The sequence below is a fragment of the Microbacterium enclense genome (assembly GCF_004022425.1).
Lineage (GTDB): Bacteria > Actinomycetota > Actinomycetes > Actinomycetales > Microbacteriaceae > Microbacterium > Microbacterium enclense_A.
On record NZ_RBZY01000020.1, the window covers coordinates 1 to 56,223 of the forward strand.

At 70.8% G+C, this 56,223-nt stretch carries 49 protein-coding genes and 2 riboswitches; of the genes, 23 read left to right on the plus strand and 26 right to left on the minus strand.

Annotated elements, in window-relative coordinates:
• Together D8Y23_RS06965 and D8Y23_RS06970 are read right to left on the minus strand one after the other, a co-directional pair.
• Positions 1-2,618, minus strand: a 2,618-nt coding sequence (locus D8Y23_RS06965) for an ATP-dependent helicase (protein WP_428844472.1), incomplete at its 3' end; no start/stop codon positions are given.
• A complete protein-coding gene (locus D8Y23_RS06970) occupies positions 2,579-5,794 on the minus strand; it encodes an ATP-dependent helicase (protein WP_128217440.1) in 3,216 nt (1,071 codons plus the stop codon). The genes D8Y23_RS06965 and D8Y23_RS06970, both read right to left, overlap by 40 nt.
• 160 nt (positions 5,795-5,954) lie before the next feature.
• Here D8Y23_RS06970 and D8Y23_RS06975 point away from each other — a divergent pair, with 160 nt between their 5' ends.
• Both D8Y23_RS06975 and D8Y23_RS06980 read left to right on the plus strand, forming a co-directional pair.
• Positions 5,955-6,179, plus strand: a complete 225-nt coding sequence (locus D8Y23_RS06975; protein ID WP_128217441.1) for a DUF3107 domain-containing protein — start codon at positions 5,955-5,957, stop codon at positions 6,177-6,179.
• A gap of 10 nt (positions 6,180-6,189) precedes the next feature.
• Positions 6,190-6,477 (plus strand): hypothetical protein, encoded by a 288-nt coding sequence (locus D8Y23_RS06980; protein ID WP_128217442.1) that lies wholly within the window; start codon positions 6,190-6,192, stop codon positions 6,475-6,477.
• Positions 6,478-6,518: 41 nt separating this feature from the next.
• On the opposite strand, the gene D8Y23_RS06985 is transcribed toward D8Y23_RS06980, so the two are convergent.
• Positions 6,519-7,232 carry a ferritin-like fold-containing protein gene (locus D8Y23_RS06985; RefSeq protein ID WP_128217443.1) on the minus strand — a complete coding sequence of 238 codons (714 nt, stop codon included), beginning with the start codon at positions 7,230-7,232 and terminating at the stop codon, positions 6,519-6,521.
• Positions 7,233-7,382: 150 nt separating this feature from the next.
• Between D8Y23_RS06985 and D8Y23_RS06990 the strand changes: the two genes are divergently transcribed.
• A complete protein-coding gene (locus D8Y23_RS06990) occupies positions 7,383-8,840 on the plus strand; it encodes a DEAD/DEAH box helicase (protein ID WP_128217444.1) in 1,458 nt (485 codons plus the stop codon).
• A gap of 185 nt (positions 8,841-9,025) precedes the next feature.
• Here the strand turns inward: D8Y23_RS06990 and D8Y23_RS06995 are convergent, their stop codons facing one another.
• Complete coding sequence (locus tag D8Y23_RS06995) at positions 9,026-9,886, minus strand: PHP domain-containing protein (RefSeq protein ID WP_128217445.1); 861 nt, start codon at positions 9,884-9,886, stop codon at positions 9,026-9,028.
• Positions 9,887-9,989: 103 nt separating this feature from the next.
• On the opposite strand from D8Y23_RS06995, the gene D8Y23_RS07000 reads away from it, so the two are divergent.
• The 6 genes from D8Y23_RS07000 to D8Y23_RS07025 are packed head-to-tail and all read left to right on the plus strand — an operon-like array spanning position 9,990 to position 16,848.
• Positions 9,990-11,021, plus strand: a complete 1,032-nt coding sequence (locus D8Y23_RS07000) for an endonuclease/exonuclease/phosphatase family protein (RefSeq protein WP_128217446.1) — start codon at positions 9,990-9,992, stop codon at positions 11,019-11,021.
• Positions 11,022-11,058: 37 nt separating this feature from the next.
• The gene (locus D8Y23_RS07005) at positions 11,059-12,477 is read left to right on the plus strand and encodes an aminopeptidase P family protein (RefSeq protein ID WP_128217447.1); all 1,419 of its coding nucleotides are present in this window, start codon (positions 11,059-11,061) and stop codon (positions 12,475-12,477) included.
• Positions 12,474-14,255 (plus strand): gamma-glutamyltransferase family protein, encoded by a 1,782-nt coding sequence (locus D8Y23_RS07010; protein ID WP_128217448.1) that lies wholly within the window; start codon positions 12,474-12,476, stop codon positions 14,253-14,255. The genes D8Y23_RS07005 and D8Y23_RS07010 overlap by 4 nt, the downstream gene beginning before the upstream one ends.
• 57 nt (positions 14,256-14,312) lie before the next feature.
• Positions 14,313-14,663, plus strand: a complete 351-nt coding sequence (locus D8Y23_RS07015) for a DUF6507 family protein (RefSeq protein WP_128217449.1) — start codon at positions 14,313-14,315, stop codon at positions 14,661-14,663.
• Entirely contained in the window at positions 14,660-16,375 is a 1,716-nt protein-coding gene (locus D8Y23_RS07020) for a hypothetical protein (protein WP_128217450.1), read from the plus strand. The genes D8Y23_RS07015 and D8Y23_RS07020 overlap by 4 nt, the downstream gene beginning before the upstream one ends.
• Complete coding sequence (locus D8Y23_RS07025) at positions 16,372-16,848, plus strand: hypothetical protein (RefSeq protein WP_128217451.1); 477 nt, start codon at positions 16,372-16,374, stop codon at positions 16,846-16,848. The genes D8Y23_RS07020 and D8Y23_RS07025 overlap by 4 nt, the downstream gene beginning before the upstream one ends.
• Here the strand turns inward: D8Y23_RS07025 and D8Y23_RS07030 are convergent.
• On the minus strand, positions 16,845-17,522 hold the full coding sequence (locus tag D8Y23_RS07030) for an alpha/beta hydrolase family protein (protein ID WP_128217452.1): 678 nt from the start codon (positions 17,520-17,522) through the stop codon (positions 16,845-16,847). The two genes, D8Y23_RS07025 and D8Y23_RS07030, sit on opposite strands and share 4 nt — an antisense overlap.
• A complete protein-coding gene (locus D8Y23_RS07035; RefSeq protein WP_128217453.1) occupies positions 17,519-18,259 on the minus strand; it encodes a general stress protein in 741 nt (246 codons plus the stop codon). The genes D8Y23_RS07030 and D8Y23_RS07035 overlap by 4 nt, the downstream gene beginning before the upstream one ends.
• 71 nt (positions 18,260-18,330) lie before the next feature.
• Here D8Y23_RS07035 and D8Y23_RS07040 point away from each other — a divergent pair, with 71 nt between their 5' ends.
• The 3 genes from D8Y23_RS07040 to D8Y23_RS07050 are packed head-to-tail and all read left to right on the plus strand — an operon-like array spanning position 18,331 to position 21,343.
• Positions 18,331-19,662 carry a magnesium transporter MgtE N-terminal domain-containing protein gene (locus D8Y23_RS07040; protein WP_128217454.1) on the plus strand — a complete coding sequence of 444 codons (1,332 nt, stop codon included), beginning with the start codon at positions 18,331-18,333 and terminating at the stop codon, positions 19,660-19,662.
• Positions 19,662-20,195, plus strand: coding sequence for a DUF1003 domain-containing protein (locus D8Y23_RS07045; protein ID WP_128217455.1), 534 nt, complete (start codon positions 19,662-19,664; stop codon positions 20,193-20,195). The genes D8Y23_RS07040 and D8Y23_RS07045 overlap by 1 nt, the downstream gene beginning before the upstream one ends.
• Positions 20,196-20,221: 26 nt before the next feature.
• Positions 20,222-21,343, plus strand: a complete 1,122-nt coding sequence (locus D8Y23_RS07050) for an Mrp/NBP35 family ATP-binding protein (protein WP_128217481.1) — start codon at positions 20,222-20,224, stop codon at positions 21,341-21,343.
• 3 nt (positions 21,344-21,346) lie between these two features.
• Here the strand turns inward: D8Y23_RS07050 and D8Y23_RS07055 are convergent, their stop codons facing one another.
• Entirely contained in the window at positions 21,347-21,718 is a 372-nt protein-coding gene (locus D8Y23_RS07055; protein WP_128217456.1) for a twin-arginine translocase TatA/TatE family subunit, read from the minus strand.
• Between the two features lie 71 nt (positions 21,719-21,789).
• Here D8Y23_RS07055 and D8Y23_RS07060 point away from each other — a divergent pair, with 71 nt between their 5' ends.
• On the plus strand, positions 21,790-22,428 hold the full coding sequence (locus tag D8Y23_RS07060; protein ID WP_128217457.1) for an O-methyltransferase: 639 nt from the start codon (positions 21,790-21,792) through the stop codon (positions 22,426-22,428).
• Positions 22,429-22,503: 75 nt separating this feature from the next.
• Here D8Y23_RS07060 and D8Y23_RS07065 read toward each other — a convergent pair whose 3' ends face one another.
• The 3 genes from D8Y23_RS07065 to dapE form a co-directional block, all read right to left on the minus strand.
• A complete protein-coding gene (locus D8Y23_RS07065) occupies positions 22,504-22,677 on the minus strand; it encodes a DUF3117 domain-containing protein (RefSeq protein WP_076490128.1) in 174 nt (57 codons plus the stop codon).
• Between the two features lie 96 nt (positions 22,678-22,773).
• A complete protein-coding gene (locus tag D8Y23_RS07070; RefSeq protein WP_342672106.1) occupies positions 22,774-23,997 on the minus strand; it encodes a hypothetical protein in 1,224 nt (407 codons plus the stop codon).
• Positions 23,994-25,070 (minus strand): succinyl-diaminopimelate desuccinylase, encoded by a 1,077-nt coding sequence (dapE, locus tag D8Y23_RS07075; RefSeq protein WP_128217458.1) that lies wholly within the window; start codon positions 25,068-25,070, stop codon positions 23,994-23,996. The genes D8Y23_RS07070 and dapE overlap by 4 nt, the downstream gene beginning before the upstream one ends.
• A gap of 40 nt (positions 25,071-25,110) precedes the next feature.
• Between dapE and dapD the strand changes: the two genes are divergently transcribed.
• Positions 25,111-26,025 carry a 2,3,4,5-tetrahydropyridine-2,6-dicarboxylate N-succinyltransferase gene (gene dapD, locus D8Y23_RS07080; protein WP_128217459.1) on the plus strand — a complete coding sequence of 305 codons (915 nt, stop codon included), beginning with the start codon at positions 25,111-25,113 and terminating at the stop codon, positions 26,023-26,025.
• Between the two features lie 55 nt (positions 26,026-26,080).
• On the opposite strand, the gene D8Y23_RS07085 is transcribed toward dapD, so the two are convergent.
• From D8Y23_RS07085 to D8Y23_RS07110, 6 genes are all read right to left on the minus strand, one after another.
• Positions 26,081-27,379 (minus strand): citrate synthase, encoded by a 1,299-nt coding sequence (locus D8Y23_RS07085; protein WP_128217460.1) that lies wholly within the window; start codon positions 27,377-27,379, stop codon positions 26,081-26,083.
• Positions 27,380-27,581: 202 nt separating this feature from the next.
• Positions 27,582-28,685: a succinyldiaminopimelate transaminase gene (dapC, locus tag D8Y23_RS07090; RefSeq protein ID WP_128217461.1), complete on the minus strand. Its 1,104-nt coding sequence runs from the start codon at positions 28,683-28,685 to the stop codon at positions 27,582-27,584.
• Between the two features lie 3 nt (positions 28,686-28,688).
• Positions 28,689-29,009 carry a ferredoxin gene (gene fdxA, locus D8Y23_RS07095; protein WP_022878250.1) on the minus strand — a complete coding sequence of 107 codons (321 nt, stop codon included), beginning with the start codon at positions 29,007-29,009 and terminating at the stop codon, positions 28,689-28,691.
• A 51-nt stretch (positions 29,010-29,060) separates the two neighbouring features.
• Positions 29,061-29,456 (minus strand): histidinol dehydrogenase, encoded by a 396-nt coding sequence (locus tag D8Y23_RS07100; protein ID WP_128217462.1) that lies wholly within the window; start codon positions 29,454-29,456, stop codon positions 29,061-29,063.
• A gap of 21 nt (positions 29,457-29,477) precedes the next feature.
• Positions 29,478-29,792, minus strand: coding sequence for an AzlD domain-containing protein (locus D8Y23_RS07105; RefSeq protein WP_128217463.1), 315 nt, complete (start codon positions 29,790-29,792; stop codon positions 29,478-29,480).
• Entirely contained in the window at positions 29,789-30,508 is a 720-nt protein-coding gene (locus tag D8Y23_RS07110; RefSeq protein ID WP_240663823.1) for an AzlC family ABC transporter permease, read from the minus strand. The genes D8Y23_RS07105 and D8Y23_RS07110 overlap by 4 nt, the downstream gene beginning before the upstream one ends.
• Before the next feature lie 64 nt (positions 30,509-30,572).
• Here D8Y23_RS07110 and D8Y23_RS07115 point away from each other — a divergent pair, with 64 nt between their 5' ends.
• Positions 30,573-31,124 carry a helix-turn-helix domain-containing protein gene (locus D8Y23_RS07115; protein WP_128217464.1) on the plus strand — a complete coding sequence of 184 codons (552 nt, stop codon included), beginning with the start codon at positions 30,573-30,575 and terminating at the stop codon, positions 31,122-31,124.
• A gap of 162 nt (positions 31,125-31,286) precedes the next feature.
• Here the strand turns inward: D8Y23_RS07115 and typA are convergent, their stop codons facing one another.
• Positions 31,287-33,200, minus strand: coding sequence for a translational GTPase TypA (typA, locus tag D8Y23_RS07120; protein WP_128217465.1), 1,914 nt, complete (start codon positions 33,198-33,200; stop codon positions 31,287-31,289).
• 134 nt (positions 33,201-33,334) lie between these two features.
• Positions 33,335-35,089: an ABC transporter ATP-binding protein gene (locus tag D8Y23_RS07125; protein WP_128217466.1), complete on the minus strand. Its 1,755-nt coding sequence runs from the start codon at positions 35,087-35,089 to the stop codon at positions 33,335-33,337.
• 62 nt (positions 35,090-35,151) lie between these two features.
• Between D8Y23_RS07125 and D8Y23_RS07130 the strand changes: the two genes are divergently transcribed.
• Positions 35,152-35,754 (plus strand): PH domain-containing protein, encoded by a 603-nt coding sequence (locus tag D8Y23_RS07130; RefSeq protein WP_128217467.1) that lies wholly within the window; start codon positions 35,152-35,154, stop codon positions 35,752-35,754.
• 20 nt (positions 35,755-35,774) lie between these two features.
• Here D8Y23_RS07130 and D8Y23_RS07135 read toward each other — a convergent pair whose 3' ends face one another.
• From D8Y23_RS07135 to D8Y23_RS07145, 3 genes are all read right to left on the minus strand, one after another.
• Positions 35,775-36,824 carry an ABC transporter permease gene (locus tag D8Y23_RS07135; protein WP_128217468.1) on the minus strand — a complete coding sequence of 350 codons (1,050 nt, stop codon included), beginning with the start codon at positions 36,822-36,824 and terminating at the stop codon, positions 35,775-35,777.
• Positions 36,825-36,855: 31 nt separating this feature from the next.
• Positions 36,856-38,400: an ABC transporter permease gene (locus tag D8Y23_RS07140; RefSeq protein ID WP_128217469.1), complete on the minus strand. Its 1,545-nt coding sequence runs from the start codon at positions 38,398-38,400 to the stop codon at positions 36,856-36,858.
• A 152-nt stretch (positions 38,401-38,552) separates the two neighbouring features.
• Entirely contained in the window at positions 38,553-40,346 is a 1,794-nt protein-coding gene (locus tag D8Y23_RS07145; protein ID WP_128217470.1) for an ABC transporter family substrate-binding protein, read from the minus strand.
• Between the two features lie 171 nt (positions 40,347-40,517).
• Between D8Y23_RS07145 and D8Y23_RS07150 the strand changes: the two genes are divergently transcribed.
• Entirely contained in the window at positions 40,518-41,339 is an 822-nt protein-coding gene (locus D8Y23_RS07150; protein WP_128217471.1) for a CPBP family intramembrane glutamic endopeptidase, read from the plus strand.
• A 31-nt stretch (positions 41,340-41,370) separates the two neighbouring features.
• Here the strand turns inward: D8Y23_RS07150 and D8Y23_RS07155 are convergent, their stop codons facing one another.
• From D8Y23_RS07155 to D8Y23_RS07175, 5 genes are all read right to left on the minus strand, one after another.
• The gene (locus D8Y23_RS07155) at positions 41,371-43,110 is read right to left on the minus strand and encodes an ABC transporter substrate-binding protein (RefSeq protein ID WP_164878157.1); all 1,740 of its coding nucleotides are present in this window, start codon (positions 43,108-43,110) and stop codon (positions 41,371-41,373) included.
• A 239-nt stretch (positions 43,111-43,349) separates the two neighbouring features.
• The gene (gcvP, locus tag D8Y23_RS07160; RefSeq protein ID WP_128217473.1) at positions 43,350-46,229 is read right to left on the minus strand and encodes an aminomethyl-transferring glycine dehydrogenase; all 2,880 of its coding nucleotides are present in this window, start codon (positions 46,227-46,229) and stop codon (positions 43,350-43,352) included.
• Positions 46,226-46,600, minus strand: coding sequence for a glycine cleavage system protein GcvH (gene gcvH / locus D8Y23_RS07165; protein ID WP_077051803.1), 375 nt, complete (start codon positions 46,598-46,600; stop codon positions 46,226-46,228). The genes gcvP and gcvH overlap by 4 nt, the downstream gene beginning before the upstream one ends.
• Positions 46,597-47,784 (minus strand): glycine cleavage system aminomethyltransferase GcvT, encoded by a 1,188-nt coding sequence (locus D8Y23_RS07170; protein WP_128217474.1) that lies wholly within the window; start codon positions 47,782-47,784, stop codon positions 46,597-46,599. Before D8Y23_RS07170 ends, gcvH begins: the two co-directional genes overlap by 4 nt.
• A 47-nt stretch (positions 47,785-47,831) precedes the next feature.
• Positions 47,832-47,952, minus strand: a riboswitch (glycine riboswitch).
• A riboswitch (glycine riboswitch) is annotated at positions 47,953-48,047 on the minus strand. It lies immediately after the preceding riboswitch.
• A 66-nt stretch (positions 48,048-48,113) separates the two neighbouring features.
• Positions 48,114-49,289, minus strand: coding sequence for a MarP family serine protease (locus D8Y23_RS07175; protein ID WP_128217475.1), 1,176 nt, complete (start codon positions 49,287-49,289; stop codon positions 48,114-48,116).
• A gap of 107 nt (positions 49,290-49,396) precedes the next feature.
• On the opposite strand from D8Y23_RS07175, the gene D8Y23_RS07180 reads away from it, so the two are divergent.
• From D8Y23_RS07180 to D8Y23_RS07205, 6 genes are read left to right on the plus strand one after another with little or no spacing between them, the layout of a single operon-like run.
• On the plus strand, positions 49,397-50,122 hold the full coding sequence (locus D8Y23_RS07180) for an NUDIX hydrolase (RefSeq protein WP_164878158.1): 726 nt from the start codon (positions 49,397-49,399) through the stop codon (positions 50,120-50,122).
• A gap of 11 nt (positions 50,123-50,133) precedes the next feature.
• Complete coding sequence (gene nadA, locus D8Y23_RS07185) at positions 50,134-51,465, plus strand: quinolinate synthase NadA (protein ID WP_128217476.1); 1,332 nt, start codon at positions 50,134-50,136, stop codon at positions 51,463-51,465.
• Positions 51,462-52,970: an L-aspartate oxidase gene (nadB, locus tag D8Y23_RS07190; RefSeq protein ID WP_128217477.1), complete on the plus strand. Its 1,509-nt coding sequence runs from the start codon at positions 51,462-51,464 to the stop codon at positions 52,968-52,970. Before nadA ends, nadB begins: the two co-directional genes overlap by 4 nt.
• Entirely contained in the window at positions 52,964-53,821 is an 858-nt protein-coding gene (gene nadC, locus D8Y23_RS07195; protein ID WP_128217478.1) for a carboxylating nicotinate-nucleotide diphosphorylase, read from the plus strand. The genes nadB and nadC overlap by 7 nt, the downstream gene beginning before the upstream one ends.
• Positions 53,818-54,957 carry a cysteine desulfurase family protein gene (locus tag D8Y23_RS07200; RefSeq protein WP_128217479.1) on the plus strand — a complete coding sequence of 380 codons (1,140 nt, stop codon included), beginning with the start codon at positions 53,818-53,820 and terminating at the stop codon, positions 54,955-54,957. The genes nadC and D8Y23_RS07200 overlap by 4 nt, the downstream gene beginning before the upstream one ends.
• Positions 54,954-55,850, plus strand: coding sequence for a glycosyltransferase family 2 protein (locus D8Y23_RS07205; protein WP_128217480.1), 897 nt, complete (start codon positions 54,954-54,956; stop codon positions 55,848-55,850). The genes D8Y23_RS07200 and D8Y23_RS07205 overlap by 4 nt, the downstream gene beginning before the upstream one ends.
• Positions 55,851-56,223: the final 373 nt, after the last annotated feature.

Consider the following 56,223-nt stretch of genomic DNA (forward strand, 5'->3'; position numbering starts at 1 on the left):
CCGAGCGGGTCGAGCGGCCAGTGCAGCAGACGCCGCTCGCCGTCGTACGGGTCGTCGCCCGGATCATCGACCTCGAGCTCCGCTCCGAGCGCCGCGGTCGCTTCCTCGAGGAACACGCTCGGGGTGCGCGGACGTTTCGTCCCCGACCAGCTCGACCCGGACAGCAGCAGGTGATCTCGCGCACGAGTGAACGCCACGTAGGCCAGCCGCCGGTCTTCATCGAGTTGGCGCGCACGGTTCGCGGCGATGAAGTCATCGATCGCCGCCTTCAGGTCCTGCTGCGTCTCGGCCCCTCGCCACCCGAGCACCGGCAGCCAGGCGGCGTCGCCGCGGAAGTCCGACGGGAGGATGCCGAAACCCAACCAGCCCTTGGTGTCACGCGCGAGCGAGGGAAGTTCGTCGGTGACGAGGCGTACGACCGCCACGGCGTCCCACTCCAACCCCTTCGACCCGTGGATCGTGAGCAACTGCACGACGTCGTCCTCGGGGGGCTCGGTGCGCGGTGCGAACTCGTCGGCCTGCTCGGCGTGGTCGAGCCAGGCGAGCAGACTCGTCACCGAACCCGACTCGTCGGCGGCGAGGAACCCGCGGATCTCGTCGACGAACGCGCGCAGCTGCGCCGAGGCGATGCGCGCCGGCCCGCGCGACTCGTTCGCCGCCAGTTCGATGTCGAGGCGCAACTCCATCTCGATCAGGCGGATGAGCTCGGGAATCGGAGCACCGAGGTTCCGACGAAGCCCCGCGAAGACGGCACCCGCTTCGCGCAGGCGCGCCCGCCCCTCGGGGGTGATGTCGGTGAGCCACCCGTGACCGTCGGTCTGACGGGCGACGAAGTCGAGTGCGTCCACCAGCGAGGAGCGATCGGCGCCGGGGGTCGACCTCAGACGCTCGACTACGTCCGGAGCGAGCGGCTGCAGAGCAGCGTCATGCGTGGCGAGGCGCCGCGCGAGCTGCGCGAGGGCGCGGAGGTCGGCCAGACCGATCGACCAGCGCGGTCCCGAGAGCAGGCGGATGAGAGCGGACCCCGCCTCGGGGTCGCTGATCACGCGCAGCGCCGACACCACGTCCACGACCTCGGGCGTGGTGAGCAGTCCACCGAGTCCGAGGATGCGATGCGGGATGCCACGTCGTCCGAGCGCGTCGCCGAAGCGCACCATGTGCTTCTTGCTGCGGAAGAGCACGGCACCCGTCGTGAGCTGCCCGTCCGCCGCGCGGGCCGCTCGCACACCGGCGAACCACGCCGCGACACGGTCGGCCTCGGTGTCGATGTCGCGCTCGAAGAACGCCTCGACGACACCCTGCGGTGCGCCGGGACGCGAGCGCAGCTCCTCGACGGCGACGGCGGACCGGCTCGCCAGGGGCGCGAGCACCGCATTCGCGGCGGTGAGCACGCTCGCGCTGTTGCGCCAGCTCGTCAAGAGCGAGAAGGTCTGGCATCCCCCGTCGGGCGCGAACGCGGCCGGGAATCCGCCGAGGTTCCCCGCGCTCGCCCCACGCCACGCGTAGATGGCCTGATGGGGGTCGCCGACGGCCATCACGCCGGTGCCCGCGAAGAGGGTCGAGAGAAGATCGGTCTGGACGACGGAGGTGTCCTGGTACTCGTCGAGCAGAACGACGCGGTAGCGGGATCGGAGCTCCTCGACGACGGGCGGATGCTCGCGCACGATCCGCAGGGCACCGGCCACCTGGTCGGCGAAGTCCATGACCCCCAGCCGCGCCTTCTCACGGTCGTAGGCGGCGGCCAGAGCCGCCAGCAACCCGAGCGCGGAGACGCGGGATGCCGCGTCGGCGACGTCTTTATACACGGTCACCCGCGAGGAGAACGACGGGCGCTCGACGATACGGCCGAAGTCGTCCGGGAACGCGGCGAGTCGGTCGAGGTCGACCAGATTGTCGACGCTGTCGCGCGCGATGCGGAGGGCGGCGTCGATGAGCGTCCGGGGAGACTCCTGACGCTCCTCGAGTCGGGGGTCGTCGGACGTGAAGACGACACGCCGCATGAGCAGCCAGGCGGCGGACTTGGACAGCACCGCCGACTCGGAATCGCGTCCGATGCGAAGCCCATGCTCGCGGACGATCGCATCGGCGAAGCTGTTGTACGTCGACACCGTCGGACGGTGCAGCAGGTGGTCGTCGTCGCCCGCGTAGTCCGTCGAGACGCCGCATTCGACCGCGAGCGCATCGAGGATCCGTCGCCGCTCCGCATCACCGCGGGCCCCCTCGGACCGAGCGAGTTCGGCGAACACCGCGAGACGCCCCGAGGCGTGCAGGTCGGGGAGCATCGGCAGCAGGCCCCGCGCCTCGAACTCGGACAGCCGGTGCAATCGACGATGGATGCGTTCGGCGAGTTCACCCGCGGCTTTCCGGGTGAACGTGAGGCCGAGCACCTCATCGCGACGGACCAGGCCGTTGGCGACCAACCACACGACCCGGCCGGCCATGGTCTCGGTCTTGCCGCTGCCGGCCCCGGCGACGACGAGCGCCGGCGCGAGCGGAGCCTCGATCACCGCGGTCTGCTCGGTGGTGGGAGGGAACTGGCCGAGCGCGGCGGCGATGGTCGCGGCAGTCAGCGGCGACGTCACGATGCGCTCACCGCCGAGACGGTGTGGATGCGGCACAGTCCGAAGGAGAACTCGTCACGGCAGTGCACCTCATAGGGGGCAGCGAAACGGTGACCGCGCATCACATCGACCGCGTGCTGCACGCGCTCGACGAACTGCGCCCGTGCGGCGTCGTCGAACGGCGGCTGGAGAGGCTCGGCGTAGTCCTTCGTGGCGGCGGTGGGGCGCAGCACGAGGAGCTTCGCCCCGCCGGGCGGCAGGCCGGCGACCTGCTCGATCGCTCCCGACGAGAACGCCAGCTGGTACGCGGCGAGCTGCGGGTTGTCGGCGACCTTCGCGTCGGTCTGCGGCTCGCTCTTTCCGGTCTTGAGATCCACGATCACGACCTCGCCCGAGGGCGTGACCTCGACGCGGTCGATGTCTCCGCTGAGGATCGCGCCGTGCGCTCCGGCGTCGGCGACCGGGATGGCGACCTCGAAGTGACGTTCGGCTCCGACCAGGCGTCCGCCGGCGTCGTCGAAACGCCGCAGGTAGGTCGCGAGCCGACGGATCAGGTCGCGCGCCCGCACGCGCTCCGCCCGTTCGCGCCATGCCGCGTCGAACACGAGTTCACCCCACCGCTCTTCGACCACCCCCCAGAGCGCCTCTTCCGTCCCCTCGACCGCGGTCTCGAGCGCCGCGTGGATGATCGTGCCGATCCCCGCCGTCGTTCCGCTGCGATCACCGCCCAGGTCTCCGATGACCCAGTCGAGTTCGCACTGTTCGAGGGCGTGCAGGCGCGACGGCGACACGCGGACGTCTTCCCGCTCCAGGTCGCGCAGCGGTGCCGTCGAGCTCGGAGGGGCCACGCCGTACCACTGCTCCGGGGGCGCCCCCGCGACGTCGGCCGCGGCGAGCAGCGCGAGCTGCGCGGCCGCGTGCCGACGTTCGCGGGCCGGAGAGCGGGGCGCGGTGAGCGTTCGGCGGTGACGCGCGACGAGACCGCGCAGCGAGAGCGGGTGTTCGGGCACGGCGGATGCCGGTTCGGGAGTCGGCAGCATCTCGAAGAGCACGCTCGGCCCGGTGTCGTCGTCGTCCACCGCCGTGACGATGAGTCGGGAGTGCGCGCGCGACAGAGCGCGGACGAACAGCCGCAACTCGTCGTGCATCGCGGCCCGGCGACGGTCCAGCATGCCGGCCGCCGGAAGGTCGGGGAACCGCACGGCGTCGGCGAGCCGCCACGTTTCGAGCAGCCCGCCGCGCAGCCGGGTGTTCGGCCACACGCCCTCTTGCACGCCGGCGACGACGACCGTGTCGAAGGCCGTCCCCGCCGCGGCCGCGGGCGTCAGAACGCGGACCGTGTCGACCACCGCAGGCTGCTCGATCCGGTCTTCCGCAACGTCGCTGTCGATCACCGACCGCAGGAAGACGATGGCCTCGCCGTCGGGCTCACGCTCGGTGAAGCGTTTGGCGGCCTGGAAGAGCGCGACGATCGCGTCGAGGTCGCGGTCGGCCTGTTCGGCGAGAGGCCCGTGTCCGCGGGCTGCTTCGCGCCACGGCCGCGAGAGACCGCTGCGCTCCCACGCCGTCCACAGCAGTTCGTGCGCCGTCGCCCTCTGGTCGGCCTGCGCGCGGACCGCCGCCAGTGTTTCGGCGACCCGCGTCGCGCGGCGCGCCTCGCGCGTGTCGATCGTGGCGAATTCGAGGGGATGCCGCAGCCCCGACGCGAGGAGGTCGCCCGCGGCGCGCGTGCCCCCGGCCGCGAGTTCCTCCTGGCGCAGAGCCGCGCGCAGTCGTCGTAGCTCGATGGGGTCGAGACCGCCGTAGGTGCCCAGGAGCGCGTCGAGGACGGCATCCGGCGTCCAGGTGTCGGGGTCGCGCATGCCGAGTTCGACCAGCGCGACGAGATCGCGCACGGGACGCTGCACCCCGAGCGCGAGACCGGGTCCGCTCGCGCGCGCAGGCACCTCGCGGGCGGCGAGCTCGGCCTCCAGCGCCGCCACTTGGCGCGAGTCGTGGGCGATCACCGCGCACGAACTCCACGGCACGGCGTCGAGCACATGGCGTTCGCGCAGCAGCCGTGCGATCGCGTCGGCCTCTTCGGCCGGGGAGCGCAGCAGGAAGGTGCGGACGGAACCTTCGGGCGCCGCGCCGCCCGGCGCACGTCGGTGCGCGACGACACCCGCCGCGCCGATCCGGGCGGCGACGGCGCGCACGAGGTCGATCTGCTCGGCGGTCCCGCGGTGCGGGTCGCCCAGCGCGACGAGCCCGCCGAGTTCTGTCGCGAGTCGAGCGAAGTTCTCGGGCGTCGCTCCGCGGAAAGCTCCGGATCCGACGTCGGGGTCACCGAAGGCGACGACACCGATCCCCCGTTCCCGGCACGCCCGCAGCAGGTCGATGCCCCCCGCCGTGAGTTCTTGAGCGTCGTCGACGAGGATGCACCGGATTTCGGCGAATCGTCCGAGCAACGCGCGGTCGACCGCCGCCTCGTCGAGGACCGCGACCGCCTCCCGCGCCAGATCGGCCGCGTCCCGGTGCGCTCCGCGCATTTCGGCGCGGACCGCTCGGTACTCGGCCGCGAACGAGCCCACCGACGCCCACACCGGGACGCCGTGTCGTTCGGACAACGTCACGAGGTCGTGGGGCGCGATGGCGAGCTCCGTGCACTCGGCCAAGAACGCCCGCAGGTCTCCGCGGAACCCCCGCGTGGCGCGGATCGCCGGCCCGAGCCACTCGGGCCAGCGCGGGCGCCCCTCGGCCTCGTCGAGGGCGTCGCCCTCGAGCAGCTCGCGGATGATCTGGTCTTCGTCGCCGCCGGTCAGCAGTTGCGGCGGTTCGGCACCGCGACGGACCTCGGCGCCCCGCACGATCTGGAACGCGAAGGATGCCACGGACCGGGCGAGGGCCCCCGCGGTGGCGCGACCGACAGCGAGGGCGAGCGGGTCGCGCAGAGCCGTCGCCGCCGGACGCGTCGGCGTCAGCACGAGGATGTGGTCGGGATCGACGCCCCGCGCGACCAGCGAGCGCACGCGCGTGAGGAGCGTCGACGTCTTGCCCGAGCCGGGGGCACCCACGACGGCCCGGCTCGTCTCGGCCGGTCCATCGACCACCGCGCGTTGCTCCGCGTCGAGCTCGGTCGTGCCCAGGACGCGCGCCTGCGCCGCCGCGGCGGGCGGCCAGGTGCCCGCGCCGACATCGTCGGGCTGCGCCGGAACACCCGCGGGGGCGAGCGTGGTGGCATCCGGATCCTGCATGTGTCCCACGCTAGCCGCGGCGTCCGACACGCCACCGTCGACCCGCCCCGTTCGCCGTCCGCGAAGCGGGCCCGCGGGCGCGGAACCCCCCTCCGCACGTGTCGTAGAGTCGGATCATCGCGCCGGGTCGACCCAGATCCCCGGGCGGAAAGGGAGCATCGTGGAGATCCGCATCGGCATCACCAACACCGGCCGCGAGCTGAACTTCGAGACCAACGAATCATCGGATGCCGTCAAGTCGTCGGTCGCTTCCGCGCTCGACCAGTCCGCGAGCCACGTCACCTTCACCGACATCAAGGGCAACTCCTACATCGTTCCGACGGCGAACCTGGCGTTCATCGAGCTGGGCACCGAGGAAGCGCGCCGAGTGGGCTTCGTCGCCTGACGCCACGCTCGTGCAGATCCTCCTCGGACTCATCCTCGGCGCGGTCGTGGGGCTCGCCGTCCACTTCGTCCTGCCGCACCGCGACCTGCGCGGCACGGCGCTGGCCCCCGTCGTAGGCGCAGCCGCGGCCGCCGTGTCGTGGACGGCGCTCACGTGGGCCGGCGTCGGCGCCGATTCGCTCGTGCTCTGGCTCGCGACGGTCATCGCGGCCGCGGTCACCTCGCTGGTGCTCGTCACCGCCCTGTCGCGCGCCCGGATGCGCAGCGATGCCACGGACCGCGCGCGCCACGGCATCTGAACGACCGAGCCGCTCTCCCGAACTCCGCGGGTGGAGATGGCTCAGGCCGCGAGGCCCATGGCATCCATTCGTCGGGCGTGTGCTCCCATGAGCTCGGTGAAGACGGGTTCGACCTGCGCCTCTTCAGCGCTGTCGAGGCGCGGGTGAGCGAGCGCGGCCCGCGCGACGAGCAGGGTGTCGCCCACGAGACGCCGACCCCATAGGGCGAGCAGCCACCGCCACTCGTCGTCGCTCTCGATCGTGGCCCCGAGGATCTCGACGATCGCCTGACGATCGTCGTCGGCCTTCAGGATGCGGGCCACCCGTCGACCCGTGTCGCCGTAGCTGGAGGACAGTGCGAGATAGAAGTCGTCGAGCATCCCCGCGGTGATGTGCACCGACAGCATCGTCTCCTGCGGACGGACGCCGTGAGTGTTGCGGCGGAAGGCGTCGAGCGATTCGCGGAACGGCAGCATGAGCTGCGTCGGATCGGCACCGCGCTCGCGAATGAGCGCCACGATCTCCTGGTGCTTGATGAGCGCGGCCCCCGCGGCTCGCGAGAGCGACTCCTTCTCGGCCAGCTCCGGGGTCGACGCGATGAGTTCGCTCAACGTCTCGAAGAATCCGAGCTGCAGGTAGGCCGCCTGACCGAGGAACGTCTCCACATCGGGCGCCAGCTCGGCGAAGTCGACGCGCATCGCGTCACCGAGGTCTCCCCGCGACCGCAACTGCAACGTGCGACCGACCGGTCGGCGACGACGGAACCACTCGAACACGCTCTACAGCCTAGGCGTCGGACCCCCGAAACACGCGCCGGGTAGAGTGGACTCGCCCCGGCGACGGATCGGGGCCCCGCGCCTGTGGACGAGTGGAGGGCGTGGATCCGACTCCCCAGGCGGTCTCTCACCGCCGGAACAGGCACGCTCATGACGACTTTCGCCGACCTCGGCGTCGATCAGGACATCGTCGATGCCCTGGCATCCAAGGGCATCGTCGATGCCTTCCCGATCCAGGAACAGACCATCCCCCTCGGCCTCCCGGGCCAGGACATCATCGGCCAGGCCAAGACCGGAACGGGCAAGACCTTCGGCTTCGGCATCCCCGTGGTCCAGCGCCTCGGCCTGACCCCCGAGCCCGGCGTGAAGGCGCTCATCGTGGTCCCCACGCGCGAGCTCGCCGTCCAGGTCTACGAAGACATGGACATGCTGACGCAGAACCGCGCGACCAGCGTCGTGGCGATCTACGGAGGCAAGGCCTACGAGGGCCAGATCGACCAGCTCAAGGCCGGCGCGCAGATCGTCGTCGGAACCCCCGGTCGCCTCATCGACCTGAGCAACCAGAGACTGCTCGACCTGTCGGGTGCCGTCGAGGTCGTCCTCGACGAAGCCGACAAGATGCTCGACCTCGGCTTCCTCGCCGACATCGAGAAGATCTTCCAGAAGGTCCCCGCCGTCCGCCACACGCAGCTGTTCTCGGCGACCATGCCGGGGCCCATCGTCGCGCTCGCGCGTCGCTTCATGTCGAACCCGATCCACATGCGGGCCAACGACCCCGACGAGGGTTTGACGCAGGCGAACATCAAGCACCTCGTCTACCGCGCGCACTCGCTCGACAAGGACGAGGTCATCGCTCGCATCCTGCAGGCCGAGGGTCGCGGCAAGACCGTCATCTTCACGCGCACGAAGCGCGCGGCGCAGAAGCTCGTCGACGAGCTCGGCGACCGGGGCTTCAACGCCGCGGCCGTGCACGGCGACATGAGCCAGGAGTCGCGCGAGCGCTCGATGGCCGCGTTCAAGGCCGGCAAGCGCGACGTGCTGATCGCCACCGACGTCGCCGCCCGCGGCATCGACGTCAACGACGTCACGCATGTCATCAACCACACGATCCCCGACGACGAGAAGACGTACCTGCACCGCGCCGGCCGCACCGGTCGCGCCGGCAAGACGGGTATCGCGGTGACGTTCGTGGACTGGGACGACCTGCACAAGTGGGCGCTCATCAACCGCGCGCTCGAGTTCGGCCAGCCCGAGCCCGTCGAGACCTACTCGTCGAGCCCGCACCTCTACACCGACCTCGACATCCCCGAGGGCACGAAGGGGCGTCTCGTGACCGCCCCGAAGGCGCAGGCCCCCAAGGCACAGGCGCCCAAGTCCGCCGCGTCGGACGACTCGGATGCCACGTCCGAGGGCGCGGCACGCCGTCGACGCCGCCGCCGTGGCGGGTCGGGCAGCGGCGCCGAGGCACAGGACGCGGCCCCGCGGCCCGAGGGCTCCGGAACGCACGACGGCGGAGGCAGCGAGCACCACGACGGGAACGCGGCCCCGCGCCGCCGTCGCCGTCGTCGCAGCGGTGGCTCCGGCGCGAACGCCGCCCCCGTGGCCTGATCCGACACACATCCGCGGCGCCGCTCCCCCGGGGGCGGCGCCGTTGTCGTCTGCTCGGGGCGGCCGGCTCGGGCACATCTCCTGCCGGTCGGCCCTGCAGCCCCGTGCACGCTGCTCGCCGCCCCGTTCCGCAGGAGTTGTGCCGGGCGCCGCGGGACCCCGAGGGTCGGCGCCGCGACGACGGGTCAGGGAAAGACGGGGGCCGACCCGCGGCCGGCGGCGAGGATCCGCGCGACCATCTCGTCGTCGGTCGTGTTCTCGCCCGGCACGTTGGGTTTGCCGAGCCCGTGGTAGTCGCTCGAACCGGTGACGATGAGACCGCGCTCGTCGGCCAGCCGCGCGAGGGTGGCCGTGGCATCCGGGAGATTCTCCCGATGGCGCAGCTCGAAACCGGCGAGACCCGCGGCGAGCATGCCCGCGAGGACCGACCGGGGAAGCAGCGCGCGACCGGCCGGATGAGCGATGATCGGCACTCCCCCGGCGCCGACGACCACCTCGACCGCGGTGACGGGGTCGGGAGCGTACAGCGCCACGTAGTACTCGTTGCCCGGGTGCAGGATGTCGGCGAACGCCTCGGTGCGGTCGGCGACGATCCCCCGCGCGACCAGAGCGTCGGCGATGTGCGGACGCCCGACGGTGGCGCCGTCGGTGGTCTGCGCCAGGATGTCGTCCCAGTCGATGTCGAAGTCGCGGGAGATGCGCTCGGCCATGATCTGCGCGCGGTCCAGGCGCGACGATCGGATGCGATCGGTCATCGCGCGCAACCCGTCGTCGTCCGGGTCGACGAGGTAGGCCAAGAGGTGGACGCTGCGCCATTCCTGGCGCGCCGACAGCTCCATCCCGGGCACGAAGGTCATGCCGAGCGACGACGCGGCCTCGGCCGCCTCCGCCCAGCCCGACGTGGTGTCGTGGTCGGTGAGCGCGACGGTGCGCAGGCCATGCCGATGCGCCGCCGCCATCACGAGCGCGGGCGACTCGGTGCCGTCGGAGTGCGTCGAGTGGAGGTGAAGGTCACTCGGTCCTTCGAATCCCTGGTCTCGCTCCACCTGTCGAGCGTACCGCCCGCCCACGGCCGGTCGCGGCGGACGTGGAGCCGTCGGAGGGGCGGCATCGGTGGATCTCCCAGGCGCCTCGCCTAGGGTCGGGGGCGTGCGTCGGCTGTTCGGAATCGTGTTCGCGCTCGCGTGTGCCGCGGCGGCCGTGGCGCTGACGTGGCCCACCGTGTTCGGTATCGAACGCTCCTTCCCCCTCGCGCAGGTGATCGCGTTCCGGCTGCCGTTGGCCGCCGGATTCGTCGCCGCGGCGGCCCTGGCGTTGCTCATCGCCCTCATCCGACCGGTGCGCGCGCTCGCCCTCGTCACGGCGCTGATCCTCCTCGCGGCCGCCGGAGTCAACGGGGCCATGGTGCTGCAGCGCGGAACCGGAACCGACGCGCTCCCGGAGAAGACCGACACGAGCCTGCGCGTGATGACGTGGAACACCGCGGGCTCGGCCACCTCTGCCGAATCGATCGCGCAGTTCGCCGTGGGCATGAAGGCCGACGTCGTCACGCTTCCCGAAACGACCATCGACACGGGCACGCGCGTCGCCGAGCTGATGCGCGACCTCGGGCAGCCCATGTGGGCGCACCACGCCGAGTACGGCGAGTACGGCACCACCGGATGGGATGCCACGTCCACCACCGTCCTGATCCGACCCGAGCTCGGCGACTACAGCGTGATCGAGTCCTCGCTCGACGGCTCCAGCAACACGTCGACGGTTCCGAGCGCGGTCGCCATGCCGGTCTCGGGGAACGGTCCGATCATCGTGGCCGCCCACGCGGTGGCCCCGCGCCGTGACTACATGACCGAATGGCGGTCCGACCTGCAGTGGCTCGCCGATCAGTGCGCCACGGACAACGTCATCCTCGCCGGAGACTTCAACGCCACGCTCGATCACATGACCGGGCTGGGCGTCGACGGCGGCACCCTCGGACGGTGCCGGGATGCCACGTCCGCGAGCGGCAACGGCGGGATCGGGACCTGGCCCACCGATGTCCCCGCGCTCCTGGGCGCGCCGATCGACCATGTCATGGTCACTCCGGACTGGACGGTGACGGGCTCGGTCGTCATGCGCACGCTCGACGGGTCGGGCAGCGACCACCGCCCCATCGTCGTTCAGCTGGAGCGCACCGCCGGCTGACGGTGCGTCCGACGCCCGGCGGTGCGAGACTGGACGAATGGACTCCCCCGCCGACCGCGACACGATCGCCCCCGCCGAGCAGAAGCCCGCCGAGACCACCACGAACCGCAGGGCACCGTTCCCGCGCGGCTTCCTCGAGACGATCTCGAGCGGGTGGGCCGAGCGCCCCGAGACCATCCCGACCCCGCGCGAACAGTCCGCGTGGGCGGCCCGGCGCCGTGAGCGCGTATCGGCCGCATTCCCGGGCGACCGCGTCATCGTTCCGGCCGGATCCCTCAAGCAGCGCAGCAACGACACCGACTACCCCTTCCGCGCCCACTCGGCGTTCGCGCACCTCACCGGGTGGGCGGCCGACGCCGAGCCCGACTCGGTGCTCGTCCTCGAGCCGCGCGACGGCGGTCACGACGCGGTCTTGTACTTCCGCGAGCGCGCGGACCGGACCACGCCGGAGTTCTACGCGGATGCCACGGTCGGGGAGTTCTGGATCGGACCGCGGCCCGCCCTCGCGGGCGTCGCCGCCGACCTCGGACTCGCCACCGCCCACGTCGACGACTTCGTGCCCGGCGATGACGACCGCGTCGCGGGCGTCGACGACGATCTCACCCGGTTCGTGTCGGAACTCCGGCTGGTGAAGGACGAGTTCGAGCTCGCCCAGATGGCGTTGGCCGTCGAGGTCACGGCATCCGGATTCGACGACATCATCTCCGAACTCCCCCGCATCGTCGAGCACCCGCGCGGCGAGCGGGTCGTCGAGGGCGTCTTCCACCGCCGCGCACGCGCCGACGGCAACGCGGTCGGCTACGACACGATCGCCGCCTCCGGCCCCCACGCCTGCTATCTGCACTGGACGCGCAACGACGGCGCCGTCGTGCCGGGCGACCTCATCCTCATCGATGCCGGCGTCGAGGTCGACAGCCTCTACACCGCCGACATCACCCGGACGCTGCCCGTCTCGGGCCGCTTCACCGAGGTGCAGCGCCGCGTGTACGAGGCGGTGCGCGAGGCCGCCGACACCGCGTTCGAGGCGGCTCGTCCCGGCGTCCCGTTCCGCCGCGTGCACGAGGCCGCGATGGAGGTCATCGCCGCCCGCGTCGCCGAGTGGGGTCTGCTCCCCGTATCGGCGGAAGAGGCCCTGGATGCCGATCGCGGCGGCCAGCACCGTCGGTACATGGTGCACGGCACGAGTCACCACCTCGGCATCGACGTGCACGACTGCGCCCAGGCGCGGCGCGAGATGTACTACGACGGGCTGCTGGAGCCGGGCATGGTGTTCACGATCGAGCCGGGGCTGTACTTCCAGATCGACGACCTCACGGTCCCCGAGGAGTACCGCGGTATCGGCGTGCGCATCGAGGACGACATCGTGATGACCTCCGACGGACCGGTGAACCTGTCTGCCGGCATCCCGCGCACGGCCGACGAGGTCGAGGACTGGATCGCGCGGCTCTCGTCGTGAGCTTCACTCCTCCCGCGTCGTTCGCGACGCGGCCGACGCTGCGCGGAACGTTCGGCATGTCGGCATCCACTCACTGGACGGCGACGGCCACCGCGCAATCGGTGCTCGAGCGGGGCGGGAACGCGTTCGACGCCGCCGTCGCCGCGGCGTTCGTCCTGCACGTCGTGGAACCGCACCTCAATGGGCCCGGCGGCGACCTCGTCGCGCTCATCCGGCCCGCGGGCGCTCCCGAACCGCTCGTGCTCATGGGCCAGGGTCCGGCACCGGCCGGAGCCTCGATCCCGGCGTTCCGCGAGGAGGGCCTCGACCTCGTCCCCGGCGCGGGCGGTCTGGCGGCGTCGGTGCCCGGCGCCGTCGACGCGTGGCTGCTGCTGCTGCGCGATCACGGGACGTGGGAGCTGACCGACGTCCTCGCGTATGCGATCGGCTACGCGCGCGACGGGCACCCGCTCGTCGCCGGTGCCGCGCTCACCATCGACCGGGTCGCCGCCCTCTTCCGCGGCCACTGGACCACCTCTGCCGACCTCTGGATGCCGACCGGCTCACCGCCCACGCCGAACACCGTCGTGCGCAATCCGGCGTACGCCGCTGTGCTGGACAGTCTGATCGCCGTCGGCTCGCACACGAAGGACCGTCGGGAACGCATCGACGCCGCCCGACGGGAGTGGATGACGTCGGTGCTCCCGCGCGCCGCGGCGTTCCTTCGCACGCCGCATCGTCACTCGGACGGTCGTGACCACGCCGGTGTCCTCACGACCGCGGATCTCGCCGGGTGGAGTGCGTCCGTCGAACCCGCGGTGTCGACGTCGTTCCGCGGGTGGCGCGTCTTCAAGGCCGGTGTCTGGACGCAAGGACCCGCTTTGCTGCAGGTCTTGCGCTTCCTCGACCCCCTCGACGACGGCGCGCTCGACCCCTCGACCCCCGAAGGAGCGCACGCGCTGCTCGAAGCGCAGAAGCTCGCCTACGCCGATCGCGACGCCTGGTTCGGAGACACCGACGCCGCGGTCGACGTCGACGCGCTGCTCGCCGACGACTACATCGACGGGCGGCGCGCCCTCATCGACGACACGGCGAGCGCCGAGCTCCGCCCCGGTGCGCCGGAGGGACGCGCTCCGGCCCTTCCGCCGTTGCGGACGGATGCCGGGGTCATGAGCGCCGGCACGGGCGAACCCACCGTCGATCGGCGTGGCCAGACCCGCGGTGACACGTGCCACATCGACATCGTGGATCGGTGGGGGAACGTGGTCTCGGCCACCCCGTCCGGTGGCTGGTTGCAGTCCTCCCCCGCGGTTCCCGACCTGGGGTTCTGTCTCGGTACTCGGCTGCAGGCGACGTGGCTCCTCCCGGGGCACCCCGCCGCCCTCACGCCGGGCCGCCGCCCGCGCACGACCCTCACCCCCACCCTGCTCACTCGCGGGGAGGAGGTCATCGCGATCGGCTCTCCCGGCGGCGATCAGCAGGATCAGTGGCAGCTGCCCGTGTTGCTGCGGATGATCGTCGGCGGATACGAGCCGCAACAGGCGATCGACGCACCCACGCTGCACACGGCGGCGCTGCTGGACTCGTTCTGGCCCCGCACGTGGTCGCCCGCGGGAGCGGTGGTCGAGGATCGTCTCGGCGACGCGCTCGTCGACGAGCTCGAGCGCCGCGGGCACCGCGTGCGGCGCGCCGGCGACTGGGCCCTCGGCCGCGTGAGCGCCGTCGGGCGTGACGCGTCGGGGCTGTTGTGGGCGGCCGCCAACCCGCGCGGCATGCAGGGGTACGCCGCCGGTCGCTGACGCCGGTTGTCCACAGGGTGAAAACGCGCCCGGCGCGGGATGCCTACGATCCCGCGCATGTCGTACTCCGTGGATCCCCCGCACCTGCTCGGCATCTCCGAGCGCGTCTCCCGTTCCCTTGATGAGCTGCACGAGATCGCGTTGTCCCTGCGACGGTGCATGGATGCCACGGCTCGTGCCCTCACGCGGGCGATGCCGGCGCATGCCGCGTTCGTGGAGGTCGCCGGGCCGCGCGTGGATCTCGCCGAACGGATCGTCGCGCGCGGCCGCGCCGCCGTGTCCGCACTGCAGTCCGCGGTCGTCGCCTACCTGACGGCGGACGAGGAGATGGCCGCGACGGTTGCCGACGCGGGCGCCGTGATCGGCAACCCGTTCGACCCGATCCTGTTCGGAAAGCGCCGGGTATGAGCGCCGCGCTGCACGTACCCGACCCGCCCGCCACTCCGGAGAGCCTCCGAGAGGTCGGCCGAGCCCTGCGGCAGCACGCCGACCGCTTCGAGCTGCTCCTTCACGACGCGCTGTCCGGCTGGAACCTGATGCCCGATGCCTACCGCGCACCGGAAGCCGATGCCCTGCACGACTCGCTCGCACGCACACGGCCCGCCGGACGCGAGATCGCCGGGGGCCTGGAGGCGACGTGCCGTGCTCTCGAGCGGTACGCCGACGATCTCGACGATCTGGCCCGCAGCCGCGCCGCGCTCCTGGACGCGCAGGCGTCCGGGGCGCCGGCACCCGTCTGGGAGAACGGGCGGGGCGACGTGCTGAACGACCACGCTCGGCGGGAGTGGGAGCGCGCTTTCGGACGCGACGCCGCCGCGCTCGCGTTGAGCTACGACGAGGCGACCGATCGTTGCGCTCGTGCGCTCCGCACCCTCCCGGATGTCCCGTGGGCGACGCTCGCCGCCTGGACGGGTCCCGGAATGATGGAAGCGCCAGCCGGACCGACCGTCGTCGCGGGCCTCGCGATCCTCGACCGGCTCGCTGCCGCGCCGGAGGCCGCGCGTCTGTTGTCTCGGCATCCCGAGTGGTCCGTGGTCCTCGGTCGTATGGCACCCGCCGAGATCGCGCGATGGTGGGCGGGTCTCGACGCGAAGGTCGCGGGCGCACTCGTCGCGGCCGTCCCGGCGCTCATCGGCAATCTCGACGGGGTGCCGATCGCGGAGCGCGTGGCCGCGAATCGGCGTCGCGCGAGCGAGTACCTGCGCGAGCTACGCGCTCGACGGCAGGGGCTCGAGGCGTTGCGCATCCCCCGCTCGCGAGCGAACGCGCTCGAGGTGCTCGACCGACGCGCCGAGCGTGTCCGATGCGACCGCGAGATCGCCTACTTCGAGAACGTGGCGAACGGGACGACCCAGGTCTACGCGTGGGATCCGAGCCGTGGCTCGCTGATCGAGATGGCGGGCGACCCCTCCTCCGCGACGGCGGCCCTGTTCGTCGTCCCCGGCACGAACACGGACGTCGGTGCGTTCATGTCCGAGAAACCCGTCACGAACTTCGCGCAATGGCAGGTGAGGTCGAGCGGTGGCTCGGTAGTGGCCTTCACCGTCATGACCGGGCCGATGCCGCAGCTCGACGACCTCGTCACGGCCGGGCCGGAGTGGAATCGGTTCGCCGAGCAGCGCGGCGGAGAATACGCCCGCTTCCTCCGGGGAGTGGATGCCGTCCGCCCCGACCTCTGGACGATGAGCTACGAGCATTCCTACGGCGGTGGAGTCGGCAGCGAGGCCGAAAAGCACGGCGGCACGGTCGATGCCCGCTTCCTCGCGGCCAGCGTCGGAGCCATCGGGCCCTACGAACCGCACGCCGGAACGACCTATTTCGCGACGCAGGCCGTCGACGACATCAACCGCTACTACGCGGGAATCGGTCTCGGCCCACTCGGCTTCACCGTTGCGCCGGAGAGCATCCCGGGTGTGCACATCGTCGACTCGGGCCTGCCCGGACCCGACATGGCGCTGCTCGGCCAGTACGCCTATACGCAGAACCCGGGCGCGCTCGTCGGTGTGGTGCGCGACAGCGTCGCGCACCACACCGCGCTCATGAGCGACGACGAGTCCGTCAATGGGAAGGTTCTCAATCAGGTGGCACAAACACTGCGTCTCCGGGGAGCCGAGGAGTGATCCGGGAGGTCGCGGCATCCGCTGTGATCGGGGTCCTCGTTCTGCTCGCCGGGTGCTCCCTCTCCGAGGGACCGACCTATGCCGAGGTGAGGCAGGAAACGCTTGACGCGATGGACGAGGTCGTATCGCTCATTCCCTCCCACGGTCGGATAGAACGGACACCCGAGTACACGCCCTTCAGTTGCAGTGACAGCCTTCTCCCGAGTTCCGGTAGAGGCGCCTTCTTCACCGGTCATTGGAATGTCGCTGTTGCCGACGACTTCGACATCGACGGATTCATCGATCGCATGCCGCAAGTGCTTCCCGAATGGAGCGAAGAAGATCTTGGCGTCCCGGTCAAGGAGCCCTACATCTACCTGGTGCGGAAGACGCCTCGAATGACGCTCTCGCTGCAGGAGTCCGAGCTCGACGGCGAAAAGGCAATCGAGCTACTCGCAATGTCGCGCTGCGGCGTAGAAGAGCCGGCGAGCTAGTCGTGCACCAGCCCCCGCACGAACTCCCCCACGACGCCCGCGAGCCCGGCTCCGACCTCGTCGGCCGGCGCCCGCTTCCCCTTCACGGCGAACGAATGATCGCCCCCTTCGACCCAGTGGACGCGCGCATCGCGGCACGTCGCGACGACGGCGTCGAACTGCTCACGTGGGGCGATGAACGGGTCGTTCTCCCCCTCGACGAACACCTGCGGGACGGTGATCGCGGGCAGGTGCTCGGCCCGAGGCTTGTCCGGGCGTCCTGGCGGGTGCAGCGGATAGCCGAGGTAGACGAGCGCGCGCGGTGAGAGGACGCCCTCCGCGGTCGCGACCGACGCCATACGTCCGCCGTACGACTTCCCCGCGGCGACGAAGGACGCGATGCCCTCCGTTGCGAGCCACGTCTGCACACCCACCCAAGTGGCGACGGCGTGGGCGGCGGGGCCCGGCATCCGTCGTCCGGCCTCCACGTACGGGAAGACGAAGCGCAGCACCGAGAAGCCGTCGTCCGAGAGCGCCCCCGCCATTCCCTCGAGGAACGGATGCGTCATGCCCGCGCCGGCACCGTGGGCGAGCACGATCGTCGCCGGTGAGCCGGCGACCCCGGTCCACAGGCCCGACACGTCCGTCGCGCCCGCCGGCAGGGCGACGGGGATGCGAACGGCGTGTGCGGTCACCGGTCGTCGCGCGCCGTGTCCGACTGCGGTGGTGAGCTCGGCTCCGTCGAATCGTCCGGTTGCGTCGGCTCCGGGCTCGGCCCGGCGGTCGGCGGAGCGATGCGCTCGCCGTAGCGCGGTGGTTCATCGTCGACGGGCCGCGGCGGCACCGGGGGACGCGGGGGCACCGCGGGCGACGGCGCGCCCGGGTTCTGCACCCGCTCACCGTACTGCGGCGGCGCCGCGTCGACCGGGGCGGCCGGGCGTTCCGCGGGGGTCCGGGCCGCTCCCGCGGGCCCGAGCAGACCGCGCGCCTTCGCCAGGCTCGGGGCTGCGACGCACACGTCGTAGTGATCGGCGGTGACCTGCATGACCGATGCGAAGTCGCGGCGGCGGCGCACGATGGAATACGTCCCGAGACTCAGCAGCATGCCCAGCGCCATGCCGACGAGCAGCACGCCGATGAACGCCGAGATCTGAACGGTGGGCGTGCCGAGGACGAAGATGAACGCGAACAGCAGGCCCAGCATGAGGCCGTTCAAGGCCCCGGATCGCGCCGCCGTCGCGTAGCCGAGGCGCCCGGTGATCCGTTCGATCGAACGAAGTCCGCTCCCCACGATCGCGATGTCGCGCGCGGGGACCTCGCCCGCGATGAGCGACGACACGGCCTTCTGCGCCTTTTCGTACGTCGGGAACGACGCGACCTTCTCGCCGACCTCGTCCCGTCCCGCGCCCACCGGCCCCGCGAACATGCTCATTGGCCCATCTTGTCACGCAGCCCTGTGGGCACGATGGATGCCGCCGACGGATCGCGGACTACGCTGGGACGGTGAGCACGCAAAGGGTTTTCGTCGCCCGCTTGGCGGGCTGCACGGTGTTCGATCCCGCGGGCGACCGCCTCGGGAAGGTGCGCGACGTCGTGGTCATCTACCGCGCGTCGGCCGCGCCACGCGTCGTGGGCCTCGTCGTCGAAATCCCCGGCCGACGACATGTGTTCGTCTCGATCGGCCGCGTCACCTCCATTCAGTCCGGCCAGGTCATCACGACCGGTCTCATCAACGTGCGCCGCTTCCAGCAGCGCGGCGGTGAGGTCCGCGTCATGGCCGAGATGCTCGGCCGCCGCGTCCACCTCGTCGACGGGTCGGGCGACGCCGTCATCGAAGACGTCGCGATCGAACGCAACCGCCTCGGCGAGTGGGATATCGGACAGCTGTTCCTGCGCCGCCCGCGCACCAGCGCTTCCCCCTTCGCCAAGGGCGCGACGACGTTCGCCGCCTGGAGAGAGGTCCGCGAGCAGCAGACACCCGGGCAAGCGCAGTCGGCCGAGCAGCTCGTGGCGACGTACTCCGACCTCAAGCCCGCCGACCTCGCTAACACCCTCCTCGACCTGCCCGAGGAGCGTCTCATCGAAGTGGCGGAGGAACTCAGCGACGACCGCCTCGCCGACGCCCTCGAGGAGATGCCCGAGGACGAGCAGGTCCACATCCTCGAGCAGCTGGGCGACGAGCGCGCCGCCGACATCCTGGATGCCATGGAGCCCGACGACGCGGCCGACCTGCTCGGTCAGCTCCCCGAGACGCGCCTCGAGCAGCTCCTCGACCTGATGGAGCCCGAAGAAGCCGACGACGTCCGCGCGCTCCTCAAATACGGCCCGGACACCGCGGGTGGTCTCATGACGCCCGAGCCGATCGTCCTCTCCGCCGACGCCACCGTCGCCGAGGCCCTCGCGCTGATCCGGCGTCACGAGCTGCACCCCGCGCTCGCGGCATCCGTCTTCATCACCCTGCCTCCGTACGAGACTCCCACGGGGCGTCTGCTCGGCACGGTGCACTTCCAGCGCATGCTGCGCTACCCGCCGCACGAACGCCTCGGCGCGATCATCGACGACACGCTGGAGCCGGTTCCGGCCGACGCGACGGCCGCCGAGGTCGCGCGCATGCTCGCCAGCTACAACCTCGTGTCGCTTCCCGTCGTCGACCAGGCCCACCGCCTCGTCGGTTGCGTCAGCGTCGACGACGTCCTCGACTACCTGCTGCCCGACGACTGGCGCACGCACGACAGCGACGATCCGAGACCCAAGACGACGATCAGACCGCTCGCGACCGCGAGCATCCCTCAGATCCCGAACCAGATGCGGACGCAGACCCCGAGGAGGCGCTGATGGCACGTGCACAACGACAGGCCGCTCTCGACGCCCCGCGCGGACGCAGCGGCATGCTGGCACCCCGCACGCCGCAGCCCTCGCGCGACCGATTCGGGCGCTTCACCGAGTGGGTCGCGCGGGCGATGGGAACCCCGACGTTCCTGCTCTCGCTCACGCTCTTCTGCCTGCTGTGGATGGGGTGGAACTCCGTCGCACCCGAGGAGTGGCGCTTCGACTCCGCCGCGATCGGCTTCACCGCTCTGACTCTCGTGCTCTCGCTGCAGGCCTCGTACGCCGCCCCGCTCATCCTGCTCGCGCAGAACCGGCAGGACGACCGCGACCGCGTGCAGATCGAGCAGGACCGTCAGCGCGCGGAGCGCAACCTCGCCGACACCGAGTACCTGGCCCGCGAGATCGTGGCACTGCGCATGGCGGTGCGCGATCTCACCGACGAGGTCATCACGAAAGAGAGCCTGCGCGCCGAGTTAAAGGCGGCGCTGGAACGCCTCGACGACCACGACGCCGCCGAGCCGAAGCCGGCCGCGCCGTGACCGCGGCGGTCGCCGACCGCGTGCGCATGGCCGTCGCCGCCGTCACCGATCCGGAACTCCGTCGCCCCCTCGGCGAGCTCGACATGCTGCGCGAGATCGCCGTCGTCGACGGGGTTGCCGATGTCGGAATCGCCCTGACGATCGTCGGCTGCCCCGCCGCCGACCGCATCGAGAGGGATGTCCGTGCCGCCGCGGCATCCGTCGAGGGGGTCTCCCGCGTCGAGGTGTCCCTCGGCGTCATGTCGCCGGACGAACGCCGGGCCCTCACCGACCGCCTGCGGGGTGGCCGCGCGAAGCGCGAGATGCCTTTCGGTCCCGACTCGCTGACCCGCGTCATCGCTGTCACCAGCGGAAAGGGCGGCGTCGGCAAGTCGACCCTGACCGCGAACCTCGCCGTCGCGCTCGCGGCTCGCGGCCTTCGCGTCGGACTCGTGGATGCCGACGTCCACGGCTTCTCGATCCCGGGACTGCTCGGGTTGGTCGACGCCGACGGGCTGCCTCCCGCCCCGACCCGGCTCGACGACCTCATCCTCCCGCCCGTCGCCTACGGCGTGAAGGTCATCTCCATCGGGATGTTCCTCCGCCGCCCGGGCGAGGAGGCTGCCGGAGCCGTCGCGTGGCGCGGGCCCATGCTGCACCGCACCGTGCAGCAGTTCCTCACCGACGTTTACTTCGGCGACCTGGACGTCCTGCTGCTGGACATGCCCCCGGGCACCGGCGACGTGGCCATCTCGGTGGGCCAGCTCCTCCCCCACGCGGACGTCCTGGTCGTGACGACCCCGCAGGCCGCGGCCGCCGACGTCGCCGTTCGCTCGGGTGTCGTGGCGCGTCAGACGGGGCAGACGCCGATCGGGGTCATCGAGAACATGGCGGCGATGGCCCTGCCCGACGGCACCCTGCTCGACCTGTTCGGTTCCGGCGGCGGCGCGGCGGTGGCGCGCGCGCTGTCGGCCGGCGACCACGATGTGCCCCTGTTGGCATCCGTCCCGCTGAGCCCGGCTCTCCGCACCGGTGGCGACGACGGACGCCCCGTCGTCATCGGACGCCCCGACGACCCGGCCTCGATCGCGATCGACGCTGCAGCTGCTGCCCTGGCGGTGCGTCCGCGCGGGTTGTCCGGACGCGCGCTGCCCCTGCGTCTCAGCTGACGGTCAGGTCGCTTCGTCGTCGAAGGGCGGCTTCTCGCCCGCGACGAACGTCGGCTTCTCGGTCGACGCCTGAGTGGCCAGTGCTGCGGCACCCGCGGCACGCATCGTGGCCGTCGGCGTGTCCTCGAGCAGAGCCTCGCGGATGATCCGGCGCGGGTCGTACTGCCGAGGGTCGAGCTTGCGCCAGTCGACCTCGTCGAAATCGGGCCCCATCTCGTCACGCATGCGTGTCTTCGCGCCCTGCATCGTCTCGCGGGCACGCTTGGTGAGACGCGCCAGGCTCTCGGCGTACTTGGGGAGACGCTCGGGGCCGATGATGAGCGCGGCGATCACACCGATGAGAAGGAGCTTCTCGATCGTGAGGCCGAAGAACATGAGTTCAGATTACCCGCCGCGCCTCGGCCGTCCGCACCACCCACCCGTCTAGCCTGAGCGGGGAGGTCCACGTGAGCGGTTACGAGGCGAACGAGCGGTTCGTGCAGGAGTCGACTGTCGAACCCGAGCACATCGCGCGCGCACGCGCGCACGCGCTCGAGCTCGGCGCGGCGCCGATCAGTCCTGCCGTCGGAGCGCAGGTCGCCGTGTTGGCCGCGGCCTCCCGCGCCCTGAACGTCGTCGAGGTCGGGACCGGCGGCGGTGTGTCGGGCCTGTGGCTGCTGCACGGCTCGCCCCGGGCGACGCTCACGACCATCGACAGCGAGCCCGAACACCTCGGAGCAGCCCGCGCGGCGTTCGCGGAGGCCCGGATTCCGGCGGCACGCGCGCGCTTCATCACCGGCCGCGCCGCCGACGTCCTGCCGCGCATGAATGAGGCGTCGTACGACATCGTCCTGATCGACGCCGATCCCGAGGGCGTCATCGAGTACGTCGAGCACGGCCTGCGCCTCGTGCGCGCCGGTGGCACCGTGCTCGTTCCGCGCGTGCTCGCCGGCGGCGCCGTCGCCGACCCCGTGCGCCGCGATTCCGTCACGACGGCCTATCGCTCGCTGATCCAGGAAGTGCAGACCTCCCCGGCCGTCTTCGGCGCGCTCTCCACCACGGGCGAAGGGCTGCTCCAGCTCACGACGGTCACCCCGCTCACCTGACATCCCGCGCGGCGTCACCCGCCGCCGGAACGACGAAGGCCGGTCCCGCGGGGACCGGCCTTCGTCTACCGTGCGTCAGGCTGCGCCGACGACACCGCCGAGCACGTCGTAGAGTTCCTTCGCCTCGGCGTCGTTCACCGACACCACCAGGCGTCCGCCGCCTTCGAGCGGAACACGCACGATGATCAGCCGGCCCTCCTTCACGGCCTCCATCGGTCCGTCACCGGTACGCGGCTTCATGGCTGCCATCGCGGCCCCCTTTTCGTCGTTGGTCTGAGAACTAGTTTAGTCGGTCCCCGGGGCGCCACGAGGTGCCGCGCCCCTGTGGGCGTCGTCGGGCGCGGATCAGGGGATCTGCCAGAAGGTGTTGCCGAGGGCGTACATGTTGTAGATCCACCACCACTGACCGAGCAGCGCGGCCCCCAGTACGGTGAGTCGCCACGCGCGCGAGGGCGGCACCGCGAAGGCTCCCCACAGCGGCGAGATCGGGACGAGGAGCCGGAAAATGCTCGACTGGGGAAAGAACACCAGCAGCAGGTACACGAAGTAACTCGCCGACCAGAGGCGCACCTCGACCCCCAGGCGCTTCACCTGCGGGGCGAAGATCAGCACGGCGGCCGTCCCGAACACGAGGAGAACCAGCGCCACGTATCCGGCGGTGACCCCCAGTCCCCACCGCGAGAACCAGAAGCCGGCGGCCTGGATCCAGCCTTCGACGGGGACGAACCGTCCCGAGGTGTCGCCGACCCAGTTCCGGCGCCACGCCAGCTCGGTCGCGAGATACGCGCCCGGGTCCCCCGTCACCACGCCCGCGATGACCTGCCACGCGAACCCGACGACGACGGCGACGAAAGCGACACCGACCAGGTGCGCGACATCCCGCACCGGCAGCGGTTCGCTGCGGCGGCGGAAGAAGCGGTGGATGCCATAGAGCCCGAGGAACAGCGCGAAAGCCAGAATGCCGGGTCGTGTGAACCCCATGAGGGGGACGAGGAGATAGAGCCACCCCCACCGTCGAAGCTGAACGCACCGCAGAGCAAGGAAGAGAAGGAAGAGGAACAGCGACTCCGCGTACCCGACCTGGAAGAGGGCCGCGAGAGGACCGCACGCGAAGAACGCCACCGCCCACATCGCGGCGCCGTCGCCGATGCGGTCGCTCAGGAGGGCGTGAAGCGCCACGCTCGCCCCGAACCCCGCCGCGAGGGAGATCACGACCGCGCCCGCTCCCCACGAACCGAGGAGCGTGCCCAGACCTGCGGAGAGGTACGCGTACACCGGCAGGAACGCCCAGGCGTTCTCGGCGACGCTGCCCTGCGGCGTGAGCGGCAGGTCGGTGGGATAGCCCGCAACGACGGCGAACCAGTACCACTGCGCGTCCCATCCCAGCGCCAGCTCGCCCAACGACGGAGCGACGCCATAGCGCGACCCCGGCCCGGACAGGGCTGACGCGAGCAGGAAGAAACCGGTCGTCACGAGACGGGCGACGACGTAGACGACGGCGATACGCGCGGCGGCGGGCCAGCCCATCCAGGACCGTGCCCGCGTCGACGTCGCGGTCGCCGTGCTCACGACGTCGTCAGCCAGGACCGCAGACCGCGTTCGACCGCGTCGATCTGCGCGACGGGGACGCGCTCCTCGTCGTGATGGGCGAGGTGGGGGTCACCCGGACCGTAATTGACGGCCGGGATGCCGAGGGCCGAGAACCGCGCGACGTCGGTCCATCCGTACTTGGGTTGCGGGGTGGCGCCGACGGCCGTGACGAAGTCGTGCGCGAGGGGCGCGTCCAGCCCCGGACGCGCGCCCTCCGCGACGTCGGCGACCTCGACGTCGAAGCCCGTGAACACATCGCGCACCACGCGCTCGGCCTCCGCGGCGTCGCGACTCGGGGCGAAGCGGTAATTGACCTCGACCTCGCACGCATCGGGGATGACGTTGCCGGCCACTCCCCCGGTGATACGGACGGCATTCAGCCCTTCGCGGTAGACCAGACCCTCGACCTCGATCTCCCGCGCCCGGTATTCGGCCAGCCGTGACAGGATCGGCGCCGCCTTGTGGATGGCGTTCTCTCCGATCCAGGACCGGGCGCTGTGGGCACGGACGCCGGCTGTGCGCACGAGCGCGCGCAGGGTCCCGTTGCATCCGCCCTCGACCTCGCCGTTGCTCGGTTCGCCCAGGATGGCGAAGTCGCCGACGAAGAGGTCGGGGCGGTTGCGCGCGAGCCGTCCGAGCCCGTTGAGTGACGAGTCGACCTCTTCGTGGTCGTACCACATCCACGTGATGTCGACCGGGGGCGCGGTGAGATCGACCGCGAGCTTGAGCTGCACGGCGACGCCGGCTTTCATGTCGACCGTTCCCCGGCCCCACAGGAACGCCTCCCCGTCGATCTCGATGTCGCGGGTCGGAACGTTGTCGTTGATCGGAACCGTATCGATGTGGCCGGCGATGACGACGCGACGCGCCCGCCCGAGGGAGGTCCGCGCCACGATCGTGTCGCCGTCGCGGATCACCTCGAGGTGGGGGTGAGCGGAGACCGCGGCCTCGATGGCATCCGCCAGAGCCGTCTCTCCGCCGGAGACGCTCGGGAGGTCGCAGAGCGCACGTGTGATCTCGACGGAGGGGGCGGTCAGATCGAGCGGGGGCATGCGTCCGATCCTACCCAGGGCACCCCGCTAGCCTGAGGGAGTGACGAATGAACGACAGATCACCGGGACCGGACTCTCTACCATCGCGGCGAACGGAACGGTGCTCGACGCCTGGTTCCCCGCCCCCGCGCTCGGCACCACCGACACCGTCGCCGATCACGATCTGGCCGCCCTCACCGGCGACGACGACCGCCGGGCCGTCCGCGTCGAGGTCGTCAGCCTGACGATCGACGCGGATGCCGCGCCGGCCTCGACCGTCGACGCCTACCTCCGGCTGCAGGCGCTGTCGCACCGACTCGTCCGTCCGAACGAGATCTCGCTCGACGGCATCTTCGGGCATCTGCCGAACGTCGCCTGGACCAACGCCGGCCCGATGCACCCCGACGATGCGACGCGACTGCGTCCCGCGCTGCTGCGCCATGGCATCCAGATCCAAGGACTCGACAAGTTCCCGCGGCTGCTGGACTACGTCACGCCGACCGGTGTGCGCATCGCCGACGCGTCGCGCGTGCGGTTGGGCGCCTACCTCTCGCCGGGCACGACCGTCATGCACGAGGGGTTCGTCAACTTCAACGCGGGGACGCTCGGCGCATCGATGATCGAGGGCCGGGTGTCACAGGGCGTCGTCATCGGCGACGGGACCGACATCGGCGGCGGCGCCTCCATCATGGGGACGCTGTCCGGCGGCGGCACGCACCGCGTCTCGATCGGCGCGCGCACCCTCCTGGGTGCGAACGCCGGGATCGGCATCTCGCTCGGCGACGACTGCGTCGTCGAGGCCGGGCTCTACGTCACCGCCGGAACGAAGGTGCGCGTCGGCGACGAGACGGTCAAGGCGGGTGAACTGTCGGGCCGCGATGGCATCCTGTTCCGTCGCAACTCCCTCACCGGCGCCGTCGAGGCGTCCGCCCGCGCCGGCGTCGGTGTGACGCTCAACGCCGCTCTGCACGCCTGACGCACAAAACGCCCCGTCCCTCGCGAGAGGGACGGGGCGTTCGTGTGGACCGGGGTCAGACGGCGCCGGGGTAGTCGCGCTGCGCGGCCCCCGTGTACAGCTGCTGCGGGCGGCCGATCTTCGTCTGCGGGTCGGTGATCGCTTCGCGCCACTGCGCGAGCCAGCCCGGCAGGCGGCCGATCGCGAACAGCACCGTGAACATGCGGGTCGGGAAGCCCATCGCCTTGTAGATGACGCCGGTGTAGAAGTCGACGTTCGGGTAGAGGCGACGCTCCTTGAAGTAGTCGTCCTCGAGAGCGATCTGCTCGAGTTCCTTCGCGAGGTCGAGCAGCGGATCGCTCACGCCGAGTGCCTCGAGCACCTCGTCGGCAGCGCCCTTCACGAGCTTCGCTCGCGGGTCGTAGTTCTTGTAGACGCGGTGCCCGAAGCCCATGAGCTTCACGCCGTCTTCCTTGTTCTTCACGCGCTCGACGAACCGCTCGACGCTCTCACCCGAGTCGCGGATGCGACCGAGCATCTGCAGCACCGCTTCGTTGGCACCGCCGTGCAGCGGTCCGGAGAGCGCCTGGATGCCGGCGGAGATCGACGCGAACTGGTTGGCACCGGTGGAGCCGACGAGCCGCACGGTCGAGGTCGACGCGTTCTGCTCGTGGTCGGCGTGCAGCATGAGCAAAAGGTCGAGAGCCTTCGTCATGACGGGGTTGACCTGGTAGATCTCGCTCAGCACCCCGAAGTTCAACTTGAGGAAGTTGTCGACGAAACCCAGGGAGTTGTCGGGGTAGAGGAACGCCTGCCCGATGCTCTTCTTGTGCGCGTAGGCGGCGATCACGGGGAGCTTGGCGAGCATGCGCACGGTGTTCAGCTCGACGTGCTCGGGGTTGTGCGGGTCGGACTCGGCCTCGTAGTACGTCGAGAGCGCGGCCGTGGCCGCCGACAGCACCGACATCGGGTGCGCGGTCGGGGGAAGCGAGGAGAAGAAGCGCTTGAGGTCCTCGTGCAGAAGGGTGTGGCGGCGGATGCGCTCGTCGAAAGCCGTGAGCTCGGATGCCGAGGGCAGCTCACCGTAGATCAGGAGCCAGGCGACCTCGAGGTAGGTGCTGTTCTTCGCGAGCTGCTCGATCGGGTAGCCGCGGTAGCGCAGGATGCCCTGGTCGCCGTCGATGAAGGTGATGTCCGACTTGGTCGACGCCGTGTTGACGAAACCGTAGTCGAGCGTCGTGTGACCGGTCTGCTTCGTCAGCGACGCGATGTCGATGCTCGGAACCCCGTCGGTGCCCCGGAGTACCGGGAATTCGGCGGTCCTGCCCCCAACCGAGAGGGTGGCCTTGTCGTGCTCGATACCCGCGTCGCTCACCGCGCCTCCTTGCGATTTCTGGTCGCCCTATGGTGTGAACCGTGGTTCCCGGCCGGAATCCGCGTGCGCGATCTCCGACACGGCACTCGACGGAGGGTGGCCCGATCGGAGTGCCACTACAGCCTAGTAGGGCCGCGGACGTACAGATGACATCGCCAAAGGATGCCCCCTCCCGATGGAGGGATCCCACTGCTCGCCGGGCTCAGTGCGCGAGACGCTCCGCGGCGGCGGCGATCCGCTCGTCGGTGGCGGTCAGCGAAAAGCGCACGTGCTCGGGGAAATGCTCACCGTAGAAGTGCCCCGGACCGACCAGGATGCCGAGGTCCGCGAGGCGTGCCACGCTCTCCCACGCGTCTCGACCCTCGGTGGCCCAGAGGTACAGACCGCCTTCGCTGCGATCGACGCGGAACCCCGCGGCCTCGACCGCGGGTTTGAGCACGGCGCGGCGACGGGCGTAGCGCTCGCGCTGCTCGGCGACGTGCGCGTCATCGCCCAGCGCGACCGTCATCGCCCGCTGCACCGGGGCGGGCGGCATGAGTCCGAGGTGCTTGCGACCGGTCAGCAGACGGGCCACGAGCGTCGGATCGCCGGCAAGGAAGGCCGCCCGGTATCCCGCGAGGTTCGACTGCTTGCTGAGCGAGTAGACGGAGAGCACGCCGGTCGGATCGTCGCCGATGACCGCGGGATCGAGCACGCTCGGGACGCCGTCGGTGTCCCACGGCGCCTCCCACCCGAGTTCGGCATAGCACTCGTCGGATGCCAGGACGGCACCGAGTTCGCGCGCCCGGGTCACGGCATCCGCGAGTTCGTCCGTCGACAGGACGCGCCCGTCGGGGTTTCCCGGCGAATTGATCCAGACCAGACGGGTGTTCTCGGGCCACTCGGTCGGATCGTCGGATGCCACGGGCTCAGCGCCCACGAGACGGGCGCCGACCTCGTACGTCGGGTAGGCCGCCCGAGGGTGGACGACGGCGTCACCGGCGCCGACCCCCAGGAGCAGGGGCAGGAGGGCGACGAGTTCCTTCGACCCCACCGTGGGCAGGACGTGGGCCGGCGTGAGCCCCGGAACACCGCGGCGGCGGGCGTACCAGTCGACGATCGCCTCGCGCAGCGCCGGTGTGCCCATGGTCTGCGGGTACGCGTGGGCGTCCGTCGCCGCGGCGAGGGCCTCCGCGATCACCGCGGGCGTGGGATCGACGGGCGAGCCGATCGACAGATCGACGATCCCCGCGGGGTGGCGGCGGGCACGCTCGGCGTACGGCGCGACCGCGTCCCAGGGGTAGTCGGCGAGGTCGGCGACGCCCACGGGTCAGTGGCTCTGCGGGGGAAGCGCGGAGATGACGGGATGATCCTTCGCGATCACACCGACCTTCGCGGCACCGCCGGGCGAGCCGATGTCATCGAAGAACTCGACGTTGGCCTTGTAGTAGTCGGACCACTCTTCGGGGAGGTCGTCCTCGTAGTAGATGGCCTCGACGGGGCACACCGGCTCGCACGCACCGCAGTCGACGCACTCGTCGGGGTGGATGTAGAGCGAGCGCTCACCCTCGTAGATGCAGTCGACGGGGCATTCGTCGATGCACGCGCGATCCTTGACATCGACACACGGGAGGGCGATCACGTAAGTCACTCCGTCAGTCTACGCGTGACAGGGGCCCCACCCGGGCCGCGCGCCGGTGTCCTAGGATCCGTCGACGGTCTCGGGCTGCAGCGCGGACAGGTCGGGCCAGAAGGCGACCACGGCGAGGAGAACGGGTCCGACGAAGGTCCACGTGAGCGCGATCCACTCGGTGTCCGGCGTGGCGGCAGCGACGATCGCCGAACCGCCGGGACCGACCTGCGAGAAGAGGAAGGTCGCCGCGATGACCCCGAGACCGCCCGCGATGGCGTTGACGCGGTCCTGCGTCAGGGTCCGCAGCGCGACGAGGAGCGCGGCGCACCCGACCGTGGCGAGGATCAGGCCGAGCGGTACCACTCCAAGCCGGTAGGCGTGCCCCACCGTGGCGGCCGTCCCGTAGAACGCGCCGACCAGGAAGGCGACGACCCAGCCGATGACGCGAACGATCCCTGAACCCACCCGGTCAGTCTAGGCGCGAGGTCATGTGGCCCAGCCGAGGGCCCGCAGGAGGGCGGCGGTGACCGCCGCAGCGGCGACGACGACCAGGAAGGGGGTCCGAAGCCACAGCAGCACCGCGGCCACGGCGACCGCCGGAAGCCGCGCGTCGACGACGATCGCCGGCCCGTCGGCCAGCGCTTGCACGACGACCAGGGCCGAGAGCAGGGCGACGGTCAGCAGGTCGGCGATCCGCGCCGGCCGTGGCGCGTCGAGCCATCCCTGCGGCAGCAGATACCCCACCGCCTTCAGCCCGAGGCAGAGGACGGACGCCGCGATCACAGCGGTCCACAGTGTCATGGCATCCCCTTGTCATCGCCGTCGGCCGACGCAGTCGGGCGCGGGTCGAACCATCCGAGCGCCACGGCGACGCCTGCCGCGGCGATCACGGGGATGCCCGGCATCACCCACGGCGTGAGCAGCGCGGCGACGACGGCCGCCCCGATCGCCACGGCGAACGGCTGACGTCCACGCAGCCGCGGCCACAGGAGGGCGAGGAAGGCCGCCGCCGCCGCGGCGTCCAGCCCCCAGGCCCGCGGGTCGCCCAGGACGTCCCCGAGCAAGGCGCCCGCCAGCGTCGTCACGTTCCAGCCGATCCAGATGGCCACGCCGGTCACCCAGAAACCCACGCGCCGGGCCGCGGGAGTCGATTGCGCCAGCGACACGGCGACCGACTCGTCGATCGTGAACGGCGTCGCCAGCGCGCGCCGCCCGAGGCCCGGTCCGACCACGGGCGACATCCGCATCGCGTACGCCGCGTTGCGCACGCCCAACAGACCCGCCGAGGCGATGGCCGCCGGGGCCGCCGTAAGTCCCCCGGCCGCGATCACGCCGACGAAGGCGAACTGGGATCCCCCGGTGAACATCACGAGGCTGAGCACGCAGGTCTGCCAGACGTCGAGACCGGATGCCACGGACAGCGCCCCGAAGGAGATGCCGTAGGCGCTCGTGGCCAGGGCGACGGCGAGGCCCTGACGACCGGCCGGCGTCATGACCGTTCGCTGCAGTGAACGCATGATCAGATTCTCGAACGCCTCGTGATGTTCGTCAAGTTGAACGATCGGCGAGGATAATGAACGCATGAGCGACCTCGGTGACCGCATCGCGACGACCCTTCGGCGCGAGCGCGAGCGACGCGACCTCAGCGTGTCCGAACTCGCGCGGCGCGCCGGTGTCGCGAAGGCCACGGTGTCGCAGCTCGAGAACGGCGGCGGCAACCCCAGCGTCGAGACCCTCTGGGCTCTGGCCACGGCACTCGACGTACCCTTCGCGGTCCTCGTCGACGAGGGCATCCGCTCCCCCACGCTGATCCGGGCGGGCGAAGGCACCGCGGCGGTCCCCGCGACAGCGGCCGACTACGTGGCGGTCCTGCTCTCCGCGAGTCCGCCCCACGCCCGCCGCGACATCTATTTCCTCACCGCAGAGCCCGGCAGCATCCGGGCTTCCGACCCCCACTCGCGCGGCACCGTCGAGCACGTCGTTCTCGTGAGCGGCCGTGGCCGCATCGGCCCCGCCGACGCCCCCTTCGACCTCGATCCCGGCGACTACCTCTCGTACCCCGGCGACGCGCCGCACGTCTTCGAGGCGCTGGTCCCCGCAACGAGCGCGGTACTGGTGTCCGAGTCGCGCTGACCCCATCGGTGGCGCGAACACGGCATCCACTGTCCAAGACACGCCGCTCGCGGCACGGGCCCAGCGGCGCGTCTTGGACACGCGATGCGGATGCCACGGACCCGCGGACGGAAGCGGCCCCGCACAGCGCAAGCTGTGCGGGGCCGACGGGAACGCGGACGCTCAGGCGTTGGCATCCTGACGCTTGGCGCGCGAGGCTGCGCGGCCTCGCTCGGTCGCGTCGAGCACGACCTTGCGGATGCGGACCTTCTCGGGCGTGACCTCGACGCATTCGTCGTCGCGGGCGAACTCGAGCGACTCCTCCAGCGTGAGCAGACGCGGCGGCGTCATCGACTCGAAGGAGTCCGACGTCGACGAACGCATGTTCGTGAGCTTCTTCTCCTTGGTGATGTTGACGTCCATGTCGTCGGCGCGCGAGTTCTCGCCGATGACCATGCCCTCGTAGACCTCTTCGGTCGGCTGCACGAAGAAGCTCATGCGCTCCTGCAGAGCGATCATCGCGAAGGGGGTGACGACGCCCATGCGGTCGGCGACGATCGAGCCGTTCTGGCGCGTCGTGATGGAACCCGCCCAGTCGTCGTAGCCGTGCGAGATGGCATTGGCGATGCCGGTGCCGCGCGTGATCGTGAGGAACTCGCTGCGGAAGCCGATGAGACCGCGCGAGGGGACGACGAACTCCATGCGCACCCAGCCGGTGCCGTGGTTCGTCATGTTGTCCATGCGGCCCTTGCGCGCCGCCATCAGCTGCGTGATAGCGCCGAGGTGCTCTTCCGGTGCGTCGATGGTCAGGTGCTCGAAGGGCTCCTTCAGCTTGCCGTCGTCGCCGCGCTTGGTCACGACCTGGGGCTTGCCGACGGTGAGCTCGAAGCCCTCGCGACGCATGTTCTCGACGAGGATCGCGAGCGCGAGCTCGCCGCGACCCTGGACCTCCCACGCATCCGGACGACCGATGTCGACGACCTTGAGCGAGACGTTGCCGATGAGCTCGCGGTCGAGGCGGTCCTTGACCATGCGGGCAGTGAGCTTGTGGCCCTTCACCTTGCCCATGAGGGGCGAGGTGTTGGTGCCGATGGTCATCGAGATCGCGGGATCGTCGACCGTGATGGCCGGGAGTGGCCGGACGTCCTCGGGGTCGGCGATGGTCTCGCCGATCGTGATGTCGGGGAAGCCGGCGATCGCGACGATGTCACCGGGGCCGGCGTCGTCGGCGGGGTACCGCTCGAGCGCGCGGGTCTTCAGCAGCTCGGTGATGCGGGCGTTGCTGGTCGTGCCGTCGGCGCGGACCCAGGCGACCGTCTGGCCCTTCTTCAGCGTCCCGTTGAACACGCGGAGCAGCGCGAGGCGCCCGAGGAACGGGCTCGAGTCGAGGTTCGTCACCCAGGCCTGTAGCGGGGCCTCGTCGTCGTACGACGGGGCGGGGACGTGCTCGAGGATCGCGCCGAAGAGGGGCTCGAGGTCGTCGTTGTCGGGAAGAGCGCCGTTGTCGGGGCGGTTCAGCGACGCGGCTCCGGCGCGACCCGAGGCGTACACGACGGGCACGTCCAGCAGGGCATCGACATCGAGGTCGGGCACGTCGTCGACGAGGTCGGATGCCAGGCCCAGGAGCAGGTCGTGCGCCTCTTCCTCGACCTCGGCGATGCGGGCGTCCGGACGGTCGGTCTTGTTGACCAGCAGGATGACGGGAAGCTTCGCCTCGAGCGCCTTGCGCAGCACGAAGCGCGTCTGCGGCAGCGGACCCTCGGACGCGTCGACCAGCAGGACCACGCCGTCGACCATCGACAGACCGCGCTCGACCTCGCCGCCGAAGTCGGCGTGGCCCGGGGTGTCAATGACGTTGATCGTCACGGGGGTGTCGCTGTGAACGCCGTTGTACGTGATCGCCGTGTTCTTGGCGAGGATCGTGATGCCCTTCTCACGCTCCAGGTCGTTGGAGTCCATCGCGCGCTCCTCGACGTGCGCGTGGTCGCCGAACGAGCCGGTCTGGCGCAGCATGGCGTCGACGAGGGTCGTCTTGCCGTGGTCGACGTGCGCGACGATCGCGACGTTACGGAGGTCAGGACGAAGGGCGTGCGCCATGGAGGGTCTCCAGGAAAATTCGGGGTGGCGCCCGGAATCGGGCCAGCCCAGTCTACCGGGCGCCCGCGCCGGCGCCCGCAGGGACGCGAAAGGGGCGGCATCCGCTCAGGAAACCGCCCCCTCCGTCCAGCCGGTCAGGAGGCCGGCGTGTCCTTCAACAGCTCGTGGCGCAGCTCGCGACGCGCCGCCTGGACCTCGACGTCGGGCACCGGAATGGCGGCGATCAGCCGCTGCGTGTACGGCTCCTTCGGCGAGCGCAGGATCTGGTCGCGCGTGCCCTGCTCGGCGATCTTGCCGCGGTTGAGCACCACGATGCGGTGGGCCATGGCATCCACCACGGCGAGGTCGTGGCTGATGAACAGGCACGCGAAGCGGTGCTCCTGCTGCAGTTCGCTGAGCAGCTCGAGCACACGCGCCTGCACGGATACGTCCAGCGCGCTCGTCGGCTCGTCGGCGACGAGCAGACGCGGCTGCAGAGACAGCGCACGGGCGATGCCGACGCGCTGCTTCTGCCCGCCCGACAGCTCGTGCGGGTAGCGGTTGCGGTAGCTGCGCGGCAGACGCACCTCGTCGAGCAGCTTCTCGACCCGTGCGTCCAGCTCGGCCCCCTTGGCCTCGCCCGCCAGCAGGAGCGGCTCCCCGATCGATTCGCCGATCGGCAGACGCGGGTTCAACGAGGACGAGGGGTCCTGGAACACGATGCCGACGCGACGACGCAGCGACTTGATGAGCTTGCGCGACCCGCTGGAGATGTCGACACCGTCGACCACGAGACGACCGTCGGCGATGGGCTGAAGGCCGATCGCCGCGCGACCGATCGTCGACTTGCCCGAACCCGACTCGCCCACGAGTCCGACGATCTCGCCCTCGGCGATGCCGAGCGTGATGTCGTCGACGGCACGGAAAGCGGCCACGCGCCCCTTCTTGCCGTACTCGATCGACACGTTCTCGAGCGAGAGCACGGGGTGAGCGATCTCGGGCGCCGCAGCCGCGAGCCGGAGCGTCTCGGTGCGCGCGGGGCCGCTCGCGACGGCGGCGGCCAGCGATTCGACGACGTCGACGGCGGCCTCTCCCTCGCCCGCCCCGCCGAGACGGGGAACGGATGCCAGCAGCTCCCGGGTGTACGGATCCTGGGGGTCGCCGAGCACCTGGGCCGCCGCGCCCTGCTCCACGATCGCACCCGACTTCATCACGACGATCCAGTCGGCGAGGTCGGCCACGACACCCATGTCGTGGGTGATGAGGAGCACCGCCGAGTCCAGCCGGTCGCGCAGATCCCGGATGAGGTCGAGGATCTCGGCCTGCACCGTGACGTCGAGAGCGGTGGTCGGCTCGTCGGCGATGAGCAGGGCCGGCTCGAGACTGATCGACTGCGCGATCATCGCGCGCTGACGCTGACCACCGGAGAGCTGGTGCGGGTACGACGCGAACGCCTTCGCCGGGTCGGGCAGACCGACCATGTCGAGCAGCTCCAGCGCGCGACCCTTCGCCTCGGACGGCGCCATCGTCGTGTGCGCCCGCAGCGCCTCGATGATCTGCGAACCCACCGTCAGCACGGGGTTGAGCGCGGTCATCGGCTCCTGGAAGATCGCGGCGACCTCGGGACCGCGCAGCGCACGCATCTGCGGCGCGGTGAGCGTCGTCACCTCGCGACCGTTGACCTTGATGCTGCCCTTCACGCGGCTGTTGCGCGGGAGCAGGTCGAGCACGGCCATGGAGCTGACGCTCTTGCCCGAACCCGACTCACCCACGACCGCGACGACCTGGCCGCGCGCGATCGAATACGTGAGGTTCTTCGCCGCGGGAACCCACACGTCGTCCACCGCGAAGTCGACGCTGACGTCGGTCATCTCGAGCGCGGGGATGCCCGCCTTCTCGGTCGTGCTCATGAGGCTGTCCTCTCCGTCCCGGCCGGCGGGAGTGAGTGATCGGGGAATGAAAGAATCTGGGGATGCCACGCCTCACGTTCCGTTCGACGTTCACCCGCATCCTGTGCGGCATCGCGTGGGCCATCATCGCGGCCGTGGCGATCGGCCTGCTCGTGTCGCCGGGCGTGAACGCGGCTCCCGCGCTGGTCATCGTCGGCGCGCTCGGTGCCGCGGCGCTGGTCGCCGGCATCCTGTGGTCGCCCTCGATCTCCGTCGATGACGAGGGTGTCCAGGTCGACAACATCGCGCTGCGTTACCGCGTGCCGTGGGCTGCGCTGATCCACGTCGACACCCGGTACTCGCTGCAACTGCACACGCCCGGTCGACGCATCGGCGTGACCGCCGCGCCCGCTCCCGGAGCGACCGGTTCGCTGCGCGCCGCGCGTGCCCACCGCCGCAGCGAGGGCCCCACGACGCCGGGTACCCGTCCCGGCGAATTGCCGAACACCGACTCGGGCCGTGCAGCGGCTCTCGTCCGCGATCGCTGGCACGCTCTGCGTGACGCCGGCCGCGTCGAGGCCGGCGTCGCAGAGACGGTGCCCGTTCACGTCAGCGCCCGCATCGACAACCTGCTGCTGCTGACCGCGGGAGCGGCCGGCGTCGTGCTGGCGATCGTCCTGGGCTGACGCTCGAAGGAGGCCGGGCATCATGACGAGGGCGTCTCCGGGTGCACGCGCGCCTGGGTGCTCGCGGGGGCGGTCGTCGAGGAAGCGGACTGCTCCTTCGTGCGACGCAGCGAGAAGCGCTTCTGACGCGGGTCGAACGCGTCGCGCAGACCGTCGCCGACGAAGTTCACGAGCACCGCGAGCAGCACGATGAACACGGCGGGCCACCAGAACAGCCACGGGCGGGTCTGGAACGCGGACTGGTTGTCCGAGATGATGAGGCCGAGCGACACGTCCGGCGGGCGGACGCCGAGCTGCAGGTAGCTCAGCGCCGTCTCGAGCAGGATCGCCGACGCCGCGAGCAGGGTCGCGGCGACGATGACCACGCCGATGGCGTTGGGCAGGATGTGCTTGAAGATGATGCGGGCATCGCTCGCCCCGGCCACGCGGGCGGCCTCGACGAACTCCCGCTCGCGCAGCGACAGGAACTCCGCCCGCACCAGACGGGCGATCGTGGTCCACGAGATCATCGCGAGGAAGAACGCCAGCGGCACGACACCGAGACCACCGGTCGCGCGACCGACGACGGCACCGATGACGATGATCGGAATCACGATGAAGACGTCGGTGATGCGCATGAGCACCGAGTCGACCCAGCCGCGGTAGTACCCGGCCAGCGCGCCGATGACGGTGCCGACGGCGGTTCCGACGACGCTGATGACGAGCATCACGAGGATCGAGTTCTGGATGCCGCGCATCGTCATCGCGAAGTAATCGATGCCGATGCGGTCCTGGCCGAACGGGTGCTCGCCGAAGGAGAACGGCCACAGCGAGAGCGTCGGCGCCCCGCCGTCGTTCTGGGGGTTGAGCGCGGTGTAGTTGTACTTCCACCATCCCGGGATGGGCCCGAGGCCGATCGCCGAGATCGAGAAGATCGCCAGCAGGATGAAGAGGATGCCGGAGACGACGGCGACCTTGTTCGAGAGGAAGCGTCGAAGGATCAACCGCCCCTGGCTGACGCCGACGGTGTGCTGCTCGTCGGACGGCGGCGGCGCGTCGACGTTCGCGGGCTCGGGGAGCATCTGGGTCATCGGAGGACCTCCGGGATTCGGACGACGGCGATCATGCGACCACTCGCACGCGGGGGTCGAGCGCCGCGTAGGCGAGATCGGCCAGGAAGTTGAAGACGATCGCGGTGACCGCGATGACGAGGAAGTACCCCATGACGGGGTTCACATCCACGCGTCGGATGGATGCCACGAAGAGCTGACCCATGCCGGGGATGGCGAACACCTGCTCGGTGATCACCGCGCCGCCGAGCAGCGCGCCCACGTCGGTCGCGATCAACGTCACGATGGGGATCAGCATGTTGCGCAGACCGTGGCGCAGGATCACGGTCCGCTCCGGCAGGCCCTTGGCCCGGGCCGTGCGGATGTAGTCCTGGTTCATCACCTCGAGCATTCCGGCGCGTGCATAGCGCGTGTAGCCGGCGAACGAGATCAGCAGCAGGGAGATCGTCGGCAGCAGCAGGTGCGTGAACGTGTCGATCCCGCTGATCCACATGTCCCCGCTGAACCCGGGCGTGCTGGCCCCGACCGTCGCGATCGGACGGCCGTTGATCCGGGGGTTGTCGACGTACTGGGGCCACGACTGCATGTAGCGGTCGAGGACCACGAGCGCCCCCGAGAGGAAGGCGACGATCGCACCGATCCGGGCGACCATGCCCCGGTCGGGCGCTCCCAGGACGTACCCGGAGATGAGGCCCACGGCCACCGCGACGACGCCCAGGATGATGATCGTGGCGAACGTCGAGATGTCGAACAGCCCCTGCAGGGCGAAGTAGCAGACGTAGGCGATGGCACCGTTCAGAGCCGCGACGATCAACGCGCGTCGGTTCTGGAGGCCGGCGATGAGGGCTGTGGTGATGACCACGATGCCCGCGATCAACAGCAGCAGGCCCACGGGACCGAGTCCGGGGTTGCGGAACCAGTCGGTGACGTCGAAGTACACCAGCAGAGCCGCGGTCGCCAGACCCGAGACGCCTGCGACGATGAGGCGGCGGCGCGCGTCCCCCGCGATCATCGCCTGCCAGATGACGGCGCTGACCACCGTGAGCACCGCGATCACCCACACCGGGATCGCCGTGGCCGACTCGAGGAAGCTGTTGAAGCCGAGGGCCATGAACTCCTTGAGGAGCACGGCGACCAGGAACGACGGGAGCGAGAACAGGAAGAAGCTCAGCAGCGTGATGCCGAAGTCGAACCCGCTGTACTGGCGGAGGGCCGACACCACACCGACGACGATGCCCAGGACGATGGCCAGCACGAACGACGCCGTCACGAGCTGCAGGGTCGACCCGACCGCGGTGGGGAGGATGTCGAGCACGGCGGCGTTCGAGATGGTGAGACCGAGGTCGCACGTGCCGGCGAACGGAATGAGGCAACCGGCCGCGCCGCCGAGCCACAGGAAATAACGCAGGGGAACCGGGACGTTCAGGTCGAGGGCCGCGACGCGCGCGGCGATGAGCTGATCACGGTTGACGGCGGAGCTGTCTCGCAGATCCTGCAGCGGGTCACCGGCGTTGGCAGCCAGGACGTACATAATGAACGACGCTGCGAGCAGGACCAGGATCGAGACGGCGATGCGCCTGAGGATGAATCCGACCATCGCGGGAGGACTTCTTTCGATCGGGTAACGGACGCCTGTGGGCGCCCAGGAAAGGATAGTCGCGTGTGCTGGGGGTGGTCGCACACGCGCGCAGACGACGTGAGGCGCCGGAGCCGAGCGACTCCGGCGCCTCACGCGGGATCAACGGGTCATCAACCCGCCAGCGTCCACTCCTGCGCGTTCCACACGATGCCCGTCTGGCCGCCGAAGTAGTCGACGCCCTGGATGGAACCGTTGTCAGCGAAGAGACCGGGCGACTGGAACAGCGGCAGACCGTAGAAGTCCTGCGCCGTCGCGGTGTCGATCTGCACCTTGATGTCGGCCAGTGCGTCGGCGTCCACCGTCACCTGGCTCTCGTCGACCAGCGTGTCGACGGTGCTGTTGCTGTAGTTGTTGTAGTTACCGCCGCCACCGCTCTTGAAGATCTGGGGAAGAGCAGCGTTACCGGCACCCGGCGACACCCATCCGAAGATCGAGGCGTCGTAGCTGCCGCTACCCAGGAGCGAGCTCCAGTCGGGCGAACCGGCGTCTTCAATGGTGAAGCCCGCCTGCTGCGCCGACTGCTGAATGGCACGGAAGCTGTCGACACGGTTGGGGTTGTTGGTGTTGTACAGGATGCGAACCGTCGGGGTCGCACCGTTCAGCAGCGCACGCGCACCCTCGATGTCGGGCTCGGTGAACTGGTCGTAACCGCTCGCCGCCACGGCGGTGGTGTACTGGTCGCCGTCCGTGGGCAGGAAGATCTGCGAGTTCAGGACCTCGGCATCCGGGTTGACCGGCGTGACGATCGACTCGAGGATCTGCTGGCGCGGGATCGTCTTCAGGAACGCCTCGCGGACGTTGGCGTCGGCGAACACGCCGCCGAACGTCAGGTCGACGTGGTCGTACGCGAGCTGGTTGCCCGCGTGGACCGTTGCGTTGGCGTTCTCGAGCGCCGTCAGCGTGTCGGCGGAGGGCTGCGGCTGGATGGCCTGCACCTCGCCGTTCTGGAGGGCGGTCACCTGCGCGTTGGCGTCACCGATGAAGCGGATGATGAGCTGGTCGTACGCCGGCGACATCTCGCCCTTGTAGTTCTCGTTCTTGCCGAGCGTGATGCTCTGCTCGGGCACGAAGTCGGTCACGATGAAGGGGCCGCTCGCAACGAGCAGGCTCTCGTCGGTCGGCATTGCCGTGACGTCGTAGCCGGTGTTCCAGAAGTCGGCCGCGGCCTTCAGCGTCTCGTTCGCCGGAACCGGAGCCGCGGGGTTTCCCTCGGGGAGCGTCTTGAGCAGTTCGACGAACTCCTCTTCGGAGACGCCGGCCTTCTCGGCGAGCACGTGCGCGGGCTTGCCGATGGGGTTGACCAGCTCGTAGTCCACGAAGGGCTGCGAGTAGACCAGGGTCATCGACATGTTGTCGTCGCCGATCTCGGGGAACGCGGTGGTGTCCAGGCCCGCGGTGCTGCCGGCGAGGGAGAAGTACTGCGTTCCGCCGTTGGTGACCTCGCCCGTGGCGGGGTCGAGCTCGGCGTCGTCGAAGTAGCCCGAGTTGATGGCCCAGTTCACGAGCATGTCATCGGCGTTGATGGGCTCGCCGTCCGACCACGTCAGACCCTCGTTGATGGTGTACTTCACCGTCAGCGGGTCCTCGGAGACCGTCTCGTACGTTCCGAAGTCGGTGTTGTTCAGGACACTGAAGTCCTTGTCGAGGCGCTGGAAGCCACCGAGACCGAGTCCGCCGCTCACACCGGTGAGGTAGCCCACCATGCCGTTGGTGTCGAGGTTCGCTTCGGGGGTGTCGCCGTTGAACGAGGTGAACGCGTTCGTCGTGGCGATCGTGATCGTGCCCCCCTCGGACGACCCGCTGTCGGGCGTCGACGTGGTGGTGCAGCCGGCGAGCGCGAGGGCCGCGATCGCGACACCTGCTCCCGCCGACAGGGCGCGTGCGCGCCGAGTCTTTTCAGACACTTTGCCTCCTGTGCAAGGTTTGACGGGCACCCCACACCGTCGGGACAGCGGGGGGCCGTGGTTACGGAAACGATAGGTAAACGGTCTGCGTTGGTCAAAACTCCTGGCGAAACCGTTACATACCTTTAATTCGAACCCGGCCGTATGTGGCAATCTGACAAGATGCCGCCCATGCCAGGCCTCCAGGATCCCGGAATCGAACAAGACGCCTTCCGACGTCGGCGGCTTCCCTGGGAGATCGTCCTGGTGCTCCTCGTCAGCGTCGGACAGTCCGCGATCTACTCGGTGGTGGCGTTCGTTCGGGCAGCGACACGAGCCCCGATCTCCCAGCAGCAGACTCAGCTGAACCCGTCGCGCAGCGATGAACCCGTGTGGGATGCCATCTACCAATTCCTCGGCATCTTCTTCTCCCTCACGCTCGTCGCCCTCGCCGTGTATCTCCTCTGGGAACCGACCGACAACGCCCTGCGACGCATCGGCCTCGACTTCCGCCGCTTCGGCTCCGACGTCGCCCGTGGGTTGGCGCTCGTCGCGCTCATCGGCATCCCGGGGATCGGTGTGTACGCGGTGGGCCGACTCCTCGGTCAGAGCATCACGGTGGTGCCCGCGCCGCTCGATTCGTCGTGGTGGGTGATCGCTCTGCTCGTCCTCGCGGCCCTCCGCGCGGGCCTCACCGAGGAGGTGATCTTCCTCGGGTACCTCTTCGACCGCCTGCGCCGGCTGGGCTGGTCGTGGACGGGCATCATCGTCGCGACAGCGCTTCTCCGCGGGAGCTACCACCTTTACCAGGGATGGCCGTCCGCGCTCGGCAACGTCGTGATGGGTCTCGTCTTCGGCTGGTGCTACCGACGCTGGGGTCGGGTCATGCCGCTGGTCATCGCCCACACGGTCATCGATGTCATCGCGTTCGTCGGCTACCCGCTCGCGGCCGCCTGGTGGCCCGGGGTGTTCGCTCCCCCGGCGCCTTCTCCCAGTCCCAGCCCGACGGCCTGATCGTCACGGGGCGGGGCGTCCGCGACGGGCGTCAGGACGCCGGCGGCGTCCAGGTCCAGAACGCGGGCGGAACGCCGTCCGGCTCCGAGGTGTAGGTCACTCCCCCGACGCCGTTCGCGACGGCCACCGCGCCCGTGCGCTCGAGCAGCGGAATACCCGCGTACGCCGCGAACAGGGCACGGTCGATCTCTCTAGCACCCGCGAGCACATCGACGGGATCGGTGTCGCGCGTCATCTCGGCGAAGGTCTCTTCGGCATCGGCGGTCGTCACGCCCTCGGCAAGGCGGTCGCGCGCCGACCGGTAGAGGCTCTCGTCCTCGCCGATCCACGCGAGGGTGGCATCCGGGATCTCGTTCTCGGCCGCCGCGCGGACGGCGATGCCCGCTTCGGCACCCATGGTCACCATCTGAGCGAAGACGGATGCCGAGACGGGATCGGCGGGATCGTGCGCGACGCGGAGCACCGCGGGACGGTCGTCGAGGGCGGCCCTCGCCGCGCCGACGTCGCTGCCGGTTCCGGGGGCACCGTTCCCGGACGTGAGCTCTTGGTACGTGGACCCGGTCGCGGGCGAGGAGAGGAACGACTGGAGCGGACGAGCGTCGGGGCGGACCTCGCCGACGGCTTCCTCGACGATCGCCCCGCGATCGAGCGCGAGGCTGACCGCGCGGCGGAGCTCGTCCGACGTCGTGTCCGCGAACCGCACCTGCATCGTCTGCGCCGTGGGCCCGGTGGTCACCGTGACACCGGCGTCGGCGAGGGTCTTCAGTTCCTCGGCATCCGGGTCACCGATGTTGGCGACGTCGACCTCGCCCGCCGCGACGGCCGCCACCTGGGCAGCTCGGTCGGGGAAGAAGCGGATCGTCATGCTCTCCAACGCCGGGTAGTGCCCGCCCTGGTAGTTGTCGCGTCGAGCGAGCGAGATCGCGCTCCCCGTCGCCTCGGCGACGGTCCACGGCCCGGAGACCACCGCCGCGGAGACGTCGAACGTGCCGTCGACGGAGGCGTCGAAACCGGTGTTCCACGCGGCCGCGGCCGCGGCGAGCACGGGATTCGGCTCGACCGGCGCGGTCGGGTCGCCCGCCGGCGTGGTGAGGATGGCGGTCATCAGATCCTTGACCGTGACCCCGGCCTTCGCGGCGACGACGTGCACGGGGCGGTCGAGCAACCACTGCCGGTTCCAGTCGGCGAAGGGCTCGTCGTACGTGAGCGTCAGCGTGTCGGCGGTGCGGTCCATCGTGGGGCGCGACGTCCGCGCGTTGGGGTCGGGCGGCGTCGCCGACTCGAAGTAGCGCGTACCGGCCACCACGGCGCCGGTCTCGTCGTAGGTGGCGTCGTCGAAGTAGTGCGACGACACCGCCCAGCCGAACATCAGATCATCGAGGGTGATGGGGGTGCCATCCGACCACACGCGATCGGCGAACAGTTCGTAGCTCACCGTGAGCGGGTCGCCCTCGATGCGCGTGATGCGCCCCAGACCGTTATTGGGAACGACCTGCAGGTCGCCGTCGAGCGAGCCGAGGCGCTCGTCCAGGAGGGCCGACACTGCACGGTTGGCGGCCGTCGCTCCGTGTGCGGTGGCGGAATTGAAACTCGTCGGCGTTCCGACCACGCCGAGCGTCAGCGTCGTGGGTGGCGGCGGTTCCTTCTCGGGCGCCGGCTCCGGAGCCGCACACCCCGCGAGTGCGACGGTCGCCGCCACGGTGAGCACGACCAGCCGGGTGAAGCGGCGTCGCGATGTCGTCGAGATCTGCTGGTACTGCCCGTGATGCACAGTCGCACGATACCCAATGCACCCTGTGGTTTCCCCGGGCCGTGCCGCTCGGAGCCGTGCGCGGCGCCCCTGCCGGATCGTGAGACCGCGAGACTGCATCGGCCCGACGACTCGTCTGCAGCCTGCAGTGCAGACGTCAGGCGGATGCAGTTTCGCGGACCACTCACGGACATCCCCACTGCATCGCGCAGCAGTCTCGTCAGGCGCCTGCAGTCTCGCGGTCGAGCCCACGCCCGGCTCTACGCGAACGCCTCCGGGGGCGGGCAGGAGCACACGAGGTTGCGGTCGCCGTAGGCCTGGTCGATGCGGCGGACCGGCGGCCAGTACTTCCCGCGCACGAGCGAGCGCTGCGGGTATACCGCCGTCTCGCGGGGGTACGCGTGCGGCCATTCGTTCGCGACGGCCGCCTCCGCGGTGTGCGGGGCGTTCACGAGCGGGTTGTCGTCGGCGGGCCACTCCCCCGCGGCGACCGCGAGGGCTTCGTTCTTGATCGCGATCATGGCATCCACGAATCGGTCGAGCTCCGCGAGGTCCTCGCTCTCGGTCGGCTCGACCATCAGGGTGCCGGCCACCGGGAACGACATGGTCGGGGCGTGGAAGCCGTAATCGATCAGGCGCTTGGCGACATCGTCGACGGTGATGCCCGTCTGCTCCCTGAGCGGGCGCAGGTCGAGGATGCACTCGTGCGCCACCAGGCCGCCCTCGCCGGCGTACAGCACCGGGTAGTGGTCTCGCAGGCGGACGGCGATGTAGTTGGCCGAGAGCACAGCGGCTGCGGTCGCCTGCCGGAGCCCCTCAGCGCCCATCATGCGGACGTACGCCCACGAGATCGGCAGGATGCCGGCCGAGCCGTACGGGGCCGCCGACACGGGCCCGCCGTCGAACACGCCGCCGGCGTGATCCGCGCGCTGTGAGAACGGGTGCGACGGGAGGAACGGCGCGAGGTGCGCCTTCGCCGCCACCGGACCGACGCCCGGCCCGCCCCCGCCGTGGGGGATCGCGAACGTCTTGTGGAGGTTAAGGTGCGACACGTCACCGCCGAGGTCGCCGAACCGCGCGAACCCGAGCAGCGCGTTGAGGTTGGCGCCGTCGACGTACACCTGCCCGCCGGCGTCGTGCACGGCCTGCGTGATCTCCAGCACGTCGTGCTCGTACACGCCGTGCGTCGAGGGGTACGTGATCATCAGCGCCGACAGGGCGTCGGCGTGCAGCGCGATCTTGGCGCGCAGATCGTCGAGGTCGACATTGCCGGCCTCGTCGCACGCCACGACGACGACCCGCATCCCGGCCAGGACCGCGGACGCCGCGTTGGTGCCGTGGGCGGAGGACGGGATGAGACACACGGTGCGCTCGGTGTCGCCGTTCGCGTGGTGGTAGCCGCGGATCGCGAGGAGCCCCGCGAGTTCGCCCTGGGATCCCGCGTTCGGCTGCAGCGAAACCGCGTCGTATCCGGTCACTTCGGCGAGCCAGCGCTCGAGCTGCTCGATCATCTCGAGGTAGCCGTGCACATCGGCCTCCGGCGCGAAGGGGTGCACGCGCGCGAACTCCGGCCACGACACCGCGGCCATCTCGGTCGCGGCGTTCAGCTTCATCGTGCAGGAGCCCAGCGGGATCATGCCCCGATCCAGCGCGTAGTCGCGGTCGGCGAGCGTCTTGAGATAGCGCATCATCGCCGTCTCGCTGCGGTGGGAGTGGAACACCGGGTGCGTGAGGTACGCGTCCTCGCGGTGCAGCCGCTCCGGCACCCCGCGCAGCGCCTCGCCCGCCGGGAGCTCCTCGGACGGGAGCCCGAAGGATGCCACGATCGCGGCGACATCGGCATCCGTCGTCGTCTCGTCGACCGAGACGCCCACCGTGGCGTCGTCGACCCACAGCAACTGATAGCCGCGGTCGCGGGCGCGGTCGACCACATCCTGGGCGCGTCCGGGCACGTGCACGCGCACGGTGTCGAAGAACGCGTCGGCGGCCAGGTGCAGGTCGTAGGACACCAGAGCGGATGCCAGGGCGTCGGCGGTCCGCGCGACCCGCGTCGCGATCGCGCGGAGCCCGTCGGGGCCGTGGTAGACGGCGTACATTGCCGCCATCACGGCCAGGAGCACCTGCGCGGTGCAGATGTTGGAGGTGGCCTTCTCGCGACGGATGTGCTGTTCGCGGGTCTGCAGGGACAGGCGGTAGGCGGGGTTGCCCACGGCATCCACCGACACGCCCACGAGACGGCCCGGCAGCTGACGTTCGAGACCCGTGCGCACGGCCATGTACCCGGCGTGCGGACCGCCGAAGCCGAGCGGCACGCCGAACCGCTGGGTCGTCCCCACGGCGACGTCGGCACCGAGGGTGCCGGGCGAACGCAGCAGCGTCAGGGCCAGCAGGTCGGCCGCGGCGACGACGAGGCCGCCGTGGCGGTGGACGGCCGAGGCGACGTCGGAGAAGTCCCACACCCGCCCGGTCGCGCCCGGGTACTGCACGAACGCGCCGAAGCTCTCGGGGATCTCACCGTCGTACGACGTCTCGACGAGTTCGATGCCGACGGCGGCCGCGCGATGCGCGAGCAGCGCCTTGGTCTGGGGCAGTGCGTCGGCGTCGACGAGGAAGACGTCGGTCTTGGCCTTGGACGCGCGGCGGGCGACGAGCATGCCCTCCACGACCGCGGTGGACTCGTCGAGCATCGACGCGTTGGCCGTCGCGAGACCTGTGAGGTCGGTGACCATGGTCTGGAAGTTGATGAGCGCTTCCAGGCGTCCCTGCGAGATCTCGGGCTGGTACGGCGTGTAGGCGGTGTACCAGGAGGGGTTCTCGAGGACGTTCCGCTGGATCACCGACGGCGTGAACGTGTCGTAGTACCCGAGGCCGATCATCGGGCGGGCGGAGCGGTTGGCGGAGGCGAGTTCGCGCAGTTCGGCGAGCGCTTCGGCCTCGGTCGCGGCCGGAGGCAGCTCGCTCGTCGCGCGGGGCCGGACATGGATGGATGCCGGGACGGCGGTCTCGACCAGCCGTTCGACGCTGGAGTATCCGACGACCTCGAGCATGCGGGCGCGGTCGTGGGCGCCGATGCCGATGTGGCGATCGGAGAAGGCGGCGGGCGCCGTGGCATCCGTCCGGGGGGCGGTGGTCACGCTCATGCGGTCAGGTCCTCGTACGCGGCACGGTCGAGCAGATCGCCGGGAAGGTCGCCGTCGAGGCGGATCTTCACGAGCCACCCGTCGCCGAAGGGGTCGGCGTTGACGAGCGAGGGGTCGTCGACGACGGCGTCGTTGACCTCGACGACGGTGCCGGTCAGGGGCGCGTACAGCTCGCCGACCGACTTGGTCGACTCGATCTCTCCGCACACGTCGCCCGCGGCGACGGCCGCGTCGGCGGCAGGGAGATCGACGAACACGACGTCGCCGAGCTTCTCGGCCGCGAAGTCGGTAATCCCCACGGTGGCGACGTCGCCGTCGACGGCGATCCACTCGTGCTCGGAGGTGTAGCGGAGTGCGGTCAGGTCGGTCATGCGGTCCTCCGGTAGAAGGGAAGGGCGGTGACGGTCGCGGGGATGCGTGTTCCGCGGACGTCGATGGTCAGGGTGGTGCCGGGTTCGGCCGCGGCCGGGGAGACGTAGGCCATCGCCACGGGGTGGCCGAGGGTGGGGCTGAGTGCGCCGCTGGTGATCTCACCCACGACGTCGTCGCCGTGGAGCACCGCGTAGCCGGCGCGTCCCGCGCGCTTGCCCTCCGACACCAGTCCAACGAGGACGGGCGCGTCGGCGGGCCCGGACGCGAGGCCGTCCTTGCCGACGAACGCGGGCTTGTCGGCGGCGACGACGCGGCCGAGACCGGCCTGCGCGGGGGTCACGTCGCGCGAGAGCTCGTGGCCGTAGAGCGGCATGCCGGCCTCGAGACGCAGGGTGTCCCTCGCCGCGAGGCCGCACGGGAGCACACCCGCGGAGGAGCCGGCATCCAGGAGGGCGTCCCACAGGTCGGTCGCACGGTTCACTGGCACGAGCAGCTCGTAGCCGTCCTCGCCGGTGTAGCCGGTGCGGGCGATGAAGAGGGAGTCGCCGTCGAACGTGCCCTCGGTGAAGGCGTAGTAGCCGAGCTCGTCGAGGGGCGTGCTGATGATGCTGACCGAGGGAACGGACTCGAGGATGCCACGGGCGTGCGGGCCCTGAAGGGCGACCAGGGCGACGTGGTCGGTGACGTCCTCGACGAGGGGTGCTCCGCCCCCGGACACCACGGCATGATCGCCGCCGGGAGGCGGCCCGTCGACGAAGGCCTGAGCAACCGACCAGGTGTCGCGCGCGCGGGCGAATGCCGCGGCGACCGCCTCACGATTGCCGGCGTTGGCGATGACGAGGTAGTACTGCTCGCCCGTGCGGTACACGATGACGTCGTCGACGATCCCCCCGGACTCGGCGAGCACCAGCGAGTACTTCGCCTTGCCGATCTTCATCGTCGAGACGCGGCCGGCGAGCGCGTAGTCCAGGAACTCGGCGGCCCGACCGTTGTGCACCCAGAACTCCGCCATGTGCGAGATGTCGAACAGACCCGCGGCCTCGCGCACCGCGCGATGCTCGGCGAGGTCGGACGAGTACCGCACGGGCATGTTCCAGCCGCCGAAGTCGGTGAACGAGGCGCCGAGGGCTTCGTGCCGATCGTGCAGCGGGGAGGAACGCGGTGGAGCGGGGGTGTCGGTCATGAGTTCTGCCGTTCGCGAGGACGGTCAGACGCCGGCCGGCGCCTGAGAACTCCCCCTCTGTCATGAACCTGAGAGTTTCGCCCGGGCGTCACCGTTCACGGAACGGGACGCGGGCTTTCACCGTCGGCGGACCCGGCCGGTTTCACCCGGGTCTCTTTCCAGAGTGGCCCGATCGACGCGGTACGCGTACCTGAGAGATTGGCGGGGAGGCTTGCTCCTTCGGTGCCCGGCTGCGTTCGCCGGAGCTCTCCCGCATCGATCATGGGGCCGGTGTGGACTTGTGGGCGCCAGCATATCGGAGGCGGCGGTCCGGCACAGCCGTCGACGCGTCAGCGCGTCGTGCAGCTCCCGGATGCCACCGGCGCGGACAGCGACCCGACCTCCGCCAGCACGGGTTCGAGCTCGGCGGGCGTCATCGCGTAGCCCACCTCGTCGTCGGTCTCGGACCGCGCGAACACCACGCCGGCGACCTCGCCCACGGGCGTCAGCAGCGGCCCGCCGGAGTTGCCGGGTCGGACGACGGCACCGAGCGCGTAGATCTCCCGCGGGGCGGACTGATCGCCGTAGATGTCGGGCACGGGCACCGTGCCCTCCGACAGCACCTGGGCGTTGCCCGAGGTGAACGGACCGCCGTAGGGGTAGCCCTGCACGACGGCGGCCGATCCGACCGCGAGCGCGGGTGCGATGGGGAGGGCGGTGGCATCCAATCCGTCGACGGCGATGACGGCGAGGTCGTCGATCGGGTCGAAGTAGACCACGCGCCCCTCCTTCGCCGGCTGCCCGGGCAGCTCGACCAGGGGCGCGTCGACACCGGCGACCACGTGGGCGTTGGTCACGACGCGATCGTCGGCGGCGACGAAGCCCGACCCGCTCGCGGTGATGCCGCACGCGTACGCCGTGCCCGTGATGCGGGCGACCGACTGCGCCGCCCGGGTGAGCGCGGGATCGTCGAGGGCGACCGGCGGGGCGCTGGAGACCGGGCCGATCTGGATGAGGTCGCCCAGGCGCGGGATGCCGTCGGCGAACACCGTTCCGCGCAACTCGGCGAGCGCGACGCGCACGGGTTCGGGAGTGAACCGGTCGATCGTGCGGACGACGTTCGACGATGCCAGCGCGGTCGACACGATCGGGATGCCGGCGGTGGTGAGCGTGCCCGCGAAGAACGATAGGGCGAGGGCTGCGGCGGCGAGGTTGACGGCACCGCCGAGGACCCGCTCGGGCACCCGCAGCTTGATGCGGTCCGCGCCGCGACGGAGGGTGTTGCCGACCGCGGTGCCGAGCGCCGCGCCGAGCAGGAGCAGGAGGACTCCCGCGGCGACGATGGCGGCCCCGCGCCACGTCGGATCGGTCACCCACTGCCCGACGTACGGGATGAGCCAGTAGGCGGCGATCCCGCCCAGGGCGAGGCCGGCGAAGAACCCGATCGTCGCGAGGAACCCCCGCGCGATGCCCACCATGAGCGCGAGCGCGAGAAGGACGATCAGCACGATGTCGACGAGCGGCATCCCCACCTCCAGGATCGATCGTCAGGCTACGCGGGACCGCTGGGAGAGTGCCGTTTTGCCCTTCGTGTCACGATGACACTAAGATCGGTGACGGAGATATGGTCACCATGACACGAACCCCCGAACCCGAGCCCCGCGACGCCGACGTGCGCGTGGCGGTGTCGACCGTCATCTTCAGCGTGCGCCGCGGCACCGGCGACGAGCCGATGCTGTCCCTGCCGCTCGTCCGGCGCACGCGCGATCCGTTCGACGGACGGTGGGCCCTCCCCGGCGGCTGGCTCGACCCGGCCGAGAGCCTCGAGGCCGCGGCATCCCGCACTCTCGAGGAGACCACGGGCCTCACACCGAGCTACCTCGAGCAGCTGTACGCCTTCGGTGCGGTCGACCGCTCCCCCACCCGCGTCGTCTCGATCGTCTATTGGGCGCTGCTGCGGTCCGACGAGGTCGACGCCCAGGTCGCCGCCCACGCGCGCCAGGGCGATGCCCCCGAGAACGTCGAGTGGTTCGACGCGGCCGCCCTGCCGACGCTCGCCTTCGATCACAACGACATCGTCGAGTACACGCTGTGGCGCCTGCGCAACAAGGTCGGCTACAGCCGCATCGCGCACGGTCTGCTCCCCGACGAGTTCACCCTCGCCGACCTGCGCGAGGTCACCGAGACGATCCTCGGTCGACGCCTCGACCCGGCGAACTTCCGTCGGCAGATCGACACCTCCGACACCCTCATCCCGACCGAGCGCTTCCGCACCGGAAGCCACCGACCCGCCCGCCTCTACCGCTACAACCGTGACGTGGAGCTCGCCGACCGCGGCCCGCTCACGTCCCGTCACTGATCGGACCGCCCATGACCACGACAACCCTCACCCTTCAGCCTCGCCCCGAGATCGACCCGTCCGTCGATCACGTCATCCAGGCCATCGTCTCCGGCGCGTCGACCGACGCGACCTGCACGACCGACCTCGCGGTGGGGCCCTGGGACTTCGACACGCGCCCGGGCTACGGTCCGGGGTCGTCGATGGGCGACGTCATCCCCACCGGCGCACCGCGGCAGGGCGAACTCCCCCGGGAGTATCGCGAGGCCTCCGACGACGAGCTCGACGCGCGCATCCGCGCGGCCAAGTCGACGCTCGGCGACCGCGTCGTCGTGCTCGGGCACTTCTACCAGCGCGAAGAGGTCGTGCGGCACGCGGATTACGTCGGCGACTCGTTCCAGCTCGCCAACGCTGCCAAGGCCCACCCCGAGGCCGAGGCCATCGTGTTCTGCGGGGTGCACTTCATGGCGGAGACCGCCGACCTGCTGTCGCGGCCCGAGCAATCGGTGATCCTGCCGAACCTCGCCGCCGGCTGCTCGATGGCCGACATGGCCAGCATCGACCAGGTCGAGGAGTGCTGGGAGCAGCTCGCCGACGTCCTCGGCGACCTCGAGACCCCGGATGCCGACGGCCTCCTGCCGGTGATCCCGGTCACGTACATGAACTCCAGCGCCGCCATCAAGGGCTTCGTCGGTCGTCACGGCGGGATCGTGTGCACCTCGTCGAACGCCCGGACCGTGCTGGAGTGGGCGTTCGCGCGCGGCCGCCGCGTGCTCTTCTTCCCCGACCAGCACCTGGGCCGGAACACCGCCAAGGCGATGGGCGTGCCGCTGGATCGGATGCCGATGTGGAATCCGCGTCAGCCGCTGGGCGGCTCCACCGCCGAGCAGCTCGAAGACAGCCGGGTCATCCTGTGGCACGGCTTCTGCTCCGTGCACCGCCGGTTCACCGTCGCGCAGATCGACAAGGCCCGCGCCGAGCACCCCGGTGTCCGCGTGATCGTGCACCCCGAATGCCCGATGGACGTCGTCGACGCCGCCGACGAGGCCGGATCCACCGACATCATCCGCAAGGCCATCGCCGCGGCCGACGAGCCGACGACGTTCGCGGTCGGGACCGAGATCAACCTCGTTCAGCGGCTCGCGGCGCAGTTCCCGCAGCACGAGATCTTCTGCCTCGACCCGGTCGTCTGCCCGTGCTCGACGATGTATCGCATCCACCCGGGCTACCTCGCGTGGGTACTGGAGTCCCTCGTCGCGGGCGAGGTCGTCAACCGCATCACGGTTCCCGCCGACGTCGCCGGACCCGCCACGGTCGCCCTGGAGCGCATGCTCGCGGCCAAGCCGAACGGCGCCGTGAAATGACCGACGTCATCGTGGTCGGCAGCGGCATCGCCGGTCTCACCGCGGCCCTGCACGCGGCGGAGAGGGGATGCCACGTCACCGTCGTGACCAAGGGCGCCCTAGCCGACACCAATACGCGCTGGGCGCAGGGCGGGATCGCCGCGGTCACCGCGACCGACGACACCGTCGCCTCGCACGTCGCCGACACGGTCACCGCCGGCGTGGGTCTGAACGATTCCGCCGCGGTGCAGACCCTCGTCTCCGAGGGGCCCGACCGCATCGCCGAACTCGTCCGCCGCGGCGTCGCGTTCGACCGCGCGGCCGACGGCGATTTCGCCCGAGGTCTCGAAGCGGCGCACGCGCGCCCACGGGTGCTGCACGCCGGAGGGGATGCCACGGGCGCCGCGATCCAGGCGGCGCTCGGTGCCGCGGTGCGTTCCGCCGGTATCGAGATGCGTGAGCACACCACGGTGCGCGACCTCATGGTCGCGGGCGGCCGCGTGGTCGGTGTCGAGGTCGAGACGGACGGCGTCCGCCGGCGCCTGACGGCAGACGCTGTGATCCTGGCCACCGGCGGCGCCGGCCAGCTCTACTCCCACACCACGAACCCGGTCTCGGCCACCGGCGACGGCATCGCCGCGGCCCTGCGCGCCGGGGCCGCCGTCGCCGACCTCGAGTTCGTGCAGTTCCACCCGACGGCTCTCGCGATCGGCGATACGTTCCTGGTGTCCGAGGCCGTGCGCGGCGACGGCGCGACCCTCATCGACGACGACGGCCGCCGCTTCGCCTTCGACGCCCACCCCGACGGCGAGTTGGCCCCGCGCGACGTCGTCGCCCGGGCGAACGCGCGGGCGATGGCCGCGCAGGGCGGACGTCCGGTCCGACTGGATGCCACGGGTCTCGGCGCCGAACGCCTCGCGCGGCGATTCCCCACGATCGACGCCGCCGTCCGCGCCCGCGGTCTGGACTGGTCGCGCGAGCCGATCCCCGTCACACCCGCTGCGCACTACCTGATGGGCGGCGTCGTGACCGACCTCGACGGACGCACCACGGTGCCGGGACTGTACGCGGTCGGCGAGACGGCCCGAACCGGTGTGCACGGCGCGAACCGGCTGGCATCCAACTCGCTCCTCGAGGGAGCGGTCTTCGGCGCGCGTGCCGGGGAGGCCGCGGCCACCGACACCGCGTGGCCGCGAGTCGAGGCGCCGGCCGCGATCGCGCTACCGCTCGTCCCCGCTGCCGCAGACGCTCCCGCCTTCTCGCGCGCTCGCCTGCAGGAGCTGATGTGGCGACACGCGGGACTCGTTCGCCACGACGCCGGACTACGCCATGCGGTGGGCATCCTCGCCGCGTGGGTCGCCGACGCCCGCCCCCGCTCCGCCGAGGACGCGGGACTCCTCCTGCTCTCGCAGCACGTCGTCGCGGCCGCCCTCGCCCGCACCGACTCGATCGGCGCCCATTTCCGCTCCGATGACGGGGATCCCGCCGTGGCATCCCTTCCCGCCACGGAGGCCCTCGCATGCTGACCCGCGCCGCGATCGATCGCGTCGTCACCGCCGCCCTCGAAGAGGATGCCCCGTGGGGCGACCTCACGAGCGAGACGCTCATCCCCGCCGGCGCGACCGCCCGGGCCGAACTCGTCGCCCGCGAGATCGGCGTGTTCAGCGGCGCCGAGGTGTTCCGCGCGGCCTTCCGGCTCACCGACCCGACGATCGAGGTCGACGTCCGCGTCGCCGACGGCGCAGAGTTCGTACCCGGCGAGGTACTCGCGGTGGTGACCGGCCCCGCGCGGGCGGTGCTGACCGCCGAGCGGATCGGGCTCAACTTCGTCCAGCGCATGTCGGGCATCGCGACCCTCACCAGCCGTTACGTCGCCGCCGTCGCCCACACCGGAGCGCGCATCGTCGACACCCGCAAGACCACGCCGGGCCTGCGCGCGATCGAGCGCCAGGCGGTCCGTGACGGCGGCGGCCACAATCACCGGTTCTCGCTGTCGGATGCCGTCATGGCCAAGGACAACCACCTCGCCGTGCTCGCCGCGAGCGGGATGCCGCTCACGCAGGCGCTCGAGAGCGCGATCGCGCGTCTCCCGCACACCACGCACGTCGAGGTCGAGGTCGATCGGCTCGAGCTGATCGACGCCGTCCTCGCCGCCGGCGTCGACACGATCATGCTCGACAACTTCTCGCTCGCCGACCTGCGCGCCGGCGTCGAGAGGATCGCGGGGAGCGTCGTCGTCGAGGCATCCGGCGGCGTGACGCTCGACACCGTGCGCGCGATCGCCGAGACCGGCGTCGACGTCATCTCCGTGGGTGCCCTCACCCACTCCGCGCCCGCCCTCGACCTCGGTCTCGACATCCGCATCCGCACGACGTGAGCCTCTATCTCGACAACGCCGCGACGACGCCGGTCCGCCCCGAGGTCGTCCAGGCGATGGCGCCATACCTCACCCGGTGGTTCGGCAACCCCTCGAGCCATCACGAAGTCGGCGAGGCCGCGGCATCCGCCCTCGAGGACGCCCGCGCGCGGGTCGCGTCGATCCTCGGGATGCGATCGGGAGACATCGTCTTCACCTCGGGCGGCACGGAATCGAACAATGCCGCGATCAAGGGGATCGTCCTCGGCTCCCTCCCGCGGGGCAGAAAGCACTTGGTCACGACCGCGATCGAGCACGAGTCCGTGCTCGCGTCGGCCGACTACCTCGCGCGGCTGCACGGGGTCGACCTCACGTTCGCGCCCGTCGACGAGACCGGGACGCTCGCCCCCGCCGCGCTCGCCGACGCGATCCGCGACGACACCGCGCTCGTGAGCGTCGGCTATGCGAACAACGAGATCGGAACGGTCCAGGATGCCGCCGCCCTCGCCGCCGTGGCTCGCGCCCGCGGCGTGCCGCTGCACCTCGACGCCGTCCAAGCCGCGGGGTGGCTGCCGCTGGCCGGGCTCGGCGCCGACGCCCTCACGATCGCCGGGCACAAGATCGGGGCGCCGAAGGGCACCGGGATCCTCGCCGTCCGAGGGCGGCTGCCTTTCGAACCGCTGCTCCACGGCGGAGGTCAGGAACGCGGACGCCGCTCGGGCACCCCCGACGTCGCGGGCGCCGTGGCGATCGCTGCGGCCCTGACGCTCGCCGAGGCCGAGCGGGCGGCGGAGGCCGAACGGACGACACGGTTCCGCGACGAATTCATCGCCGGGGTCGTGGCATCCGTCCCCGGCGCGCGACTGACCGGGCACCCGGCCCGCCGCCTCCCGGCCACGGCGAGCTTCGTCTTCCCCGGCGTGAACGGCGAGACCGTGCTGCTCGAGCTCGAGCGGCGCGGCATCGTCTCGTCCAGCGGGTCGGCGTGCGCCGCGGGCAGCGACGAGGCCTCGCACGTGCTGCTGGCCCTGGGCGTCACGCCCGACGACGCCCGGACCGCCGTGCGGTTCACGTTCCCGCACGGCATGACACAGAATCTCGACGCCGTGGCAACCGCCGTCGCCGAGGCGGTGACCGCCGTAGGATCACGCGGGTGAGTTCCCCCGCGGTCACCGTGATCGTCCCCGGCCGAGACGTCGCCGCGTTCGCGGCGGAAGCCCTGGGATCGCTGCGGGCGCAGACCCTCGACACGTGGCGTGCGATCCTCGTCGACGACGGCTCGGTCGACGACACCCGCCGCCTGTTCGCCGATGCGGCCTCCGCCGATCCTCGCTTCCTCTTCGTCGCCCACGACGAACCGCGCGGACTCGGCGCCGCCCGCAACAGCGGCCTCGACCTCGTCGACACGCCCTACACCGCGTTCCTCGACGCCGACGATCGCCTCCGGCCCCAGGCCCTCGCGCGGCTGACGTCCGTGCTCGACGGCTCGGGCAGCGACTTCGTCGTCGGAGCCTACGTGCGACTGCGACCGGATGCCGACGGCCCGGGCTACACCCCCGGCGACGTGCAGCCGTGGGTGACGGCCGCCACCGACCCGGCGCGGACGGGGACCACTCTGGCGGAGCACCCCGCGGCATCCGGGAACATCGTGGCGTGGTCGAAGGCGAGCCGGACGGACTTCTGGCACGCCCACGGGCTCCGCTTCCCCGAGGGCCACTACTACGAGGACCAGGTCGTCGCGCAGCGGATGTACACGCTCGCGCGGCGGTTCGATGTCGTGCCCGATGTCGTCGTGGAATGGCGCGAGCGCCGGGATCACAGCTCCATCACGCAGCGCCTCAGCGAGATCGAGGTGCTGCGCGACTACCTCGAGGCCCTCGGCGAGGGGGTCGCGCTGCTCCGGGCGGCCGGAGCCACGGCCGCGGTCGCCGAACGCGGGCGCCTCATTCGCGCTCTCGACCTGCCCCCGCTGCTGCGGATCGCCGAGACGCACCCCGACCCGGCGTACGGGATCGCGCTCGAGGCGTTCCTCGAGACCCTTCCCGCGTAGCCGGGTCGCGGCTGTCCTTCACAGTCGAGCGTCCAAGACACGCCGTGTCGGGGCGCGCCAACGGCGTGTTGTGGACACTCGACGGAGCCCGCGGCCCCGGGCCCCGGTGCGCCCCGACTTCGGTGTCCACGACACGCGGATGCCACGACACACCGTCCGCGTGTTCTGGACACTCAAACCCCGAGCATTCGGCCCGGGGGCCCCGGGGGGGCGGGGGCAACAACACTTCGGTGTCCACGACACGCGGATGCCACGGCGCACCGTCCGCGTGTCCTGGACACTCAACGCCCGGCGACGGCCGCAGCCCACGCGGGCACATCCTGGCGACGGCGGCGGCCGGATGCCGGCACACCCCGACGCCGGCACACCCCGA

What these genes read in the sequence shown, in the direction of transcription:
- D8Y23_RS06970 (WP_128217440.1), bottom strand. Translation starts at nt 5,794, where the DNA reads ATGCAGGATCCGGATGCCACCACGCTCGCCCCCGCGGGTGTTCCGGCG.
- D8Y23_RS06990 (WP_128217444.1), top strand. Translation starts at nt 7,383, where the DNA reads ATGACGACTTTCGCCGACCTCGGCGTCGATCAGGACATCGTCGATGCC.
- D8Y23_RS07005 (WP_128217447.1), top strand. Translation starts at nt 11,059, where the DNA reads ATGGACTCCCCCGCCGACCGCGACACGATCGCCCCCGCCGAGCAGAAG.
- D8Y23_RS07015 (WP_128217449.1), top strand. Translation starts at nt 14,313, where the DNA reads ATGTCGTACTCCGTGGATCCCCCGCACCTGCTCGGCATCTCCGAGCGC.
- D8Y23_RS07020 (WP_128217450.1), top strand. Translation starts at nt 14,660, where the DNA reads ATGAGCGCCGCGCTGCACGTACCCGACCCGCCCGCCACTCCGGAGAGC.
- D8Y23_RS07035 (WP_128217453.1), bottom strand. Translation starts at nt 18,259, where the DNA reads ATGAGCATGTTCGCGGGGCCGGTGGGCGCGGGACGGGACGAGGTCGGC.
- D8Y23_RS07045 (WP_128217455.1), top strand. Translation starts at nt 19,662, where the DNA reads ATGGCACGTGCACAACGACAGGCCGCTCTCGACGCCCCGCGCGGACGC.
- D8Y23_RS07050 (WP_128217481.1), top strand. Translation starts at nt 20,222, where the DNA reads ATGGCCGTCGCCGCCGTCACCGATCCGGAACTCCGTCGCCCCCTCGGC.
- D8Y23_RS07055 (WP_128217456.1), bottom strand. Translation starts at nt 21,718, where the DNA reads ATGTTCTTCGGCCTCACGATCGAGAAGCTCCTTCTCATCGGTGTGATC.
- D8Y23_RS07065 (WP_076490128.1), bottom strand. Translation starts at nt 22,677, where the DNA reads ATGGCAGCCATGAAGCCGCGTACCGGTGACGGACCGATGGAGGCCGTG.
- dapE (WP_128217458.1), bottom strand. Translation starts at nt 25,070, where the DNA reads ATGCCCCCGCTCGATCTGACCGCCCCCTCCGTCGAGATCACACGTGCG.
- D8Y23_RS07105 (WP_128217463.1), bottom strand. Translation starts at nt 29,792, where the DNA reads ATGACACTGTGGACCGCTGTGATCGCGGCGTCCGTCCTCTGCCTCGGG.
- D8Y23_RS07110 (WP_240663823.1), bottom strand. Translation starts at nt 30,508, where the DNA reads ATGCGTTCACTGCAGCGAACGGTCATGACGCCGGCCGGTCGTCAGGGC.
- D8Y23_RS07115 (WP_128217464.1), top strand. Translation starts at nt 30,573, where the DNA reads ATGAGCGACCTCGGTGACCGCATCGCGACGACCCTTCGGCGCGAGCGC.
- typA (WP_128217465.1), bottom strand. Translation starts at nt 33,200, where the DNA reads ATGGCGCACGCCCTTCGTCCTGACCTCCGTAACGTCGCGATCGTCGCG.
- D8Y23_RS07125 (WP_128217466.1), bottom strand. Translation starts at nt 35,089, where the DNA reads ATGAGCACGACCGAGAAGGCGGGCATCCCCGCGCTCGAGATGACCGAC.
- D8Y23_RS07130 (WP_128217467.1), top strand. Translation starts at nt 35,152, where the DNA reads ATGCCACGCCTCACGTTCCGTTCGACGTTCACCCGCATCCTGTGCGGC.
- D8Y23_RS07135 (WP_128217468.1), bottom strand. Translation starts at nt 36,824, where the DNA reads ATGACCCAGATGCTCCCCGAGCCCGCGAACGTCGACGCGCCGCCGCCG.
- D8Y23_RS07140 (WP_128217469.1), bottom strand. Translation starts at nt 38,400, where the DNA reads ATGGTCGGATTCATCCTCAGGCGCATCGCCGTCTCGATCCTGGTCCTG.
- D8Y23_RS07150 (WP_128217471.1), top strand. Translation starts at nt 40,518, where the DNA reads ATGCCAGGCCTCCAGGATCCCGGAATCGAACAAGACGCCTTCCGACGT.
- gcvP (WP_128217473.1), bottom strand. Translation starts at nt 46,229, where the DNA reads ATGAGCGTGACCACCGCCCCCCGGACGGATGCCACGGCGCCCGCCGCC.
- gcvH (WP_077051803.1), bottom strand. Translation starts at nt 46,600, where the DNA reads ATGACCGACCTGACCGCACTCCGCTACACCTCCGAGCACGAGTGGATC.
- D8Y23_RS07170 (WP_128217474.1), bottom strand. Translation starts at nt 47,784, where the DNA reads ATGACCGACACCCCCGCTCCACCGCGTTCCTCCCCGCTGCACGATCGG.
- D8Y23_RS07175 (WP_128217475.1), bottom strand. Translation starts at nt 49,289, where the DNA reads ATGCCGCTCGTCGACATCGTGCTGATCGTCCTTCTCGCGCTCGCGCTC.
- D8Y23_RS07180 (WP_164878158.1), top strand. Translation starts at nt 49,397, where the DNA reads ATGACACGAACCCCCGAACCCGAGCCCCGCGACGCCGACGTGCGCGTG.
- nadA (WP_128217476.1), top strand. Translation starts at nt 50,134, where the DNA reads ATGACCACGACAACCCTCACCCTTCAGCCTCGCCCCGAGATCGACCCG.
- nadB (WP_128217477.1), top strand. Translation starts at nt 51,462, where the DNA reads ATGACCGACGTCATCGTGGTCGGCAGCGGCATCGCCGGTCTCACCGCG.
- nadC (WP_128217478.1), top strand. Translation starts at nt 52,964, where the DNA reads ATGCTGACCCGCGCCGCGATCGATCGCGTCGTCACCGCCGCCCTCGAA.